Source organism: Pedobacter suwonensis (assembly GCF_900111825.1).
GTDB lineage: Bacteria > Bacteroidota > Bacteroidia > Sphingobacteriales > Sphingobacteriaceae > Pedobacter > Pedobacter suwonensis.
In genome coordinates, this window is sequence record NZ_FOJM01000013.1 from 115343 (window position 1) to 173013 (window position 57671).

General features: G+C 40.6%; 50 protein-coding genes (2 of these 50 running past the window's edge). 28 read left to right on the forward strand and 22 right to left on the reverse strand.

From position 1 onward, the window contains the following. The 3 genes from BM107_RS16960 to BM107_RS16970 all read left to right on the forward strand — a co-directional run. On the forward strand, positions 1-692 hold the 3' portion of the coding sequence (locus BM107_RS16960) for a lipase family protein (protein WP_090985495.1). Its footprint begins 682 nt before the window's first position; the window shows 692 of its 1374 coding nt (coding positions 683-1374); its start codon lies off the left edge, out of view; the stop codon is at positions 690-692. Positions 693-718: 26 nt separating this feature from the next. Continuing rightward, complete coding sequence (locus BM107_RS16965) at positions 719-2590, forward strand: amidohydrolase (RefSeq protein ID WP_090985497.1); 1872 nt, start codon at positions 719-721, stop codon at positions 2588-2590. A gap of 452 nt (positions 2591-3042) precedes the next feature. Beyond that, positions 3043-4533 (forward strand): alpha-amylase, encoded by a 1491-nt coding sequence (locus BM107_RS16970; protein WP_090985500.1) that lies wholly within the window; start codon positions 3043-3045, stop codon positions 4531-4533. A gap of 220 nt (positions 4534-4753) precedes the next feature. Here BM107_RS16970 and BM107_RS16975 read toward each other — a convergent pair whose 3' ends face one another. The 4 genes from BM107_RS16975 to BM107_RS16990 are packed head-to-tail and all read right to left on the reverse strand — an operon-like array spanning position 4754 to position 10760. Beyond that, a complete protein-coding gene (locus BM107_RS16975) occupies positions 4754-5335 on the reverse strand; it encodes a nucleoside deaminase (RefSeq protein WP_244278843.1) in 582 nt (193 codons plus the stop codon). Beyond that, positions 5298-8525, reverse strand: a complete 3228-nt coding sequence (locus BM107_RS16980; RefSeq protein ID WP_090985502.1) for an error-prone DNA polymerase — start codon at positions 8523-8525, stop codon at positions 5298-5300. Before BM107_RS16980 ends, BM107_RS16975 begins: the two co-directional genes overlap by 38 nt. Before the next feature lie 4 nt (positions 8526-8529). Next, positions 8530-10035, reverse strand: coding sequence for a Y-family DNA polymerase (locus tag BM107_RS16985; protein WP_244278844.1), 1506 nt, complete (start codon positions 10033-10035; stop codon positions 8530-8532). Beyond that, positions 10032-10760: an ImuA family protein gene (locus BM107_RS16990; protein WP_090985504.1), complete on the reverse strand. Its 729-nt coding sequence runs from the start codon at positions 10758-10760 to the stop codon at positions 10032-10034. Before BM107_RS16990 ends, BM107_RS16985 begins: the two co-directional genes overlap by 4 nt. A 215-nt stretch (positions 10761-10975) precedes the next feature. On the opposite strand from BM107_RS16990, the gene BM107_RS16995 reads away from it, so the two are divergent. The 5 genes from BM107_RS16995 (at position 10976) to BM107_RS17020 (ending at position 16077) form a co-directional block, all read left to right on the forward strand. After that, positions 10976-11470 (forward strand): hypothetical protein, encoded by a 495-nt coding sequence (locus BM107_RS16995; protein WP_090985506.1) that lies wholly within the window; start codon positions 10976-10978, stop codon positions 11468-11470. Next, positions 11449-12090, forward strand: coding sequence for an alpha-ketoglutarate-dependent dioxygenase AlkB family protein (locus tag BM107_RS17000; protein ID WP_244278845.1), 642 nt, complete (start codon positions 11449-11451; stop codon positions 12088-12090). The genes BM107_RS16995 and BM107_RS17000 overlap by 22 nt, the downstream gene beginning before the upstream one ends. 153 nt (positions 12091-12243) lie before the next feature. Then, entirely contained in the window at positions 12244-13644 is a 1401-nt protein-coding gene (locus BM107_RS17005) for an MFS transporter (RefSeq protein WP_090985508.1), read from the forward strand. Between the two features lie 300 nt (positions 13645-13944). After that, entirely contained in the window at positions 13945-14790 is an 846-nt protein-coding gene (locus BM107_RS17010) for a hypothetical protein (RefSeq protein WP_090985510.1), read from the forward strand. A 519-nt stretch (positions 14791-15309) separates the two neighbouring features. Then, a complete protein-coding gene (locus BM107_RS17020) occupies positions 15310-16077 on the forward strand; it encodes a hypothetical protein (RefSeq protein ID WP_134203777.1) in 768 nt (255 codons plus the stop codon). 155 nt (positions 16078-16232) lie between these two features. On the opposite strand, the gene BM107_RS17025 is transcribed toward BM107_RS17020, so the two are convergent. Then, a complete protein-coding gene (locus BM107_RS17025; protein WP_090985517.1) occupies positions 16233-17450 on the reverse strand; it encodes a sensor histidine kinase in 1218 nt (405 codons plus the stop codon). 34 nt (positions 17451-17484) lie between these two features. Beyond that, a complete protein-coding gene (locus BM107_RS17030) occupies positions 17485-18819 on the reverse strand; it encodes a putative sensor domain DACNV-containing protein (protein WP_090985519.1) in 1335 nt (444 codons plus the stop codon). Between the two features lie 369 nt (positions 18820-19188). On the opposite strand from BM107_RS17030, the gene BM107_RS17035 reads away from it, so the two are divergent. Beyond that, positions 19189-20823, forward strand: coding sequence for an ABC-F family ATP-binding cassette domain-containing protein (locus BM107_RS17035; protein ID WP_090985521.1), 1635 nt, complete (start codon positions 19189-19191; stop codon positions 20821-20823). Positions 20824-21147: 324 nt separating this feature from the next. Here BM107_RS17035 and BM107_RS17040 read toward each other — a convergent pair whose 3' ends face one another. The 7 genes from BM107_RS17040 to BM107_RS17070 form a co-directional block, all read right to left on the reverse strand. After that, positions 21148-21744: a GIN domain-containing protein gene (locus BM107_RS17040; RefSeq protein WP_090985523.1), complete on the reverse strand. Its 597-nt coding sequence runs from the start codon at positions 21742-21744 to the stop codon at positions 21148-21150. Between the two features lie 759 nt (positions 21745-22503). Continuing rightward, positions 22504-23055, reverse strand: a complete 552-nt coding sequence (locus BM107_RS17045; protein ID WP_090985525.1) for a NifU family protein — start codon at positions 23053-23055, stop codon at positions 22504-22506. An 86-nt stretch (positions 23056-23141) separates the two neighbouring features. Further along, entirely contained in the window at positions 23142-24488 is a 1347-nt protein-coding gene (purB, locus tag BM107_RS17050; protein WP_090985527.1) for an adenylosuccinate lyase, read from the reverse strand. Between the two features lie 215 nt (positions 24489-24703). Then, positions 24704-24901 (reverse strand): hypothetical protein, encoded by a 198-nt coding sequence (locus BM107_RS17055; RefSeq protein WP_090985529.1) that lies wholly within the window; start codon positions 24899-24901, stop codon positions 24704-24706. A 138-nt stretch (positions 24902-25039) separates the two neighbouring features. Further along, a complete protein-coding gene (locus tag BM107_RS17060; protein WP_090985668.1) occupies positions 25040-25261 on the reverse strand; it encodes a hypothetical protein in 222 nt (73 codons plus the stop codon). 133 nt (positions 25262-25394) lie between these two features. Beyond that, positions 25395-25613, reverse strand: a complete 219-nt coding sequence (locus tag BM107_RS17065; protein WP_090985532.1) for a hypothetical protein — start codon at positions 25611-25613, stop codon at positions 25395-25397. A gap of 146 nt (positions 25614-25759) precedes the next feature. Next, positions 25760-25978, reverse strand: coding sequence for a hypothetical protein (locus BM107_RS17070; protein WP_090985534.1), 219 nt, complete (start codon positions 25976-25978; stop codon positions 25760-25762). A gap of 203 nt (positions 25979-26181) precedes the next feature. Between BM107_RS17070 and BM107_RS17075 the strand changes: the two genes are divergently transcribed. The 4 genes from BM107_RS17075 to BM107_RS17090 all read left to right on the forward strand — a co-directional run bounded on the left by BM107_RS17075 (position 26182) and on the right by BM107_RS17090 (position 29047). Further along, positions 26182-26748 carry an RNA polymerase sigma factor gene (locus BM107_RS17075; RefSeq protein ID WP_090985536.1) on the forward strand — a complete coding sequence of 189 codons (567 nt, stop codon included), beginning with the start codon at positions 26182-26184 and terminating at the stop codon, positions 26746-26748. 6 nt (positions 26749-26754) lie between these two features. Next, the gene (locus BM107_RS17080; protein WP_090985538.1) at positions 26755-27849 is read left to right on the forward strand and encodes a S1C family serine protease; all 1095 of its coding nucleotides are present in this window, start codon (positions 26755-26757) and stop codon (positions 27847-27849) included. 163 nt (positions 27850-28012) lie between these two features. Beyond that, positions 28013-28648, forward strand: coding sequence for a peroxiredoxin (locus tag BM107_RS17085; RefSeq protein WP_090985540.1), 636 nt, complete (start codon positions 28013-28015; stop codon positions 28646-28648). Between the two features lie 201 nt (positions 28649-28849). Continuing rightward, complete coding sequence (locus BM107_RS17090) at positions 28850-29047, forward strand: cold-shock protein (protein WP_090985541.1); 198 nt, start codon at positions 28850-28852, stop codon at positions 29045-29047. A gap of 343 nt (positions 29048-29390) precedes the next feature. Here the strand turns inward: BM107_RS17090 and BM107_RS17095 are convergent, their stop codons facing one another. From BM107_RS17095 to BM107_RS17105, 3 genes are all read right to left on the reverse strand, one after another. After that, positions 29391-30698: a DUF2268 domain-containing putative Zn-dependent protease gene (locus BM107_RS17095; RefSeq protein ID WP_208864407.1), complete on the reverse strand. Its 1308-nt coding sequence runs from the start codon at positions 30696-30698 to the stop codon at positions 29391-29393. A gap of 153 nt (positions 30699-30851) precedes the next feature. Beyond that, the gene (locus BM107_RS17100) at positions 30852-32006 is read right to left on the reverse strand and encodes a M23 family metallopeptidase (RefSeq protein WP_090985545.1); all 1155 of its coding nucleotides are present in this window, start codon (positions 32004-32006) and stop codon (positions 30852-30854) included. 108 nt (positions 32007-32114) lie between these two features. Continuing rightward, entirely contained in the window at positions 32115-33524 is a 1410-nt protein-coding gene (locus BM107_RS17105) for a serine hydrolase domain-containing protein (protein ID WP_090985548.1), read from the reverse strand. A gap of 160 nt (positions 33525-33684) precedes the next feature. Between BM107_RS17105 and BM107_RS17110 the strand changes: the two genes are divergently transcribed. From BM107_RS17110 to BM107_RS17145, 8 genes are all read left to right on the forward strand, one after another. Next, positions 33685-34305, forward strand: coding sequence for an RNA polymerase sigma factor (locus BM107_RS17110; protein WP_244278846.1), 621 nt, complete (start codon positions 33685-33687; stop codon positions 34303-34305). Between the two features lie 59 nt (positions 34306-34364). Then, entirely contained in the window at positions 34365-35513 is a 1149-nt protein-coding gene (locus BM107_RS17115; protein ID WP_090985552.1) for a FecR family protein, read from the forward strand. Positions 35514-35560: 47 nt separating this feature from the next. Continuing rightward, positions 35561-39166, forward strand: coding sequence for a SusC/RagA family TonB-linked outer membrane protein (locus BM107_RS17120; protein ID WP_090985554.1), 3606 nt, complete (start codon positions 35561-35563; stop codon positions 39164-39166). Between the two features lie 4 nt (positions 39167-39170). Further along, entirely contained in the window at positions 39171-40601 is a 1431-nt protein-coding gene (locus BM107_RS17125; RefSeq protein WP_090985556.1) for a RagB/SusD family nutrient uptake outer membrane protein, read from the forward strand. Between the two features lies 1 nt (position 40602). Then, a complete protein-coding gene (locus BM107_RS17130) occupies positions 40603-43050 on the forward strand; it encodes a zinc-dependent metalloprotease (RefSeq protein ID WP_090985558.1) in 2448 nt (815 codons plus the stop codon). Between the two features lies 1 nt (position 43051). Further along, the gene (locus BM107_RS17135) at positions 43052-43585 is read left to right on the forward strand and encodes a DUF3347 domain-containing protein (protein WP_090985562.1); all 534 of its coding nucleotides are present in this window, start codon (positions 43052-43054) and stop codon (positions 43583-43585) included. Between the two features lie 176 nt (positions 43586-43761). Further along, positions 43762-44349: a Crp/Fnr family transcriptional regulator gene (locus BM107_RS17140; protein ID WP_090985564.1), complete on the forward strand. Its 588-nt coding sequence runs from the start codon at positions 43762-43764 to the stop codon at positions 44347-44349. 65 nt (positions 44350-44414) lie between these two features. Beyond that, positions 44415-45068: a hypothetical protein gene (locus tag BM107_RS17145; RefSeq protein WP_090985566.1), complete on the forward strand. Its 654-nt coding sequence runs from the start codon at positions 44415-44417 to the stop codon at positions 45066-45068. Between the two features lie 97 nt (positions 45069-45165). Here BM107_RS17145 and BM107_RS17150 read toward each other — a convergent pair whose 3' ends face one another. Then, positions 45166-46056 carry a GNAT family N-acetyltransferase gene (locus BM107_RS17150; protein WP_090985568.1) on the reverse strand — a complete coding sequence of 297 codons (891 nt, stop codon included), beginning with the start codon at positions 46054-46056 and terminating at the stop codon, positions 45166-45168. A gap of 153 nt (positions 46057-46209) precedes the next feature. Between BM107_RS17150 and BM107_RS24730 the strand changes: the two genes are divergently transcribed. Further along, positions 46210-46353 (forward strand): hypothetical protein, encoded by a 144-nt coding sequence (locus BM107_RS24730; protein WP_159435264.1) that lies wholly within the window; start codon positions 46210-46212, stop codon positions 46351-46353. Between the two features lie 7 nt (positions 46354-46360). Beyond that, the gene (locus BM107_RS17155; protein ID WP_208864408.1) at positions 46361-47059 is read left to right on the forward strand and encodes a type 1 glutamine amidotransferase domain-containing protein; all 699 of its coding nucleotides are present in this window, start codon (positions 46361-46363) and stop codon (positions 47057-47059) included. 183 nt (positions 47060-47242) lie between these two features. Here the strand turns inward: BM107_RS17155 and BM107_RS17160 are convergent, their stop codons facing one another. After that, the gene (locus tag BM107_RS17160; RefSeq protein ID WP_208864409.1) at positions 47243-48409 is read right to left on the reverse strand and encodes an FAD-dependent oxidoreductase; all 1167 of its coding nucleotides are present in this window, start codon (positions 48407-48409) and stop codon (positions 47243-47245) included. A 97-nt stretch (positions 48410-48506) separates the two neighbouring features. Then, the gene (locus tag BM107_RS17165; RefSeq protein WP_090985574.1) at positions 48507-49364 is read right to left on the reverse strand and encodes a helix-turn-helix domain-containing protein; all 858 of its coding nucleotides are present in this window, start codon (positions 49362-49364) and stop codon (positions 48507-48509) included. A gap of 154 nt (positions 49365-49518) precedes the next feature. Here BM107_RS17165 and BM107_RS17170 point away from each other — a divergent pair, with 154 nt between their 5' ends. From BM107_RS17170 to BM107_RS17180, 4 genes are all read left to right on the forward strand, one after another. Next, positions 49519-51192, forward strand: coding sequence for an alpha/beta fold hydrolase (locus BM107_RS17170; protein ID WP_090985576.1), 1674 nt, complete (start codon positions 49519-49521; stop codon positions 51190-51192). A gap of 124 nt (positions 51193-51316) precedes the next feature. Continuing rightward, positions 51317-51475 (forward strand): hypothetical protein, encoded by a 159-nt coding sequence (locus BM107_RS24735; RefSeq protein ID WP_159435265.1) that lies wholly within the window; start codon positions 51317-51319, stop codon positions 51473-51475. A 97-nt stretch (positions 51476-51572) separates the two neighbouring features. Continuing rightward, on the forward strand, positions 51573-52472 hold the full coding sequence (locus BM107_RS17175) for an SDR family oxidoreductase (RefSeq protein ID WP_090985578.1): 900 nt from the start codon (positions 51573-51575) through the stop codon (positions 52470-52472). 417 nt (positions 52473-52889) lie between these two features. Beyond that, a complete protein-coding gene (locus BM107_RS17180; protein ID WP_244278847.1) occupies positions 52890-54419 on the forward strand; it encodes a L,D-transpeptidase family protein in 1530 nt (509 codons plus the stop codon). On the opposite strand, the gene BM107_RS17185 is transcribed toward BM107_RS17180, so the two are convergent. After that, positions 54416-55210: a murein L,D-transpeptidase catalytic domain family protein gene (locus BM107_RS17185; RefSeq protein ID WP_090985581.1), complete on the reverse strand. Its 795-nt coding sequence runs from the start codon at positions 55208-55210 to the stop codon at positions 54416-54418. The genes BM107_RS17180 and BM107_RS17185 overlap by 4 nt on opposite strands. A gap of 237 nt (positions 55211-55447) precedes the next feature. Between BM107_RS17185 and BM107_RS17190 the strand changes: the two genes are divergently transcribed. Beyond that, positions 55448-56269 (forward strand): glycosyltransferase family 2 protein, encoded by an 822-nt coding sequence (locus BM107_RS17190; protein WP_090985583.1) that lies wholly within the window; start codon positions 55448-55450, stop codon positions 56267-56269. Here BM107_RS17190 and BM107_RS17195 read toward each other — a convergent pair. After that, positions 56266-57312 carry a glycosyltransferase gene (locus BM107_RS17195; protein ID WP_090985585.1) on the reverse strand — a complete coding sequence of 349 codons (1047 nt, stop codon included), beginning with the start codon at positions 57310-57312 and terminating at the stop codon, positions 56266-56268. The genes BM107_RS17190 and BM107_RS17195 overlap by 4 nt on opposite strands. A 1-nt stretch (position 57313) precedes the next feature. Further along, positions 57314-57671: the final stretch of a glycosyltransferase family 4 protein gene (locus BM107_RS17200; RefSeq protein WP_090985589.1), read on the reverse strand. The gene runs 713 nt beyond the window's last position; only the last 358 of its 1071 coding nucleotides appear in the window; its start codon lies beyond the right edge, outside the window — the gene reads right to left on this strand; the stop codon is at positions 57314-57316.

Sequence of the window (57671 nt, forward strand, 5' to 3'; positions counted from 1 at the left end):
AGCAGAACAAGCTAAATGCATTTGATATTTCATTGGTTTACCCTACAGCCGGACCTACACCCGGAGAGAGCGCATTTGCCAGTTTGTTCAATAGTACATTCCCTCCGCTTCCTCAGGGATGGGTTGCACAGACGGGTGATTACCAGAGCTGGAATACAATGCACTGGAATACATTAGATGTTGTGCCACACGCCTGGCAGGAAGCAGACTTGCAGCAGATTGCCGAAATCTATGGTCAGTCAACCAATTTTCTGACAAAAGAAACGCTTAACACACTTCAACGACTGCTGATTAAAAGGGCCGCAACATCGGGAGCAACCTATACCAGAATACAGAACCAATCTCTGCCCGGAACGCTTCAACATTCAGATCGATCCACAGCAAAGATCAGTACCCCGCCCAAGACTATGAAAGATTATATTACTCAGCTCATCCTCCAGCACGTTAATCTTTATTCGGGTATACCGGCATACCAGGACAGTCCAGCTGTAAAAGGCCTCATTCTGCCACAGCCTTTGCCGCAGCCGGTTTATAAACACGATAAAAAGCTTGTTCCTGGTGTCAAAGCTGTCACAGAGTTAGAAATGATTATTAGGATTATGGAGCAGATTCTGGCCTGGATAGCATCTTATGCTGCTTCAGTGGATGGGACACGGGTTAAAGAGGAACAAAGAAATGGTAATAAAAAATAAAAATCAGATTAAATAGCTCCTTACTAATGAACACAGATCATCACCATACACATGCTTGCACCTGCGGTTGCAACAACCCAATAGTTGAAATTTTAAAACATAAGCTTTTCAGCAAGGAACATATTGAAAAGCTAACTGCTCATCTTCCCAAAAGTAAGCCTGTTGCAGCCTCACCTAAAGCGATTCTCTATTCGGGAGGAACGATCAGGCCTATGATAAATGGGCAGGCAGACATTGTCGAATCGATCGGTATTGCTCATGGCACTGTTGTTGCATGCGGTACCTATAAGAAAGTAAAGGAGGCCATGGATGCCAAATACAAAGATAATTATCAGCATATTGTGCTGGATAAGGCCCATACCCTGATCCCCGGAATGTTTGAACCCCATGTTCATACCGTCTTTTCAGGTATGATGGCTTCATGGGTGGATGTAGGTCCTTTTGAAGGCCAGGATCTGAAGAAAGTTTACACTAAGGAGTGGATATCAGCGACATTGTCTTCCGCACTTGAGACTTCATCAGACACCGTGTTACTGGCTACCGGACTCGATCCTGCACTTATTCAGCCGCAAAGCGGAAAAAACTTTTCGCAGATTGATAATGTGTTTCTTGATAACGTGAGCAAAGATAAACCGATCATTATCATGAGTGCATCAGGGCATACTATCTATGCTAATTCAGTAGCCCTACGTCAAATTTACAATAAGCAGCAAGGGGAACCTGCAATGCATGATTATAGCAGCGCTGATGATTACATTGCCAAAACGCATGGATTACTGGAAGAGGAGGCCATGATGATGCCAGCGGTAAATACCTTTGAGGAAGCAATTGCGTCAAAATCGCTTAACATCGTCGCCAATATGGATGCATTCTTCCGGCAGGCTAACTCGAGAGGGGTAACCTCGATGTACGATGCACTAATCAACCAGATGTATATTCCCTATCTTGAAAAATATCTCGGGGCACGACAGTTATCGGTGCGTTTGGGTGGTGCCCTGTACTGCGAAACATTGGATGCAGCAAAGGCTTTGACACCATACAGGCAGCCGAGTCATTATCTGGATCTGTATTATGGACATGTTAAAATTGTATCTGATGGCTCTAATCAGGGATTGACCGGATACCAGTCTGAACCATATTCTGTGATACTTGAAAAAGATCACCCCTGTGGTATATTCAACTTTTCAGATACAGAAACCTATCAGACGCTGGTTGACAAGGTGATATTGGAAAAAGGCTGGCCCATTATGATTCATGCCAATGGAAATCAAGCCATAACGGATACCATTGCAGCCTTCCGAAAGGCATTGGCGAAATATAAGGGACCTGAACTGCGAAACCGGATTGAGCATTGTTCCCTGCTCGAGCAAAATAGTATAGATGAAATGGAAAAATGGAAGATTTCGCCCAGCTTTTTGATTGGACATGTGGGGTACTGGGGTGATGTATTTGAGAAAGTAATATTCGAAGGACAGCATTTGCCGGAAAATAATGCACCTAAGGTATTTTCTCTTGACCGTTGTTCATCTGCGGCCAAAAAGCTGCGCATCTCTCTTCATAGCGACCATACCGTGACCCCACTGGGACCTTTAAGGATGATGGAACAATCCATTACCCGGGTAATGGAGGCAAACGAAAATAAATGGCCGTTAAACGTACTAAATACCGAAGAACAGCTTTCCAATGAACAGGCGCTTAAAGCGGTAACCTATGATGCCGCATGGCAATGTTATGCCGATAGCTGGGCAGGAAGCCTGGAGGAAGGGAAATTTGCAGATTTTGTAATCCTGGAAAAGGATCCGGTTACAATGGCGCGTAAAGATTGTAGCATGAACATGCGAAATATCAAAGTGCTTGAAACCTGGCTTGGCGGGGTAAAGGTGTATGCCCACAGCTAAGCTTTATTGCTTTGCTGATTAAGCAGGCTGTTTTCAGTCTTTGGTTATAAAAAGCAATCTGAGCAGCGTATTTGTTGTTTTAATCCTGTATGAGGCTGTATCATCAACATCGATTTTCATTCCGATCTTGCTGAATTTTTGGACAGGTAGTCGGATAATCTCTCCAATATTATGTTGCGCTTACACGGCTCAACACCGGAATCAGGTGTGAAATTACAGTTGATGATATGGCTTTGAACAGGCACCGGTAAAAATTTTTCGGAGATATTTATCGCTCATTAATTGTCGTAATTATGTCTGAAATTTCCGATGATTTTCTTCGCAGCAAGTGCATAGCGTTAAGTTATTTAGGTTTGAAAACTGTCTGTTATAAAATAAATTCAGTATGTATTGATCAAATTCAAAACAATCGTACCATTTAAGAGGTATATGCACTACTAAATTTATTTAAAATGGAAAATCATACGATGTTGCAGTACTTTGAATGGTACTATCCCAATGATGGCAGCCTTTGGAAAAAGGTACAACAAGATGCTGCTAAATTAAAGGAAATGGGCATAGATTCCATTTGGTTGCCTCCCGCACATAAAGGTATGGATGGCAAAGATTCAACTGGTTATGATTCTTACGATTTATATGACCTTGGCGAATTTGACCAAAAAGGAAGCATTGCCACTAAATATGGAACAAAAGACGAATATATTCAGGCGATCAAGGCTGCGCAGGAGGCTGGTATAAATGTTTATGTAGATATCGTGCTGAACCATCTTGGTGGTGCAGATGACCACGAGCCGGTGACCGTGCGTAAGGTAAACCCTGAAAACAGAAATGAATTTATTTCAGAACCTTTTGAGATTGATGCTTATACCAAATTTACCTATCCGGGACGCGGGGGGAAATATTCTGAATTTAAATGGGATTTTCAATGTTTTACCGGTGTAGATTACGATGCCCGTACCCAGGAGTCAGCGGTGTACAGTATTCAAAACCAATATGGGGCAGGATGGGAAGATGTGCTTGATACTGAAAACGGAAATTATGATTACCTGATGCTTACCGATATCGATTTTCGGAATCCTGCTGTAAGGGAAGAACTTAAACGATGGGGGCTGTGGTTTTATCAAACTGCAGGTTTTGATGGGCTACGTCTGGACGCGATTAAACATATGCCTGCTGATTTCTACAATGAATGGTTAGATTATCTTAGGGCTGAAACAGGCAAAGAACTCTTTACGGTGGGCGAATATTGGTCGCCATACGATCCGCAGGCCATGCTGGATTATATCGATGCTACCCAAGGCCGTATGTCCCTTTTCGATGCCAGCCTTCAGGCTAATTTCTCCCGCGCCAGTAAAGAAGGCGAACAATATGACCTGAGTACCATATTAGATGGATCACTGGTTTCAGTAAGACCAGAGTTAGCGGTAACACTGGTTGAAAACCATGATACCCAACCACTCCAATCGCTCGAACAAACGGTAGAGCCATGGTTCAGGGCACATGCTTATGCAATCATTTTACTCCGGGAAGCAGGCTATCCTTGCGTTTTTTATGCAGATGTATACGGATCGGCCTATACAGACAAAGGGAACGATGGAAAAGATCATGAGGTAACCATGGCGGCACTTCCTCAGCTGGAAGCATTGCTACAATTGAGAAAAGCATTTGCCTATGGTTTTCAACGTGATTATTTTGATCATCCAAGTTGCATTGGCTGGACACGCTCAGGGGATGAGGAACACCAGGGTTCGGGCCTTGCGGTAGTTTTATCAAACGGTGAGGCGGGAAATAAACGTATGGAAATGGGTGCTGAGTTTGCAGGCAAGATTTTCAGCGATTATCTGGGGCATTGCGATAGAGAAGTTACCATAGGCGAGGATGGATGGGCAGAATTTTTCTGTGAAGCAGGCTCGGTTTCGGTTTATACCTTGAAAGCGGATTGATAAATATTCAGCCATCGGATTCGAAACAGAAATCATCTGAACATAGGTCATATCTCTTATTGATTTAAGACGTAATAATAGACTATAGCATATAATGGTTTACTCCCCTCCTTATTAAGGAGGGGTGCCCGTAGGGCGGGTGGTTATATTCTGCTTTAGCGCAGCTGATCATCTGGTAAACTGTAATCTATTGATTGTTAACTGCAACATTACGAAGCAATTATAGCGATCCGTCTTTAACTTTGTCTTCCAGCATTTGGCCCCCCGCACGCCATTGCTCAAATGCTTTTATGGCTTCTCCGGGCATAATCCTTTCAAATGCTATTGGCTGTTTTTCTATCGGTTCCTTTAAGGCGTCTAAAATAAATTGATCACCAAAGCCTGCCCATTCCGCATCTGTTCTGGTATTTCCATAGTATACCTGCTTAATATTAGACCAGTATATGGCACTTAAGCACATGGGGCAAGGTTCTGCACTGGTATAAATCGTACAGCCTGACAGGTCGGCTTTGCCGATTTTTTTTGCTGCCTGCCTGATTGCATTTATTTCCGCATGGGCCGTCGGGTCACAGTCCTGCGTTACTGAATTTGCTTCAGCACTTAGGATCTTACCGTCGCGGACAATTAAAGCCCCAAACGGTCCGCCATTTAACGTCCGCAGATTCTGCTCTGATAATGCAATGGCTTTTGCCATAAACTTTTCATGTATTTCCATGCTAAAACAACATTGATTTTGGTTATTGGTTTTGGCCATCAACCCGAAACTATTTAAAGTTCCTGGCTGGAGGGAATACTGTGCCATCTGCCTGCTCTCTTTTTTGTGTACGTTTGTTTTCTGTGGGGTAAGGCACGCGTTCGTCTGACCTCGAAAGCGTTAATAAAGGCAGTTCTTCATGCCCCGTATCAGTAAGTCCTTTCAACAGCCTGGTCAGATCAAAACAGCGTTTAACAATAACATGCACCACCTCACCCTCACGCTGCAGTTTTCCTTCTACCATCAGAAGCCTTGCGCCCAGTATCTCTTTTCGGTACTTTTCAAAAAGATGTTGAAAAACAACCAGATTCGCTACACCTGTTTCATCTTCAACAGTGATAAAACAGACGCCGCCGGCAGTTCCAGGACGCTGGCGTACCAGCACCAGCCCTGCAACTTTTACCAATCTGCCATCCCAGGATGCTGCTGCCTCTTTGGTAGAAAGGATTTTAAGCAAACTGAGCTTTTCGCGCACAAAACTTACGGGGTGTGCTTTGAGCGACAGCGCCGTAGTGGCATAATCGTGTACAACATGTTCAGAATCGCGCATCAGCGGCAGTGATAACTGTGGTTCTTTTTCACTTTCAGAGGCTTGTTTTTCGAATATGCCAACCGGACGGTCTGCCAGTGCCGAAACCTCCCAAAGTGCCTGCCGCCTGTCCATTCCCAATGAGCGGAAAGCATCAGCATCAGCCAAAATTTCCAGCGTGTGTTGTGATACGCCGGCATCCATAAGTTCATGTATCATTTTATAGGAAGCTGCTCTTCCTTTAACAAGTAATTCCATTTCTTCCAGGGCAATCCCCTTGATCTGGCGAAATCCCAAGCGAATGGCATGATATTTTCCAGTTTTTTCCTCCAGTATATTGTCCCAGGCCGAATGGTTAACATCTATCGCACGCACCTCCACGCCATGGTTCCTGGCATCAATTACAATCTGTGCCGGTTGATAAAAGCCCATGGGCATACTGTTGAGTAAGGCTGCCGCGAAAACATCGGGATAGTAACATTTCAGCCAGCACGACACATATACCAGGAGCGCAAAGCTCGCGGCATGGCTTTCGGGGAAACCGTAACTTCCAAAACCCTCCAGCTGTTTGAAGATACGTTTGGCAAAATCTTCACTATAGCCGCGTTCCATCATCCCATCAATGAGTTTTTTTTCAAACTGGTTGACCAGCCCCTTAAATTTGAAAGTGGCCATACTGCGCCTTAAAGCATCTGCTTCGGCCGGAGAGAAACCCGCCGCTACTATGGCAATTTTCATCGCCTGCTCCTGGAACAATGGCACACCTTTCGTCCTGCATAATATTTCTTCCAGTTCGGGCGAAGGGTATTCAACAGCTTCTTCATTATTCCTTCTCCTCAGATAGGGGTGCACCATATCTCCCTGAATAGGCCCCGGACGTACAATGGCTACTTCGATTACCAGGTCGTAAAAACATTTGGGGCGTAAACGTGGCAGCATCGACTGCTGTGCCCGGCTTTCGATCTGAAAAACGCCAATGGTATCTGCATTGCTGATCATCTCATATACCTTTGGATCTTCCTCTTCATTGATATTGGCCAATGTTAAATCAAGGTCGTAATGTTTTTTAGCCAGTTCAAATCCTTTCCGGATACAAGTGAGCATACCCAATCCCAGCACATCAATTTTTAGAAAACCCAATGCATCGATATCATCTTTGTTCCATTCTATATTGGTGCGGTCTGCCATACGGGCATTTATAATGGGGCAGAGATCGGTCAGTTTTCCCTGGGTAATCACAAATCCACCTGTATGCTGGCCCAGCTGGCGGGGAAAACCCATCATTTGCCCGGTAAGTTGCAATACCTTTTTTAATAGCGGATCCTTAGGGTTGAGTCCGGCTTCCAGTATCCGCGCCTCTTCAAACCATTCGTCGGTAAATTCCCAGATTGCCCCTGATAACTTGGCCACGGTGTCTACCGAAAGTCCCATGGCCTTACCCACATCGCGTATTGCACCTTTTTGATGCTGCTGGGTTACGGTAGCAACAATGGCCGCCCTGTCGCGGCCGTATTTTTGATAAATATACTGGATCACCTCTTCTCTGCGCTCATGTTCAAAATCCACATCAATATCCGGCGGCTCATTTCTGGCTGAAGAGATAAAACGCTCAAAAAGAAGGTCAAATTTGGTGGGGTTGACCGAAGTAATGCCCAGGCAGTAGCATACGGTAGAATTGGCTGCAGAGCCGCGCCCCTGGCACAAAATTCCTTTTGAACGCGCAAATCTGACAATATCATATACGGTAAGGAAATAGGAAGCATAGTTCATTTCTTCCATAAATTTAAGTTCATACCGAATGTTGGCCGTAATTTTTTCAGGGATTTCTTCACCAAACATTTCTCTGGCACCTTTCCAGGAAAGATAGCTGAGTTCCTCCTGTGGCGATCTCCCATCGGTAGTAATTTCTTCCGGATACACATATTCTAAACTGTCTAGCGAAAACTGGCAGGACTCAGCCAATAAGATGCTGTTTTTTATGGCTTGTGGATACTGCCTAAAGAGTCTGATCATTTCTGTCTGATCCTTTAAATGCCGCTCTGCGTTCTGGTGGAGCAAAAATCCGGCATTCTGAACCGTGCATTTTTCGCGCGTACAGGTGAGTATATCCTGCAGTTCACGCCGGTCCGGATGATGGTAATGTACATCGTTTGTGGCAATAAGCGGAATATCCAGCACCTGCGATAACTGGTTTAGCCTGAACAGTTTTTTGTGGTCTGCACCGGTATAACCCATTGTTGCAGCTAAAAACAGATTATTGCCGAATTTTTTTCTGAAATCTGACAGTTGAGCTTTAAAGTTTTCCTGGTAATCAAAAATGGAGTTCATTTCATCTGGGGGAATTACAATAAACTTTATACCCTCGCTATATTGAAACACATCAGCCTGATAAAGGTGGCAACTGCCTTTTTCTGCCCGGCTATTGCCCAGGCTAAGCAAAGCAGAAAGGCGGCAATAGGCGGCCTTGTCTGTTGGATAAGCCAATATCGATGGCCCATCCAGGAAGTCTAGCCTGCAGGCAGGTATCAGTTCGATAGCGTGGTTTCTCGCCGCTACATGTGCACGCACAATCCCTGCCAGGGTATTGCGATCGGTAATGGCCAGCTTGCGATAACCCATAACTGCCGCCTGATCGATCAATTCTTCCGGGTGTGAAGCGCCCCTGAGGAAACTAAAATTACTCGTTACCTGAAGTTCTATATATTCCATTTCACTAAGCAAAAAAACCGTGTATAAACCATTGTGAGGGTTTCTCTGGACTATAATGACCTGATCTGAAAAGCCAGTAGCGTTTTCCCTCTGCATCTTCCAATTGATAGTAATCCCGATGCTCACCCTTTTCCAGCCACCATTCACGTTCAATGCGTTCCGGCCCGTCTGCTTTTTTTACCTGATGGGTAACGCCCTGATAGCGAAACAGCATGGGTGGATAATCGGGGATAGGGGCAGTAACCTGTACAGGCTCTGGTACTTTAAGTAGCTGTACCGGGCGCAAGCGGTCAGTGCGCCAGGGTAAAGAAAGCGGCTCGGTAATGGAATCCACCTTTTTGATGGATCGCTCCGGCCAGTGATGAGGCTGTGGCAGATAGCGTTGAATGACCTGGGCACCCAGTTTTCCGGCCAGCCTATCCAAAAGTTCAATGACCTTTTGGTTGCTCATACTTTTTTCTGTCATCCATAAAGATTCCTGACCTGGATCCAGCCGGTCAAACCTAACCGCATCCATAGTGAAAAGTTCAATACCCATTTTGGGCTCAATCTTATCGATCTGGAGTGAAAACAGCTTGAAAAGATGGCTCGTATTGACACTTGGGCTGTTGGTACCAATTTGGGTTTTAATTACCTGGCCATCTATCCGGTAGCTTTGCAACAGGGCCGAACGGAGACCCATTCCATCACTTTGCAGTTTGGTGCAAAGCTGAAACAGCAGTTTTTCGATGGCGATTTCAATCCCTTTCCGTGTTCTGATCGGCTCCATACTGGCCAATCTTTCGCTATAAACTTCAGGAACAGTAATCGGTAAAAAAAAATCTTCTTTTTGTCCCAATACCTGCTCAATTCTTTCCATACTGTCTTCGCCGATCCTTCTGCGCAATACTGATCGGGGCATAGAAATAAAACTGCCGATGGTCTTTAACCCAAGCTTGATCAATTTTTGACTGGCTATGGGCGAAATGCGGAGCGCCATTGGCGGCAGAGGCAGAAGCGCATTCAGCTCTTCACCACTTTTAATGATGGGGGAAACCCTTCCATAACGCGATACAGCCCAGGCAGTACCCATAGTATCTGAAATCGAAGCCCTGACCTGATAGCCTATCCCACGTAAGCGGTTAACGATTTCGCGGAGATAGGCCTTTTCACCTCCCCACAGATGAGCACAGCCGCTGATATCTAAAATCAGGCCCTGATCTTCCTCTAAAGCCACCAAAGGTGTGTAACGGATGCACCACCTGCCAAGTGCGGTTAATAATTTTTTGGATTTATGGCATTGGTTTTCGATGACTTCCAAATCGGGTACGATCGCCCTGGCATCCGCCAGCGGCATTCCCAGGTGGATACCTAGCGAAGCCGCTTCTTTACTGGCGGCGGTAATCACCATTCGGTTACCGGCCTTATCTGAAAAAACAAGCGGCAAATCCTTCAAAGCTGGCCGCTTGATGCGGATCCAGTCGGTAAGCAGGGTAGAAAACCATATAGACATATATCTTTTTTGCATCATACCGCTTTCCTGATTTTCAGATCGTTAAAAGGTACCTGTTTTACTGGTTTAAAAACTCCGGCTGCATATTCGATCATCCAGTTGCCCGGTATTCCGTTTTTAACCTTCAGCAGTTCAACATGCCACCTGGCGAAGCCTAGTCCGGGTAATCCATCAATGGCCCCGCTTGGCATGGCAGATATGCGCCACCTGGCGGCCGCCAGGGTAGAACTGAGTTTTTCTGCATTTTTTCGGATTACAAAAGCGGTAACCCTGCTTTTTTCGATTACCAGTTGGAGTCTTCTGCTCTGCGCAAAACTGATCTCATCCAGTTCAGTTACTACTGCAGTGAGGCTTTCGCACTTTAATGCTTCCTCACTTGCCCATAATACATCCCTTTCGTTTTGCAGGTCAATAAAAATGATGCGTTCTGGCGATAGGCCAAAAGTGATGAGTGAAGGAGGGAAGATTTTGCGTTGCGTACTGATCCACAGGCAAAGACCACCTTTTTTCATCAGGGTAGAAAGCAGGACCGAAATAAAGCCGCCACTTGCCGATGCATCTTCCAGATTTGTCGCTAAAAATTCGTGCAGGGCAGCCAATGGAAATACATTACCCGGGAAAGCATTGGAAATTATGCCCAGTCCAAAGTCTATCCCATGAGCATTTCTTTCAGGTTTAAAGCCCTGAAGATTTAGGATCTGTTCCTGAAGTTTGCCTATAATATCCTTTTTAACAGCCGCCATATCCTTTTGCGAGAGCAGGGAAAATAATTTCGATATCACCCTTACAAAAATAATACTAAAAATATTAGTATTATTAAATTGTGAACAAAAATATTTAATTATGGTTTTAAATCATATTATTGAACTTTTGAACGTTAAAAATGTTAATAAATACTAATTTATTTAGTAAAAATATTTATATTTGATCTTTAAAAAATAGAAAAAGGATCTTTTTTATGACGGAGTTGGAATATTTTTTTGAGGATGAAAGTGGAATATCAGTGGTTTATCAATTGATCCGTTTTGGGGTTGGAGAACCCTGGAAGATCGTGCTGGATGGTGAACTGATTGGCAGTATGCAAAAATGGCAAGGTACCTGGAAGCTTCAAAATTGTGATGAACTTAGCAAGGATCTTCTGATTGGTCTTACCGGTCATATTGATGAACAGTATTTTAACTACCTTCCTTATGAAATCTGTTCGCGTTGGCCGAATCTGGTCGAAAAAGTGGTGTTAAGGTCTGATGCTGCCTATATGATCATCTGCAAAGAAGGGATTAACTTTAAAAGCTTTCAAGGCATATTTTCAAAGTTTGTGCCAGGTTTGCTCAAAGATGAGTGGTCCGTAAATTTCCAGGTATTCAACCATGATTTTTCGGATGATTTTTCGTTGTTTGCAAAGCCACTGGTTTATAAAAAAGAATCATTTGGATGGGAAGAGGTGAACAGGTAATGGAACAATTGAGTTTTTTTGCTCCTGGCGGGCAATCTGCCGGACTACCGAGAGATGTGCTCGAATACCACGCAGGTTTTATCGATCAGGATCAAAGCGATCTGTTGCTCAAAACCTTTATTCAGAACACGCCCTGGCAGCAAAGGCTTGTAAAAATGTACGACCGGGAAGTACTTACACCCAGGCTTACCGCCTGGTATGGAGATATTGAGGACATTGACTATGGAGTCCTTGGCAAGTCTGCGCCAATGGAATGGACAACCCCACTTTTGGAACTTAAAAGATGGGTGGAACCAATTGCCGGAATTAACTTTAATAGTGTATTGCTCAATTATTATCGTAACGGCAATGATTCGGTGGCCTGGCATAGTGATAAGGAAACAGTAATGGGATCGCATCAGGTTATCGCCTCTGTTTCCTTTGGCGCTGTACGCAGTTTTGATATCCGGAAAAAAGAAAATCACCGGGAAAAATATGCCGTCAGGTTGGAACACGGGTCTCTTTTAATTATGAAAGGTGATTTGCAGGCAAGATGGGAACACCGGATTGCCAAGACCGCTCAACCCATTGGGCCTAGGGTAAACCTGACTTTTAGGCGAATCATCAATCCATCTGTTTGATATGATGCTATGGGTAGTGAACTTTAAAATTAAACAACCAAATTTGTAGGTGAGGTGTTATTGCTTATATATTTACAGGCACTTAATATTGTGCCTGTGTAAGGTAATTTAGAAATACCGAACGTTATATCATCAAAACGGACCAATTTAGCCATGCCGCAACATTTACCATCAAAAAATATAGAGGCTACAAAACGTGTGCTGCCAATGATATTGGCTACCGCTATTTTTATGCAAATGCTCGATTCGACGATACTCAATACATCGCTTCCGGCTATTGCGAAAGATCTTCATCAATCTCCCTTGAATATGCAAAATGCCATTATCGGTTATGTATTAACACTTGCAGTGTTTATGCCGGTAAGTGGTTTTTTATCTGATAAGTTTGGAACCAAGAGGGTTTTTATTCTGTCATTGCTACTTTTCAGCGCAGGATCTCTGTTTTGTTCGCTCTCCGGAAACCTCACTCAACTGGTCATGTCAAGAATCATACAGGGGGTGGGGGGAAGTCTGATGACACCGGTTGGTAAATTAGCCTTGGTTAAGAGTTTTCCAAAAAAAGATTTATTGAAAGCGATGAATTTTGCAATTATACCAGCGCTCATTGGTCCCGTTTTAGGCCCGCTTGTTGGAGGGTATATGGTAGACTACCTGTCATGGCACTGGATATTTTTGATTAATATACCAATGGGGGTTTTGGGTATTGTACTTAGCCTGCGTTATATGCCTGATTATCGATCTGATGTGATTGATTTTGATTTGCGTGGTTTTCTGATATTTGCTGCAGCATCATTATTGCTCTCTATTGCGCTGGAACTCCTGGGAGACGAGGTTTACACTACGCCCGCCCTGGCTATTTTATCACTTGGTGTATTGATGCTTTATTTTTATTACCGGCATGCCGTAACAGACAATAATCCTATTTTTCCACTGAACCTGTTTCAGGTGAGAACATTTAGGGTGGGTATACTCGGTAACCTTGCCACACGTTTGGGTATTAGTGCTATACCTTTAATATTGCCCATGATGATTCAGATTGCTTACGGCCAATCTGCAGTAGTTTCTGGCTGGATCATCGCCCCTATGGCACTAACCGCTATTCTTGCAAAATCGCAGGTCATTAAAATCCTGAACAGGTTTGGTTACCGAACCACATTAATGGCCAATACTTTTATCATTGGCTGTCTGATCTGTACAATGGCGATACCCGCCATCAGTTCGTCTATTTACTACTATGTGCCAATCATCGTGATGATGGGCTTTTTTAACTCCATTCAATTTACAGCCATGAACACCATTTCTATTGCTGATCTGCGTGAGTATCATACCAGTAGTGGCAATTCTTTAATCTCCGTTAATCAGCAGCTGGCAATCGGCTTTGGTGTTGCCTTCGGGCTGATTATTTTAAAAATATTTCAGGGAGATGTAAAACTCATCCATGATGATATCCATAATGCATTCAGATATACCTTTCTTGTAGTAGGTGCCCTGACTATACTATCAGGCCTTGTATTTAGGCGCTTACATTTTAAGGATGGTGAAAATTTAAAATGATTGCAATAAGCGAATTTGCTGCGGTTTAAATGCTTTCTGGCTTGGCGTTTAGCTAAGAGGTAAATGTTAACCCTGATAGTGAATTCTGGTGATCAACCATAGAGCTAGTCTATGATCTGTACTTAAAAAAATATTATCCAGACTCACTTCGTGCAAGCGCTTTCATTAACTATACCTTAATGCTATTAATAAAAGGCTGCTGAAATGATCAGTAGCTAAATACCTAGTATTGAGTATTTTATTGGAGCGTTTATCTGTTTAAATTTAAGTATCTGTTAATAATCATAAAAAAACACAAATATGATGCTCTCAAACACAGGAACTGTTTCACTAATATTATATGCCGCCTTAATCGGTATTGCCATAATCGGCCTGATCATCGCCATTAAAAACCTTAAAGATAAAACAATCGAATTGGAACGGCTTGATAGGATGATCGATCTTTTTAAATATACTATTGTTTCGATTGCCATAGCCACCGTTACGCTAATTATCACCGATCTTTTTAAGGAAAGGGAGCAGGATGTAAAAGAACTCGAGTATTTTGACAAATATGCCCAAGATGTGAAAAAAGTTGATGGGTTGGAGGAAAGATTTCAGTTATCCAGATATTTAATGATTGTTGCACCAAATGGTGAACTCAAAAAATCATGGAAAGAGTATTATGATACGCTAAAAATTGAGCATGCCAACTATCTTATTTTAAAAGAAAAGAGCAAAGCGTTGGATACCATTATAAATCCGACGCCTGCACAGAAGATAGAGAAAGCAAAAGTCAATGAGCTTATAGAACAAAAGGAGTCACCTTTGGTGTCTGTTTCTACATCGCTTATACTACCAAGGGCATATCTGCACATTAGCAGTGAAGATCAGCGTGGACAGGCAAATGTACTTCAGACAGTATTGCAAAATGAGAATTTTCAGGTTCCAGGTATCGAAAATATTGGAAAAAGGGGTGACCGATACATACCCGCGAAAACCGAAATTAGGTATTATCGGGCAGAAGAATTCTCTGAAGCATTGCGTCTGTTCAATATTGTTCGCAGTCAATTTCCGAACCTGACTATGAGCCCCGCACCAGTGAAAATTCCGGGGAATGGGAGAGGAACCAGACCTGGTCATTTTGAGGTCTGGCTATCAAAGTAAAAAAAACAAAAAGTTGATTTAATTAACAATAGCAGTATTTTTTAATAATTAACCGCCAATTAAACATAAAATACATTATGGTCTATACCGTTTCAGCTGGTTACACACTCGGTAAAATTGCTTTAAAGTTTAATGTTCCATTAAGTATCATACTTAATCTGAACCAGATTCAGCGTCCCGATCAGCTATTTATCAATCAGATTATTCAGATTCCAAATGTGCAGGACATACCGGAAGATGCTAGCTGTAGCCTTCCAACCCCGGCTTCAATGCTGATTAATCGAGCAAAATCTGTTATCAATTCATAAATTGCGTATAAATTAGGGAGCGGTGGTATGCTCCAAAAGATACCTTCCTTCCAGGGATGGCTTATGTGATTGCAGTGGCTTCATCAGTTGGGTGATCGGTATATCCCGAAAAACCCGGATTCCCGCTTATAAAATCTTGGGTGGAGGTTGGATCTCAGATTCAATAATTCAATCAACAGTATTAAAAAATTATAAATTCATAATAATTGAAATGAAAACACTAAAAAATGAAGTTACTTCGGTCGATAAGCTTAAAGAAGACAATAATGAATTGGTTTTCTCCTACCTTACATTGCGTAATTTAATTGGCTTCGGTGGCGTGTCACTACCAATTACCCTGGCCATTTTTCCCAGCCGTGATTCAGAATATTATGGCTTTGAACCCTCTATCAGTGATTATTTTTACACCGATAGAGGCGACATTCTGGTGGTTATCCTTTGTGTACTAGGCGCATTTTTAATCACTTATTCCGGTTACAACTGGAAAGAACGTCTGCTTACTTTTATTGCAGGAATTGGCAGTATAGGTGTTGCATTTGTACCTACCATCCAGCGGTGCAAAGACTGTCTTAACAGTGTTCATACCAATAGCGGAGGCGTTTTCCCCAAACTTGCCGGCACTGCCGTTCACTTTATATTTGCGGCAACTTTTTTGTTTGTACTGGCTATTCTTTCACTGGTATTTTTTACCAAAGGCAGAAAAGAAAATTGTTTTAATACCGATGGAACACTAAGCCAGAAAGGTAAACGGAATATTGTTTTCAAGGTTTGCGGCTGGATCATTATTGCTTGTCTGGCTATTTTAGGCCTGTACTTTATATTCAAACCCGACCTGAAAGGCTTTCCGGTAATCTACGTATTTGAATCTATTGCCGTAGAAGCGTTCGGGCTGTCCTGGCTAACAAAAGGTCAGACACTTTGGTCCGACGGTGAACATTATTTACTTAAAGGCCTCAAAGGTTTAACCGCTAAGAGATAAACCGACAGATCTATGCGCATCACCAGTTAAGCAGAAAAAGGATAGTTATTCAGCAAATGATCTCATCAAACAGATGACCTGAATACTTACTAAGCGTTGGTTTTTTGCTACTTAACCATAATTTTCAATATATATAATGCTTTTTAAACTTGTATTTACGCTGTTTTTTTTGATCTGATTGTAAAGGTAAAGGCGCTGCCGATGTATGGGGTTGATTGGACGCTGATCTCACCGCCTAACTTCTCTACTAAAAGTTTTACTGTAGCAAGGCCAATCCCCGTTCCACTCTGTGCAAAACGGTCTGAAGTGTTCAGGGTAACATTTCTTTGGAAGATACGCTCCAGCTCTTCTTTTCTAATGCCTATCCCATTATCGCGAACGGTAATGCTGGCCAGGTCGTCAATAACAACGCAATCTATCTGAATCAGGCAGGTCTGTTTATCATTGTAACGCACAGAGTTGGTTAATAGGTTGATCATAATCTGCTGCAGTGCGATGGCTGAAGTGCTGATCTCAATTTTGGTTTCCGGATAACTGATCTTTACATTTTCAGGAATGCTGAGCATGGATACCGTTTTGCGTAAGAAGCTACCAAGTTCAATGGTTTCATGCTGTCCTGTCAGAATTTCTGGCCTAATGGAGTAGTCTAGCATGTCGTTAATAAGTTTCCTAAGGGCTTTTATACCATTCAGGCATACCAATGCTAAGTTATGCCCTTTTTTATCGCCGCTATTTTCAAGGTGTCTGGTTAATAATTCGGCACTCATTGAAATGGTAGTCAATGGATTTTTGATATCGTGGGCGGCAGTTGTGGCAAACTGCTGCATAAACTGATTGGTCTCAGCAAGGCGTCTGTTCGTTTCACAAAGCAGCAGCAGTTTTTTTCTCAGTTCCATCTGGGCAATCACCTGTTTTCCCAGTACCTTGAGCGACCAGATCTGCTGCTCATCGAGCTTTCTTGGAACAGTATCTATTACACAAAGCGAACCTAGCGCCATTCCTTCCGGTGTCAGTAGTGAAATTCCGGCATAGAATGCGATGTTCGGATCGCCGGTAACCAAAGGGTTTTCTGCAAACCGCTGGTCTTCCCTGGCATTGCTAACTACCATCACCCCAGTTGGATCAATAATGGTGTGTGCACAAAAAGCATGCGCTCTTGGGGTCTGTTGAACATCAATGCCTAATTTACTCTTAAACCACTGTCGGGAGCTATCTAACAGGGTAATCAGCGCAATGGGCGTTCCACAGATTTGTGAAGCCATTTTTGTCAGCTCATCGAAATCTTCTTCAGGCAGGCTATCCATAATCTGATAAGAATCAAGTGCCTGTAGCCGCTGCTTTTCGTTCTGGGGAAGTATTGCTATATTATTCAAATTATATTAATTGTAGCGTTAATTTTATCTAGGTTTAGCTTCTTGTTGCTTTGAGCTTTCCGCTCTTTTGATATTGCTGTGTTTTGATGTTCTCCCACATAATCAGCTTATCTTCGATTCTTGAAAATACACGGATATCACCATCTTGTGAAACCACAATGCCTAAGCTGCCAGGGTGCTCCCAGCAATAGGCGATCATGGAGCGGTGTCTTGTACCAAAGTGTTTCGGGTCTGTGGGTAGCAGTGATTTAGCAGTTGCAGTGGCCGTAGCAGAAATGTAGATTTTTCTTGGCATTTTTTTAGAACGGATCACACCTCCAAATCCCCTTGCCACCATATCCTGGCCAAATAACACGACGCCGTCAACACAGCTTTGAGAGGCGATGAAACTTACCGAACCCTTAATTTCATTGGCCACTTCTGTTTTGGCATGCAGGGCAATAGTTTCCTGTTCGTAAAGTAATTTAGTTACCGTTTGCTTTCCCGAAGCCAAGCGCTGGTCAATCCTGTTTTCTGTAATATAGCTATTGATGGCCTGCTTTAGGTAGCCGCTGATGGCCAGCAGCAATCTTTTATAATTTACTGCGTATTTGATGTCAACATCGTTGCTATCTTCTGAGATCAGTACTGCCCCGCCATGATGGTAGTTTTGGATTTTTAGCAATAACCTCGACAACGTCTGGGTCCATATACTGTCTACAAATTCCTCCCAGTCTGCAAAATCTTCCCCGGGGTGCGATGCAGCCAGGAAATTTTTGATTTCAGCCCTGATGGCACCGGCATTTTTCCTGATAATTTTAGATACTGGTCCGATGGTAAATACGTCCAGATAGCGGGTAACCAGTACATTTTGTTTTAAGGTGGCCAGCAGTTCATAGTCGAACATGACCTTAAGCGTGGCAATATCGTCTATAAATACCTGAAACAGCCCAGGCTGTTCAGATCCTGATTCAGATTCATAATTCAGAAAACTCTGGTAGTGCATGGCCTGATCGATCATTCCCCAGATAAAGAGTTTTCCATCCTGATCATAATAAACAGCAAGAGAGGTGCCAGATGGGTCGGCTGCCTTTGAGAGCTTGGCCAGCGACCTGATATCAAGTGGAATGCGTTGAGCAAATTCTACGCAACTCCATCGTTCGGAAACAATTTTTCTTGGGGGAGCCGGATCTGGGTTGGCAGGATCAATGAGCGTTACGGCTACTTTGGTCAGCTCACCTTCTTCTGTTCTCATCGAGGTGTAAAAAAGGCACTCGAAAAGTTCTTCGAGAACAGTTAAGGGAGGAGTAGCCAGTGCCAGTCTGCTGTGATTCAGCTTGGTATGGATATGCGCCGCAAGGTCCGTTGTTTTTGATTTTTCCTCAATCATTGCCTGATAGCGCTCGTTATGTGGTTGAATTTAGGGTATACAACAGCAAATGGATGTAATGTGTTTTTTTTCTGACACTTTTTTTTAATGTTATTGATTTTGCTGTGTGCTTTTCTGGTTCAGCCTTATAGAGGCAATAAATTCGATTATTAAACTTTCAAACCAATCTTTCAGGCTTTGAGCTGGAAATCTGTCATCATGCGGGGTAATTTTCTGTTTTTGATATAAGATCTAAACATGTGCAGATGTAATTGCTATTCTGCTTTGAGCAAATAGTGGCATCTAAAGAGATTCTTTTTATGTGGTTTATTCTGACAACAATTTAACTGCTTTCCTTTATCTTTGCCGCTAATTTAATATTCCCGATTTGTGATCAATGTAAATAATATCTCCGTATCATTTGGCGGAACCACCCTTTTTAGCGATGTAACTTTTTCCATAAACGAGAACGACAAAATCGCCCTTATGGGTAAAAATGGCGCTGGCAAGTCTACCATACTAAAAATAATTGCTGATGTAGCCAAGCCTACTTCCGGTAGCGTAACAGGTCCGAAAGAAGCTGTAATTGCCTATTTGCCACAGCATTTACTCACCCAGGATCATGTTACTGTTTTTGAGGAAACTATGAAAGCCTTTGCGGAGGTAAACCAGATGCAGAAAAAGCTTGATGAACTGAATGAACAGCTGACGATCCGTACTGATTACGAAAGTGATGATTACATGAAGCTGATCGAGCGCGTATCAGAATTAAGTGAGAAATTTTATTCAATAGAAGAAACCAATTACGATGCTGAAGTAGAAAAAGTATTAAAAGGTTTGGGTTTTGAACGTAAAGACTTTGGCCGCCAAACCGCTGAGTTTTCGGGCGGATGGCGTATGCGCATTGAGTTAGCCAAGATTTTATTGAAAAAACCTGATTTGATTCTATTGGATGAGCCTACCAACCACATGGATATCGAAAGTATTCAATGGCTGGAAGATTTCCTGATCAATTCGGCAAAAGCCGTAATGGTGATTTCACATGATCGTACTTTTGTAGATAACATCACCAACCGTACTATTGAAGTCACGATGGGAAGGATTTACGATTATAAAGCAAAATACAGCCATTATCTCCAGCTACGTGCTGATCGTCGTATCCATCAATTGAAAGCTTACGAAGAACAACAGCGTTTTATTGCCGATAACCAAGAATTTATTGACCGTTTTAGGGGAACTTATTCTAAAACATTACAAGTGCAATCTCGCGTGAAAATGCTTGAGAAACTGGAAATAATCGAAATTGATGAAGTAGATACATCGGCGTTAAGGCTAAAGTTTCCACCATCTCCACGTTCGGGTCAGTATCCCGTAATGGTAGAGGAGCTTACCAAAACCTATGGAGATCATGTGGTTTTCGAAAAAGCATCAATGGTAATTGAGCGCGGAGAAAAAGTGGCATTTGTAGGTAAAAACGGTGAAGGTAAATCAACCATGATCAAAGCCATTATGGGGGAAATTGATTTTGAAGGCAGCTTAAAAGTGGGACACAATGCTAAAATTGGTTATTTTGCGCAAAACCAGGCCGCTTTACTTGATGAGAACCTCACCGTGTTTGAAACCATTGATCAAATTCCATTGAGCGACGGATCTATTAAAATCAAGGACCTGTTAGGTGCCTTTATGTTCAGTGGCGATGATACCACGAAAAAAGTTAAAGTACTTTCTGGTGGTGAGAAAACGCGTTTAGCAATGATTAAACTGTTGTTAGAGCCTGTTAATGTATTGATACTGGATGAGCCTACCAACCATTTGGATATGAAAACCAAAGATATTATTAAAGACGCACTGAAGGATTTTGATGGTACTTTGATTTTGGTTTCGCACGATCGCGATTTCCTTGACGGATTGGTGCAGAAAGTATTTGAATTTGGCAATAAACGTGTTCGTGAACATTTTGAAGATATCAAAGGATTTTTAGCCTATAAAAAAATGAATAGCCTGAAGGAAATTGAACAGAGTTAAATAATCCTAACTACTGTGAATTCTTCAAATTGAACTTAGCCTTTGTTTGGCTTATCGGGGTAGCTAAATGTTACTAATGTATTCAGATAAAATTCTTTTTACTATTTGGTCCGATACTTCAGGAAACCGGCATTGTGGCATACTCTTCAAAAAAAAACGTCATTCCCGCGTGTGCGAGAATTTTAAAGCGCTTAGCTTAAGATTCCCAATCAAGTTGGGAATGACGATTTCTCCAAAGATAATATCTACTTAATTTTATCTGTCAAAAAATGATTGCAATGTATTTAATATCAGTATATTAGCTGTTCTGTGAAATGCGTTTACTTAAAGCGCAAGCGCAGCAATTTTTTCGTCAGCTGTTTCTACGCGCCTAACATCTGTTTGAACTGACACAAAACCATTTATGGTTAAATTAGGCGTTTTACCCATAACCAAAGCGTGGTGGTTAGTATTGCCTTTTAGTGTTAACGTACTGTTATCCATAATTTCAGTATATAATCCCTCACTACTAGTATTAATATCTGCAATGGCATTGTCTTTAAGGATAACCTGGAGAAATTTCGTGCTAAGCTTCGCTTCGGTTTTCAGTACTGCATTTTGGCTTGCCTCAATGCGGTAGATATCATTTACATAAATAATAAGTTTACACTTTTCTGTATCGGAGTTGGTAACGCGCAATACCTCACCTTGTTGAATAACTTTTACAGTTCCTTTATTATCATCTGCATAAGATACGCCAACTCTTGGTTGCTGAACCAACATCACTTCTACGTTTCCATTTATCACAATCCTTCTGAAGTTTTGGATCTTAAGAAAAGTAGTTTTGCTTTTTTCTGCTGCACTTAAATTATTTGGGTAGGTAGCTGTTAAAGTCATTGTTGTACATACCATAGCGATGAGCGATTTAATTGAAGTTTTCATTGTCTGTTTATTAAATTATATCTTAAACTTTTAGGTTAAGGTGGTCAATTCATGGAATCAATCTGCACCAGTATTATTCTACGGCATACTTAACTAAGCTGATGCCAGAATAGAAATAACGCTTCAACAGACATCTGAGGTGGTTTTTTGCCTATTCTTAGTTTAGGCCTGTTCATTTCCGGACAGTAAATGTGCGGCAGCGAACAGTGCACTTATGAAATCAACCGGCCAGAAAATACAATGAAAATTAGCGGCTAGCTTAGCAGATTAGCGAAAAATATAATTTGCGCTGGTATGGACCAGTCGTTTGTCCATGTAGGTTTTGGGCTTTATTTAATTTTTGATGGCCTTAAACAAAGGCGGGTAGGAGAGGGAACCATGTTTGCACTTATTGGTAAGGGCATTTAGCACGAGGCTGGATGATCGAAATCAGGTCAATGCTATTAATTAGTGCTCAATTGTAATATTCAAGGTTGGCGGTTCAAAGTGATCAAACAGAAGTGATCTGAGAATTCTGCAAAGGTTTTCGTTGAAAATCATCGCAGTGATGGAATTTAATATGTTCTACAGCTTTTGTGTCTTTTTTGAGTAGAACTATACAGGACAACGCCGTAAAAAAATCATTGATTAACCTCTTCAGGAAATTGTGAATAGACGAATTTATGCTCTATCAGAATGGATTAACGAAAAAAGTATAAAAAAAGGTCGCGATTCTCATCGCGACCTTTTCACTATATATACTATGAAAAATGCACCATTTTAAAGCGCTTCAGAAACCACCTCGGTAACTTCCGGCACCATTCTTTGCAATAAGTTCTGAATGCCTGATTTAAGTGTAATGGTAGAAGATGGACAACCACTGCAAGAGCCACGTAATTCTACAGTTACCACACCTTCATCAAAAGATTTGTATGTAATAGCACCACCATCCTGTTCAACAGCAGGGCGTACATAATCGTGTAAAATCTGTTGAATTTTAATTTCAGTTTCTGTACCTTCAAATGTCGGCGTTTCTTCTGCAGCTGCTTCTTTAATTTTTAATTCAGATTCTACAGCACCTTTAACAAATTCTTTTAAGATCGCCTCAATATCTGCCCATTCTGCATCATCTGTTTTGGTGATGGTAACAAAATTACTGGCGAAAAAGACGCCAGAAACAAAGTTGAACTTAAACAACTCTTTAGCAAAAGGCGAATGTTCAGCACTCTCTTTAGTCGCAAAATCCTCACTGCCGTTTATTAACAGTTTGTTTACCATAAATTTCATGGTAGCCGGATTCGGAGTCTGTTCTGTATATACGTTAATCGTCATGTCTTATCTATTTGAATAAACAAAATTAACAATTACTCCTAAATAAAACCTTTATCGGCTGTCTGCTTAACGTCAATTTAATTTAACTAAAAAACGCCGGTATAATTAAAAGGAGATATGGTTCTTAATTGTGCTTTTATATCTTCTGCAACATTTAAACCTTCAATAAATTCGGCAATACTTGCTGCATTGATTTTAGCATTTGTTCTGGTTAATTCTTTCAGGGCTTCGTAAGGGTTAGGATAGTTTTCTCTTCTTAAAACAGTTTGAATAGCCTCTGCCACAACTGCCCAGTTTTCATCTAAATCTGCATGTAAAGCCATTTCGTTTAACAAAATCTTATTTAATCCACGCAAAGTAGCTTGAATGGCAATTAATGTATGTCCGAAAGGAACGCCAATATTCCTCAAAACAGTAGAGTCTGTTAAATCTCTTTGCAAGCGTGAAATCGGTAGTTTGGCAGCAAAGAATTCGAAAAGTGCGTTTGCAATCCCAGCGTTTCCTTCTGCGTTTTCAAAATCAATCGGGTTAACCTTATGTGGCATTGCTGATGAACCGATCTCTCCGGCTTTGATCTTCTGTTTGAAATAGTTTTTTGAAATATAAGTCCAGATATCTCTGTCCAAATCGATAATAATGTTATTGATTCGTTTCAAGGCATCACATTGTGCGGCAAACTGATCATAGTGCTCAATCTGCGTAGTGTGTTGTGCACGTGATAAACCTAATGTCTCATTCACGAATTGATTCGAAAAATCAACCCAGTTTACCTGAGGGTAAGCAATGTGGTGTGCATTGAAATTGCCGGTTGCCCCACCGAATTTAGCACTATTAGGGATACTTTTTAAACTTTTTACCTGGATGGCCAAACGCTCAGCAAAAACCAAAAACTCTTTTCCTAATTTAGTAGGTGAGGCTGGCTGACCGTGTGTATGCGCCAACATCGGAATATCTTTCCATTCTGTTGCCAGCGCAGTTATTTTTTCGATTAAAGCATCAATAGCCGGATAATAACACTCATTTAATGCCAGTTTGATGGAATAGGGAATAGCAGTATTATTGATATCCTGAGAGGTTAAACCAAAATGGATAAACTCTTTGTAGTTTTGAAGAGATAAAATATCAAATTTATTTTTGATAAAATATTCTACTGCTTTAACGTCATGATTGGTTACTTTTTCGGTTTCCTTAATTTCTAAAGCGTCAGCTTCTGAAAAATTTTCATGGATTTTGCGTAATCCAACATAAAGATTTCGATCAAAATTCTCCAAGCCAGGCAAGTTGATTTCGCAAAGCGCGATAAAATATTCGATTTCTACAAAAACCCGGTATTTAATTAAGGCCTCTTCAGAAAAGTAAGCGGCTAAACCTTCTGTAGTCTTTCTGTAACGGCCATCAACAGGTGAAATAGCTTGTAGTGATGTTAAATTCATTATGCGGATTATATTTTTGCCGCAAATTTACTACAATTGATGGATTTTAAGGCCTTGATCGCTAAAATAAAAAGAGGTTGTGTCGTAAGCTGTAGCTTCAACGCTAACATATATCATGTTTAGCTTTGTTCATACTGAGCTTGACGAAGTATCAAAACTTCAAAACATGCTGAAAGACTTCGACAAGCTCAGGGTGAAAGTTTAATACCATGTAACTACTTTTTAGTCGTATCAGCTTTTACGGTATCTTTAACGGTTGTATCTTTTACAGTTGTATCTTTAACTGTAGTATCTACAACTGTCGAGTCAACTTTAGACGAATCTTTTCCGCCATCTTTTTTTTCTGATTTACAAGCTGCAACAGATAAGGATAAAGCTAATGCTAAAAAGCTCATTTTGAATACATTTTTCATTTTTTTTGTCTGGTTTGGTTTTAAAAACTAATTAATTACAAGTTAATGCCGGAATATTCAAAAAGTAACCCGGTTTATTAATAAAAAAGGTCTCAATTATTAAAATTGAGACCTTTTATTTCAGTTAATTGATGGAAATTAGTGTTTTACTTCGGTTTTTTCGGTTGTGGCCTTAACAGAAGTATCTTTTACGGTAGAATCTTTTACTACTGTGTCAACTTTAGTTGTATCTGTAACAATTGTCGACGAATCTGTAACTGTTGTATCAGCGCCATCCGCTTTTTTACCTGACTCGCCACAAGCAGCTACAGTTAGTGATAAAGCCATGGCTAAAAAGCCTAATTTGAATGCATTTTTCATCTTGGTATATGTTTTAGGGTTAATATATACCATTAATACTAAAAACTTGAAAAGGTAACCGATATTTAACGTAAAAAAATAAAAAAGCCCTTGAAAAATGAATTTCAAAGGCTTTTTTTATGAGTAAGTTAGACTAGTGTTTAACTTCAGTTTTTTCTGTAGTAGTTTTTACAGTTGTATCTTTTACTGTAGAATCTTTAACTGTAGTATCTTTAGCTGTAGTATCAGTGATTACAGTTGAAGAATCAGTAGCTGTAGTATCAGTACCTTCTGCTTTTTTCTCTGAGTTACAAGCAACAACTGATAAAGATAAAGCTAAAGCTAAGAAGCCTAATTTGAATGCATTTTTCATTTTGAATATTTTTTAAGTAATTAATTAATTTACCTGTTAATACCGAAGATTTAAAAAGGTAACCCAAAAAAATAAAAAAAAGTGAATAAAAATAAAAAAGCTCCTTGAAGTTAACTTCAAGGAGCTTTTTTATATGGTAAGTTAGACTAGTGTTTAACTTCAGTTTTTTCTGTAGTAGTTTTTACAGTTGTATCTTTTACTGTAGAATCTTTTACTGAAGTATCTTTTGCAGTAGTATCAGTTACGATAGTAGAAGAATCAGTTAAAGTAGTATCAGCACCTTCAGCTTTTTTCTCTGAGTTACAAGCAACAACTGATAAAGATAAAGCTAAAGCTAAAAAGCCTAATTTGAATGCATTTTTCATTTTTGAATTTTTTTAGTAATTAATTTCTTGTTAATGCCGCAAAGGTAAAAAGGTAACCCGAAAATTTACAGAAAAGTTAAAATATTTTTTTAGCCTGAATTTGGGTTACCGTTTGCCTGATGTTTGTATTAAGCAATTATAGTGGCTATAAATATTTTTTTCTCTAATATTGGGTTACTATTTACAGAAAAATGTATTAACTAGTGAATAACAGTTTAAAGGGTTCAGTTCCAACAGATAGAGAGGTTATTTTAGGTATCCTAAATAACTCAGAAGATATACTTAACAAGTTATATAAAGCGTATTATGCAATGGTTTTGCAGTTTATTCTGAATAACAACGGTGATGAAGATGATGCAAAAGATGTATACCAGGAAGGCATAATAATCTTATATAACAAAATTAAGACTGGTAATTTTGAGCTGAGCAGCAAATTGAAAACATACATTTATTCAGTTTGCAGGCGTATCTGGTTAAAAAAACTTAGTCTGAATAGTAAAAAAACCGGAAGTATTACTGATTATGAGGATGTTTTTGCTGTAGAGGAAGATGTAGAAAACCATGAAGAGAAAGATGCTTCATTTATGAAAATGCAATCAGCACTGAATCATCTGGGCGAACCTTGTAAAACCATTATTCAGGATTTTTATATCCACAATTTATCCATGCAGGATATCTGCGAAAAATTCGGTTATACCAATGCCGATAATGCAAAAACGCAGAAATATAAATGCCTGCAGCGGTTAAAGAAAATATTTTTTCAACCATAATTTGAAATGAGAAACGATTTGGAGTTAGATGCAATTATTGAAGATTATCTGTTAGGTAAACTTAATGCACAGGAAATGGAAGCTTTTGAAAAGTTACGTCTTAGCGATGCTACAGTAGATCATAAAGTGGTTTCGCATAAGTTCTTTTTAGCCTCTATGGATACATTTGCAGAACAGTTGCGTTTAAAAGAACAGTTAAATCATATCCATTCAGAAATTGATGTGGAAGGTTTGGCCGCTACACTGAGGCCGCATCCCTCACGCGTGGTTCAACTATGGCGGAAACATAAATCTGCCATTGCAGTTGCCGCATCTTTTGTTGTCCTTTCTCTGATTTCTATTTATTCTATCCAGCATAGTACTCAACAGGCCGAGCGCTACAGGCAGTTAAGTAACCGGGTAAATAATGCCATTAAAACACAAAATAGCTTAATCAGAAACATCAGGCACAGTAGCGCAACTGCTGATAAACCAAATAGTCAAAATAGTTTTGGCGGTACTGGTTTTGCCATTTCTACAAATGGTTACATTTTAACCAACCTGCATATTATTAATGGTGCCGATTCTTTATATGTACAAAACAGTAAAGGAGAATCATTTAAAGTAAAATCTGTTTACACAGATCCTCAAAATGATATTGCCATTCTTAAAATAAGCGACAAACATTTCAGTAACTTATCTTCTATTCCATATACCATCAAAAGAAATACCAGTAACATTGGTGAAATTGTTTACACCTTAGGTTATCCGAAAGATGATGCCGTACTTGGCGAAGGTTATGTAAGTTCTAAAAATGGTTTTGTAGGGGACACCACCCAATATCAGGTAGCCATTTCGGTTAATCCGGGTAATAGTGGGGGGCCGGTTTTGGATAATAACGGAAATTTGGTCGGTATCATAAGCGGCAAGCCAGATCAGACAGAAGGTGCAGCCTTTGCCATAAAATCAAAATATATCCTGGAGGCCATGAGGGCCATCCCTCAGGATTCGCTGGGCACAAATAAACTTTCAGCCAATAAAAAAAGCTTGCTTTCTGGTTTAAAGCGTACCAAGCAGATTGAAAAAATACAAGATTATGTATTTATGATCAAAGCATATTAAGAAAATACCCCAAACAAATTAATACTTTTAGGCCCTGTAGATTATTTCTTTCAGGGCTTTTTGTTGGATTTGTAATTTGGAAGTCTTAAATTAATATAAAATCTATGTATTTACTATGGTATTGTTTAGATTTGTGTTAGTCAAAAATTAAATTAATAAGATCATGAGTATAAGATTAGGCGATACCGCACCAAATTTTAAAGCCGATACCTCTATTGGCGAAATAGATTTTTACGAGTATTTAGGGGATAGCTGGGGCGTACTGTTTTCACATCCTGCTGATTATACACCGGTTTGCACTACTGAATTAGGTAGAACGGCTGCATTGAAAGATGAGTTTGAAAAAAGAAATGTTAAAGTTTTAGCCCTGAGTGTAGATTCTGCCGATTCGCATAAAGGATGGATAAATGATATCAACGAAACTCAAAATACCTCTGTGGAGTTTCCAATTATCGCCGATCCGGATAAAACTGTTGCCAATCTATATGACATGATCCACCCGAATGCTTCTGAAACATTAACGGTAAGGTCATTGTTCGTCATCAGTCCCGATAAAAAAGTAAAATTGATCATTACTTATCCGGCATCAACCGGACGTAATTTTAATGAAGTATTGCGTGTTATTGATTCTTTGCAGCTTACCGCAAATTACAGCGTGGCTACTCCGGCAGATTGGAAAGATGGAGAGGACGTAATTGTGGTAAACAGCATTAAGACAGAAGATATTCCGGCTAAATTTCCGAAAGGACACCAGGTTATTAAACCTTATTTACGTACAACACCTCAGCCAAATAAATAATTTATTTGCTAAACGCAACATTCTTGTTGAACAGGCCAAAATGACTTGTGTTATATGAGTAAGTTATTATATTTGATAGTTTTGTTTCAATATTAATGCTTTAAACTGGTTGTTTTATTTGAATTAATACGCAATTGTTTAAATTAAATGCTGATCAAGGTGTAAAAGGTTTATTTATTTATACAATTTTTATTTTTTTTTATGGCAACCGGAAGAGTTAAATGGTTTAATACGGAAAAAGGCTTTGGATTTATTGTGCAAGAAGACAATAAAGACTTATTTGTGCATTTTAAAGATGTTTTAGGCGGAATTGAAAGTTTGAAAGAAAACGACAAAGTAGAATTTGAAGTAGCCGAAGGCAGAAAAGGTTTACAGGCTGTAAATGTGAAAAAAGTTTAAACAAGATAACAGATTTATCCAGACTACAAAAAGCTTTTCAGGAGAAAGGCTTTTTGTATTTATTACCTGTTCTTACGTCGAGCTCACTCAAAAATAGCATAAAATAGAGAAACCATAAGTTGTAATGATTACACGCAGGTGGCCTGGTGAATAGATAATTTAACGTGAGTCGTGCGGCTTTATTTAGTCGGGAGACCCTGCTGGGTTAACGATAAGTGGACAAGTTGATGATCCTGAATTTATTCCGTTAAGTCAACCCGGTTCAGGTTGACAGCTGCTGTAAATCGGAAGAGAGTCAGGAATGCCTCATTGATACCGAATAATACTGAATCACACAGGCAAACTATTTTGCGGTGGTAAATTCGATCAGATATGGTTTAAGTGGTATTCCATTCTCATTGCGGAAACCGCTCCCTACCATTAGCTGGTATTTGTGATTGGGTTTTAAAACGACATCAAATGAAGCAGAATATCCGTCAGCAGAAAAGCCTTTAAATTCTTTTATCTTTAATATATGTGTTTCTCCCAGCGGTCCAAGTTCAAAATTCCGGTGCCGTTTATCCATTTTATCAGCAAATTTGATCGTAATCTGGGATAAACCAGAATCAACTTTTTTGCTTCCGTTTTTAAACTCTTTAATGCCCGTAACAGTCGGCCTGCTTTTATCGTATTGCCGGTAAAATTTTGATACCGGTTTTTCAAAATAACCAGAGCGATCAACAAAATGATGTAAAGCCGATGGATTATTGTAATCGAGCCTAATCATTTCACTTATGGCCAGATTTTTATCTTTAGCATTTTGATAATATTTTTTGCAGATTTCATATCCTACATAATAGCCCAGATCGCGCATTTTGAATTCATTATCGGAATTGCTGTATAACCAGAATCCACTATCTTCAAAAAACATTTGTTTGGCAAATACGCTTCTTATTTTTTCAAAATTCTGTGATCCAAACTGAATAGCTGGCGTTGTTGATGGTTTACCGGTAACCGTAACTGCCAAAAATTCTGCTACGCCTTCAATAACGCATTGAGAAAGGAGATTATAGCCAATAGTGCTCTTCTGCTGGGTATGTACATATTCATGCACATTTAAGAATACCGTTGAGCGGATCGGGTTGCTGCTAAAAAACGTTTTCAGGTGTGATAGCGCTTTCGGGAATTCAGAAGATACAGTATGCGCATCAGCCAGCGCAAGTTCACTTCCTATTAATACGTTCCCATCCAATGTTGTACCATTGGTACGTAGGGCCCCAATAGTAAAATAAATACGGGCAGGTTTAAGTTTTTTGTAAATCCCGGCCAATTTATCAATTTCTTTGGAGATACTGTCTGCAAATTCATCTGCGCGTTGGGTATCAGCCCTTACTGAATGCCAGAATAGTGGATAATTGTGGATCGCATCAACATAAGATTTAGCAGTATATCCTCTTGCTTTCATAATAGACTTCAGGCCATCAGTACCGCGTTTAATAAACAGATCATTAATGTAGCCTACCTGTAAAGTGCTATCGCTGGTCTCCTTAATCTTATCGTAAGCTGTCCAAAAATTTTTAATGTCAGAGGTGATGATCCGTTGATGTATGTCCTGGCTATTTGCTTTTAAAAAATATAATGATAGCAGTAATAATAATATAGATGGTCTCAAATGATCTAACATTTTAAAAATACAATAAAAGTTTGAAATAAACATAAGCAACTATAAGTAAAGCGGTAGCAACCGGTATTAAGTTAAAAACTATGGCAGCTCATTTATAACATTTAACGAAGATAAATAGTTAATGATAAAAGTCTTTGCTGGTTACCTTTCCCTTGCGTTTCCAAAATCTACAATTTGTTTTTCTTTAGGTAATTCATTAAGGTGCACCTCATCGAAACCATTTTGGTAGCCCAGCCGGTAATGGTCAATGATGTAAGGAATACCTTCACCATAAAGGAGCTTTGCAGAAGTAGTCACCTCAAAATGCAGATGTGGTTCGCGCGCATCTCCGGAATTACCGATGTTGCCCAATAATTGACCTTTGCGTACACGATCGCCCTTTTTAACATGCAAGCTGCCTTGCTGCATATGCATATAGTGGGCATAGTGTCCGTCGCCAAGATCAATTACGATATTGTTACCGGGCAGTTTTTCAAAGGTGAGTGGCACTGTCGGGTGGAAGGCTTTTCCATGGCCCGGAATGTTATCAGGTAATCCATCTGTAGCAGAGGTAATTATGCCATCGGCCACTGCAAATATTTTTTCTCCGTAACAGAAATACGAATGTACATTTGCCGCATCACCGGAAAAAGATACGCTGTCTCTGACCTTTTTCCAGTCAATGGCGAAACGCCTTGAATTTACGATGTGTCCGCCAAGAATGATGTTCCCCCGTCGGTGATGATTATCAATACTGTTGCCAGGGCCATCGGCTGCAATCCAATCCGAACCCGATACAGGAGGTTTAAGCGTTTGGATTTTAGTAGTATGTGTGTTTATTGCCGCTCCATCTAAAGAGTCAGCTGAGGTAATGATCCGGTGTATGATATTATTGGGAAATCCTGTCTTGTTACTCGTTTTTGCCTCTATGTATACGACCGCACTATGCCCGGCTTCAATATTTAAGGCGTCTTTTAGATTGTTGTTACCCAAAATTTTCACCATACTTTTGAGTTCAAGCGAATCAAAAGATAGGAATGGGGCGTTGCCGCTCCGGTCTTCATTAAGCAGTTCCATCCTCTGTAAATGAATGGGTGAAGTACCGAAGTTTGTGAGATAAAGCTCATAGATCAGATAAAAATTTGATCCGTTTGGAAAAGCAGTAGGGCCAAATGGTACACGCATTTCCAATTGAAGCGGAAATGAAAACGGTTTCGACCTGTTCTTCGCTGGTACATCCTGTGCAGTTGAACGACTCAAAAAAACGAAGCAGCATAGCAAAATTAAATAGGATAAACGTAGGCCTTTACTTTTCATTCGATAAATATTTTCCTGTTAGATGTAACTAAACGTGTCGCGGTTACACTTTTAAGATAAATGATTTTAATATTAAGTGATTTCTTATTGAAATCACTTATGTTTTAATTATTGTTTTTTCCTGAAGGCGGTTCCTATCACTTTGCCATACTCCAGCATTTCTAGTTTTATCTCCTGATCATGCAATTGCGTAAATCTAAGTACGCCATCTGCACCACCTTGCCTGATGCCCTGAAATTCGTTCTCAGCAATGGGGAAAAAACGCATATCCCATTTAATCCGGTTGGTGTTATGGACCAGGTGGCCATCTAAGTAAGTAATCAGCTGTTCTTCCCCATCATCCTTGCTGATGTAAGTCCCCTCATATTGTGCGATCTGCGGGGCTGGTAAGGTGATTTTTTTAGGATATTCTATCTCGATTTTGCGATTATCCAAAATCTGGTTAATGGTCTCAAAGGGGTAAGCACCCATTTTAAAATTCTGGAGGGTAATAATGGTTCTGTCTTTACCTGCCTTATGATAAATAAAAGAAGCATAACCATCCCAGCTACCTGTATGGCCAAATGAAAGGTTGTTTTTCCCTCCGGAAAGTTCAAGTCCGAAACCATAAGGGATGTTTTTTCCTTTTGAGGTTTTTGTCACCTCAGTCATCAGTTCAAATTCGCTGGGAGTAAGAAAGGTATTTGATTTTAATGCATTCAACCATTTATACAGGTCGAGGATAGTAGAATTGACTTTGGCGCTACCTACAATGCCATCCAGGTAATACACTACACTATCTCCGTAATCCGGGTTTTCGGACGTAATTTTATCAAATGACTTGCGCTTCCAAACATAGCCGGTAGCATAATTCTTTATCTTTTTAGGATTTTGTCTTCTGTTATATACGAATGTAGATTTCATCTTTAGTGGCCTGAAAATGTTGTCCCTCAGGTAATCGGCGTAAGTTTTGCCAGAAATGCGTTCAATGATGCTGGCCATAAGCGCATAGTTGGTATTATTGTACCGGTGCATGCTGCCTGGTTTAAAACTCAAAGTATCTTTCCGGGCTGCATAGAATCCGATCAGATCTTTATTGGAGGCAATTTTGCTGTGGTCCCATCCTTTGGCCATGTCTCCAATATATTCAGGAAGGCCACTGGTATGCCTAAGCAGATCATATATTGTAACATTTTGCCATCTGCCCAGTTCGGGAATGTATTTGGTCACCGGATCATCATATTGCAGCAGGCCTTGCCGGTGCAGCAGTACAATGGCTGTAGCCGTAAACTGTTTTGAGCAAGATCCCAGTTCGTAAATGGTATTTTCATTTGTTTGATACCTGGATAAAGTATCGCGAAAACCATAACCTTTTGCCAGCAATATCTTACCTTTCTCGGCTACTAATACAGAGCCGTTAAACTGATTTTGATTGTACATGACGGTAAACACGCTATCGAGCTTGTCACGAAAAGTCTTCTGGGCAAAAATGTTGGTGTAGGTAAGCAATAGCAGAGCAATAATTCCGGTTTTATTCATAGATGTTAAGGTATTTAGGAATAAGACACCAGATTTATAGGCGCGTTGCATCTCAGCATGAATTTTTACATTCCTGTATCAGCCAATCAAGTATTCCAAACCGGTTTATTTTGTCAAAAGCCTGCCTAAGGATGTTAATGTCTTCAATTTTAAACGCTTAATGTGTATTTTTGGCAAAATGTCAACCGGCCATCCCAACGATCATGAAGAACTAAGGCAACTCGAGAGCCTGATAAAAGGCAATCGGGAGGGCTTTGATTTTGTTTATGCGAAATACAGCAGGCTGCTTTTGCCCAAAATGCAGCGAATGGTTAAAGTTAATGAGGTGGTTGATGAACTGATGCAGGATGTTTTCCTGAAAGTTTGGTTAAACCGGGCAGAAATAGATTTAAGCCGCTCATTTTCGGGATGGATTTTTACCATTGCGCAGCATACAATTTATGGTTATTACAGGCGCGTTGCCCTTGATGTAAAAATGCAGCGCTATTTGCTGGAAACTTTTGCCGAATTCTACGAGCAAACGGAAGATTATATTTTCAATAAAGAGCGGGTTGAATTGTTAAATCAGGCGATTGAAAAATTACCTCCACAGCGAAAGCAAATATTTAAACTTTGTAAAATAGAGGGGAAAAGTTATCAGGAAGCAGCAGAAATCCTATCACTCAGTTCTTCAACAGTGAGCAATCAGTTGGTCAATGCTACCAGATACATCAAGCGATATGTTTTCTTTCACTCCAAGGAGTTTATTCTGCTTTGTATTGCAGCATATCTAAAAAAATAAAAAAAATTAAGGACGAATAGTGTGTTTGTCCATCTCGTGCATAATATATATAGACAACGATGGAAAAACGACCTTCAAACAAACAATTATTCGACCGCTTTATCGCAAATAAAAGTAATGCCAGGGAGCTTGAAATGCTTTTTGCTTATTTTGAAGAGGCCGGGCAGGCTGATCTTGAAAGTTTAATCAAAAATGGATTTGACCTTGAAAATCATGCTGTCGATCAGGTAGATATGGCACGTCTTGATGCCGTCCATGCCCGTTTGACAGATAAAATTTTCGCGAAACCGACAAGCAGGGTATTGAAACTGATCGGCTCCGCCCGGTTTATCAGGAATGCTGCTGCAGTGGCGGTCATCTTATCTGCCGGATTATTATTGAGCCGCCATTTATCAAATGGTACACAGGTTGTACCCGGTAGTGCAAAAGCCTATTTGAGTTTCAATGGTAAAAACGACACTTTAACAGCTCAAAAAGCAGGACTGCTTTATCAGCATGGTGGCGTAACGGTAAGCACACAAAGCGACGGCACAGTTGTATTTAAGGCGGTAAACGCCGATTCGGCAACGGCAGCGAAACTGAACACCATCATTACGCCGAGAGGGGGAGAGTTCAAGGTGACTTTGAGCGATGGCTCTATGGTGCTATTGAACGCAGGCTCGAAACTTACCTTTCCAACAGGTTTCCGCGGACCAGAAAGGAAAGTGTATGTTGAAGGCGAAGCATTTTTCAGCGTAACCAAAAATGCAGATAAACCCTTTATAGTTAATGTAGGTGGAAACGAGATTAAAGTTTTGGGTACCCGGTTTAATGTGAACAGTTACCCGGAAACCGGTGGCGTTGAGGCTACCCTGTTAGAAGGAAGTGTAAGCTTCAGCAATACTGAGGGGGAAAATGTGCTGCTTAAACCCAATCAGCAAGTATTTTCTGCTTATGGTCATTTATCGCTAAAGGATGTTTCTGCTGCAGATTTTAATGCCTGGACGAAGGGAGAGTTTCTTTTCAATGATGTTCCGGTAGCCGTAGTAATGCAAAGGTTGGCCAGGTGGTATAATCTGGAGGTTCAGCCCGCATCAATGCCATCAAAAAACCTTTATATGCGGATATCGCGTAAGGCAGATATTAAAGAGGTGCTTGAAATGATCGCCAAGGCTACTGATCTTGAGTTTGATTTAAAGGGCAATCAGATTGTTTTAAAAAAAGAATAGGTTTTTATCCATCGTCGTCAATTAACAACCAACCAAACTAATTTTTTATGACAAACCTTTACTTTCGCTTCGTCCGGACGGGACGCAGCAATTTATTGAACTGGCTGGCATTATTGTGTTTAGCACTATTTTTTTCGTTGAATGTAAATGCGCAAAACAACCAGTACAAATTTTTTCAGGCACCGTTGAATACGGTAATTGCCGAAATTTCAAAAAAAACTTCTTACGAGTTTGTGTATGACGCAGACCTGGTGAAAAAGGCCAAACCCATAACCTTCAATTTGGCGACACCCGACATCAGAACCTTGATGGATGCGGTAACTAAGGGTCAGGATTTTACTTACGAAATCAGCAACGGAAGAACTATCGTTTTAAAAAACAGAAGTGAAGATGTTTCTGAATACACTTTACATGGAATGGTAACCGATAGTATAGGCGGACCGCTTCCAGGCGCTTCTGTAAAACTAAAAGGAACTACAAGATACACCATGGCAGATGGTAACGGGCATTTTAATATTGGTTTAACCGATCAATACAATGCCTTGGAAATTAGTTATATGGGGTATTTGTCACAAACACAAAAGATTGATAAAGCTGCTGCATCAAACATTTTGACTATACGTTTAAAACCGAATTCATCCTTATTAGCTGATGTGGTTGTAAATGGTTTCCAGACGATAAGTAAAGAACGTTCAACCGGTGCAGCAACTAAAATTAACAATGATAAGCTAAATGAAAATATAAATTCTGACATTCTAGGCGCACTGGAGGGCCGTGTGGCTGGATTGGTTTACAATAAAAATCCCAATAGGATTGGAGCTGATCAGCCTGTGTTAAGAGGGCAGGCTACATTCAATCTTCTGGGAGGCAGTGCTCCCTTGGTAGTACTTGATGGTTTGCCCACCGAAACAGCACTGGAAGATATTAATCCCTATGATGTTGAATCGGTAACCGTATTAAAGGATGGCGCTGCAGCTTCTATCTATGGATCCAGATCGGCAAATGGCGTGATAGTTATAGCCACTAAAAAAGGGAATACGCCTTTAAAAATATCATTGAACACAGATTTTTTTATTGATACCAAGCCCACCTTCGGCAGCATGCATTATGCATCTACTGCTGATATTGTTGATTTTGAAACAGATGTATATAATAAAGAGCGTGCCCGATACGCTAATACTGAAACTATGTTTGCTGCTTATGGAACGGTAGCAAATGGTAGCATTAAATATTATAGTCCGCTTTACCAATTATTTCGAGACAGGGATGCCGGAAAAGTTACGACTGATCAATTTAATCAGCAGCTAAATAATCTTAAAAATACTGATTACTACGAGCAGTATCGTGACAATGTGTGGCAGAATGCTTTCCGTCAACGTTATAACTTATTATTAAGCTCGGCAAATTCAAAATCAAATACCTTCGCATCCATTAACTATGATCGTTCTGCTGAAAGAGTAATCGGGAATCATAACCAAAAAATCACTTTATATTTTAAAAACACCTATAATATCAAAAAATGGTTATCTACAAATATTGGCTTTAATGGTGCTTATTCTACATCTACATCAACTGACGATAGTTATAATTATTACAACACCATCTCACCTCGTTACGCTTCTATAGTAAATCCTGATGGAAGTTTGGTGTACTCCAATTATGTAAATCTTGCTGATGGAATAGCGGGTTCACCAATTAACGGCGCGGTTGCGGGTGCCTTGCTCAATACCCCTCAATATAAACCATACCGGTTTAATATTTTGGAATCTTTAAATGAAGGTTTGACCAATGCTAATACTGTTGCATTGAGGGCTTTTACGAATGTTCAGGCTAAAATTATGGAGGGTCTGAGTTTTTCCAGTCAATTTCAATATGAAATGGGCACCACCAAAAGTGAACAGATATATGACGTAAATTCTTACAAAATGAGAGCGGCGTACAATGCATTGGTCGCTTTTACGCCAGCTACAAACGCTTATACCTTCGGATTACCAGCGGGGGGAAGAATTAGCCAGAATATGCAGCAACGAAATTCATATACGTTCAGAAACCAATTGAGTTTCGATAAATCTTTTGACGAAGGCAAACACTCCATAGCAGCTATCGTAGGTACAGAGATGCGTCAAACCTTTCTACCAATTGGCATGAATGATATTAGATATGGATATGATCCTGTAACATTAACATCTACAGTAATTAACAATGCAACGGTAAGTCAAACAGGTTTGCCCAGTTATATTTTTGGCCGAAACTTGACTTTGGGTATCGCTGGCCGCTCGTTTCAGGAAACAAAACACCGTAATCTTTCTTATTTTTCAAATGCGAGTTACACCTACTTAAATAGATACAACGTTACCGGAAGTTTGAGGATAGATCAGGCGGATTTTTTTGGAGCTGATCCAGAATTCAAATACAGACCATTATGGTCTGTTGGTTTGGGCTGGAACGCCAGCAATGAAAAATTTATCGAATCTTTGGGATGGATAAATTTGCTTAAGCTTCGAGCTACCTATGGAGTTAACGGTAATCAAAATACGGAGACCACTAAATTTTTAACTGCAAGAAGAGTGAATGATAACTTATTTACATCTCTTCAGTATTTAAATATTATAGGATTACCAAATCCGAAATTGCGCTGGGAAAAAACGGAGACTTACAACTTAGGATTGGATATGGCCTTTTTAGGCAACCGGTTAAGAGGTACGATTGATTTTTATGACCGAAAAAGTACCGATTTAATGGTCACTACCGATTTAGATCCAACAGTAGGGGCTGCATCTTTAGTAATTAATAATGGTGTTTTAAGAAATAAGGGAATCGAATTTACTGTGAATGGCGATTGGCTTAAATCAGGTGATTTGATGCTTAGCTCGACATTTGTGTTGGGTTTTAACAGAAGTAAAATTGGGAAAGTAAACAGAGCTTTATCTACAGCAGCAAATTATGTGGGTTCGCCTTCAACTTATTATACGGAGGGAACAGATTATAATACCCTTTATGCTTACCGTTATGGCGGAATGATCAATGGCTACCCATACTTTTTAGATGAAAATGGAAAGTCAACGCTGGATTTTGATGTAAATGGCAATCCTATAGTAGCAAGCAGTCGTGATATTAATAATTATGCTGCTTTGGTTGATATGGGTAGTTTAATACCAACCTATAATGGTTCGTTTTCTCAAAGGATTTCCTATAAGAACTTTGAGCTTAATGCTTTACTTATATTTTCGGGCGGTAATGTAATGAGAAAAGACATTACACCATTAGGCGCTAATGATATTTCTGATCTGGATATTACTCAACGTTACAAAAACGGAATTACTCCGGAATTGCCGAGACTTTTCGTGGATTATTCTGAGGCGATGATTAACAGGGCATCATCCATCTCCACCATGTGGCAAAAAGCTGATGTGAATGTAGTAAAGGCCGATTATATTAAGCTTAGAACTATTTCTTTAGGGTACAATCTTCCAAAATCATTTATTAAAAAGTTTAACATTCCTTCGGCAAAGTTTACTGCACAGGCGAATAATTTATGGTATGCGAGCGCTGCTGGCGATGACATTGATCCGGAATCATACTCGCTAAATAGTGGGACAAGAACATTACAAAATCCTAAATCATTTGTATTAGGCATTAACCTAACCTTTTAAAATCATGAAAAAAAATATAGCAGTACTAGCATCCCTTCTAATTGCTTTTGCAATGTCTGGATGTAAAAAATATACTGATATCACACCGAGGGGATCGCAAATCGTGGAAACAGCTCAAGATTATTATGAATTGGTTTCCTATCCTAACAGAGCATATCTGATTTCTAATTTCCAGTATCTTGTCGACGATATGTGGCTAAAGGAATCCAATTTTATTGGAATGACCCCCAATATTAATACGGTACATTTCAGTTTTGACGAAAGTGTCGATCGGGTATCGATGATCCCTTCGTCTAATTTCTATGATCGGGCCTATCTGTATATTAATCGATGGAATACCATTATATCTTCAGTTGATGCCAGTAAGGGCGATGAAAACATCAAAGCGCTGGCTAAAGCAGAAGCAAAAGCTTTGCGCGCATTCGATCATTTTCTGCTTGTAAACGTTTATGCCAAAGCATATAATCCAGCTACCGCGGCTACTGATGGTGGAGTTTGTATCATGGATAAATACGATCTGGAGGCGCAGCCGACTAAATCAACTGTAGCACAGGTTTATGAATTCATTCAAAAAGATATTGATGAAGCCATTCCTTATCTGCAGGCACAACCTGTAGATCCTTATCATCCTTCACTGGCCTTTGCCTGGGCATTAAAGGCGAAAATTCATTTATTTAAAAGGGAAATTGCTCAAGCTAAAGCCGCATGCGAAAAATCACTTTCATACAATAATCAGACTTTTGATTTAGTAAAATATACGACCACACAAGGTGGACCAACGGTAACACCTATTATCGCGCCCAATAATCCAGAGGTGTTGAGTTATCAATATATTCAAGGTTATAATGAAACCAATTTTGGTTTTACCTGGTTAATCAGCCCCGAGCTTAGGGCTTTGTTCGGAAATAATGATGCCCGCTTTAATATGTTTTTCAATACAACTAATGCCAGTTTTTTAGATATTGGTTCAAACGCAGCCTATTATAACGTTGCTTATACGCGCTTCTTCTATCCAACAGTTGGTTTAAAAACTACTGAAGTATATTTAATGCAAGCTGAATGTTTAGCCCGCGAAAATGACTTGGCAGGTGCAATGGCTGTTGTGAATACGCTGAGGGAAAAACGTATTCTGTCAGGTACAATTAAATTACCCATACCCGCTACCAGAAAAGAGACTATGGAAATCATTATCAATGAGCGCAGGAAAGAAATGGTTTTAGGTTTTAACCGCTTTTTTGATTTGAAAAGATTAAATACCGAACCTGAATATGCGAAAACAATTGTACGTACCTATCCTTTGGTAAATAAAACGGTTCCTCAGAAAACCTATACGTTACTGCCAAATTCCAGGTTATATGTTATTCCTTTTCCACTGAACATCCTAAAGAAAAACCCAAATCTTACATTAAATACCGACGAAAAACTTCCTTTTTAAAATGAATTTTAAACAAATTATATTTCCGATCGCATGTACGCTCTCCCTTACTGCATTTGGTCAAAAGCCTATGGTTAAAGCAGATAGCGCAGCTAAAAAAACGCCTTTGGATTATACCAAAGTTATTCCTTCAACTGCTATCGCCCAGAACGGACTTTTTAATGTCCGCCAGGTAGATCAAAAATGGTATTTTGAAGTGCCAGATACTTTACTTGGAAGATACCTGTTGGCCGTAACACGATATGTGACTACTCCGCAAGGTTATGGAAGTTTCGGTGGTGAAAAAGTAAATGAACAAACCTTATTTTTTCAAAAAGGAAATAATAACAACCTCTTTTTAAAAGGGGTTGTTTACCGTCAGGAAAGTAAAACTGCAGAAGGCCCTATTTATCAGGCAGTAATGCAGTCGCAAGAGAGCCCGATTATTGCCAGTTTCGATATCAAAGCTAAAAACCCTTTAACAGGAAACTATGTGATTGACGTTACCGACTTTTTTAAAAAGGATGTTGCTGTGGTAGCCATCCCGGCTGAAGAAAAATCGGCAAAGAAACTTAGCGCTTTAGCTGATGACCGTTCTTTTATTGAACGTATTTCCTGTTATCCAATAAACACAGAAATCAAAACTACTAAAACCTATGCAACCTCTGGTCCGGGGTTTACTGTAGGTGCAATTACCGGTGCGACCACTTTAAGGTTAAATACTTCAATTATTCTATTACCGAAAGTACCTATGCGTAAACGTCTTTTTGATGAAAGGGTTGGCTTTTTTGCTAATAAATACATTCTTTTTGATGAAGATTATCAGCGCACACAAACCAAATACATTGTACAACGCTACCGTTTAGAACCTAAAAAGGAAGACCTGGCAAAATACAAAAAAGGTATTCTGGTTGAACCCAAAAAGCAAATTGTTTATTACATCGATCCGGCTACGCCAAAAAAATGGCGACCTTATCTTATTGCAGGAATAAACGATTGGCAGAAGGCTTTTGAGCAGGCTGGCTTTAAAAATGCAATAATAGGTAAGGAATGGCCTGAGGCCGATACCACCATGAGTTTAGAAGATGCACGATTCTCTGTTATCCGTTACTATGCATCAGAAACACCGAACGCTTACGGACCACGGATCAGCGATCCACGTAGCGGCGAGATTATGGAGAGCCATGTTGGCTGGTATCATAACGTGATGAAACTTGTACACAACTGGTACATGATACAAGCTGGTCCGTTGGATAAACGGGCACAGAAAATGCAGTTCGACGATGAGCTTATGGGACAATTGATCCGTTTTGTTTCTTCGCACGAGCTGGGGCATACTTTGGGACTTCGGCATAACATGGGCGCCAGCAGCCAAACGCCAGTTGAAAAATTACGGGATAAAGCCTGGGTAGAGAAAAACGGACATACGGTTTCCATAATGGATTATGCACGTTTTAATTATGTAGCGCAGCCTGAAGACCATATTGGGCCTAAAGGCATTTATCCGAGAATTGGCGCATATGACGAATGGGCAATCAACTGGGGCTATCGCTATTTTGATCGCGAAAAGGATGAATTTGCCGAAGAAAAACTACTTAGTAAAATGACGACCGATACGCTGACTAAAAACCCAAGATTATGGTTCGGCGGAGAAGGAAAGGATGAAGATCCGAGGAGTCAGTCTGAAGATTTAGGTGATGATGCTGTTGCCGCAAGCGATTATGGTATAAAAAACCTTAAACGCGTGGTTGCTAATCTGAAACAGTGGACTTATGAGTCTGGCGATCAATATGATAATTTAGCGGAATTGCACAAGGGAGTTGTTGCCCAGTATAGCCGCTACCTTTACCATGTGCTCAAAAGCGTGGGCAACCGATACGTAACCAAAAGAAGCGTGGATGAAAAAGGTGTGGTATATGCAGAAATCCCAAAGCAAAAGGTTAAAAATGCGGTTGACTATGTTGGTCGCCAGGTATTCGACGCTCCACTATGGTTATATCCGAAAGAAATTTCAGATTATATCAACCTGAAGCCTATGGAAGATATTTCCGATCAGCAAACGCAGATGTTGAATATTTTCTTAAGTCAGGGTTTATTGTTCAACCTGAGTCAGAAAGCTTTAAATGCAAAAGATCCTTATCCGGTAAGCGAGTTTCTAAATGATCTGCTGCCGTTGGTATGGAAAAAGGAATCCAATCAACCCTTACAGGATTTCTACTTAAGAAGCCTGCAGCGTTCCTATCTGGAAAAGGTGGGCATGTTGATTAATCCAAAAGATGTTGCAGATGGCAAGATGATGAGCAGTGCACAACGTAGTGATGTAAGGCTCGAAGCCATTGCGCATATTCATGCAATCAGAAAAAAAATTACCGCGTTAATGCCACAGGCTACAGGGATTGAAGCAACCCATCTGGCAGATATGCAAACAGAAGCAGATAAAATTATCAAAAAAACAACATTAAACCCTTAATATGAAAAAATATACATTAGCCGCGGTTATGGTAGTAACTGGCTTGATTTTTAACGCAAAAGCACAGGTGAAAACGTCTTCGCAGGAAGTAACACCCGAATTGGTGAAGCAAAGGGAAACACAAAAAAATACTATCATTGCCAGTTACTTAGCTATAAAGGACGGTTTGGTGATTTCCGACGCCAAAAAAACGGCTGGTTCCGCTACTGAATTTTCAGCAGCACTTGGTCAGTTCAAATTTAAAAAGCTCACTTTGCAGCAAATGAACGTGGCCACAACTACCCGTATAAGCATTAAAGCATTGGCTGATCAGATCGCTGCGTCTTCGTCGTTGGATGAGCAGCGAAAAATTATGGAAAAGTTATCTGAACAGCTTTGGGTAATCATTGATAAGTTGAAACCAGAAAATACAACCGTTTACCAGCAGAAATGCCCAATGACTGGTGTAACCTGGGTAAGTAACGACAAGAAAATTGAAAATCCTTATTACCCAAAAAATATGCTAACCTGCGGGGAAGTAATAGGGGAGAAATAAAAAGACAATTTAGTTAGTCAATGACGGCTGTGGGATAACGGAGGTTTCCCGCAGCTTTTTTATTAAAAAGGTAATCATTATTAATTCTAGCAGACCAAAAACCGGTTATTTCCTTTCACGCAGATTTAAATATAATGTTGAACCAGATTTTACCGCTATTTTTGTAATTTGTGGTCATGATCACTGATCACTTTGCCGATGCAACTAACTTTTTAGCTTTTGTCTCATCTCTTTCCCCTCTCGAAAGCGAAGCAAACGAAAGTATGCGATCAAAACTTTATCAAAAGAAATATCGTAAAGGAGAGCTGATCCTCGAAACCGGGACGGTATGTAAGCGGATCTACTTTATAGACAGCGGCTTGGTTAAAACTTTCTTTTATACCGATACCCGGGAATTTATTATGCGCTTTTTCGCAGAAGGAAGTATGTTTACGGTTCTTGACAGTTTTTTAGCTCAACGGCCTTCTGCCTATGCTGTACAAGCGCTTGAAGATACTGATATTACCTGTCTCAATTACGATGACCTGGAAATGCTTTGCAAGCGGTATCATTCCATGGAAACCTTTTACCGGAAACTTCTCGCACTTGCTGCGGTGAATATGATGGAAAGAATTGGCGGTACGCTTGAAGAAAAAGCTCAGATCGCTTACCATAAATTTCTTCAAGCACACGGACCACTTTTGCAACGCATCAGTCTGGCCGATCTGGCTTCTTACCTCGGTATTACACAGGTATCGTTAAGCAGAATCAGGGCTATGAAATAGTTTTTATCATATGATAAATGCAGGGGCGTGACAGGGTTGTACTTTCGGGTTAAAATTCATCTGTTATGAAAAAACCGTTATCATTTTCCCAAAAGTTAAGCTTTATGGCAGCCTGTACTTTTACGGTTGTAGCACCCATTATAGGATACCTTGCTATCGGGCTTCCACCTGTTATCATTGTAGGAGGCTCAGCACTTGTTGGCCTGTGCTGCTGGTATTTTACCTATCTGAAAAAGCCGGTAGAACCCAACATTATCCTACCGCTTTTTATCCTTACCGTTGCTGCTTTACAGATTCACATTGTTGAGGAATACCTCATGGGCTTTGCGCCGGCCATGAGCAGGCTATTTGGTATTCCATGGAGCGAAAGGAGTTTTTTGATGGTGTTTGCGCTAATCGGTCCGGTTATTTATACCCTTACTTCACTTGGGCTGTATTATAAAGTACCGATTGCCGGATTTGTAGCCTGGTTTATATTTATCGGTCCGGGTGTAGCAGAATTTACCCATTTTATTTTTCCGCTGATTGCCCCTGAATTGCTTCCAAATGATCCGCATTCATTAACAGCATCAATTAAAGGTACCACGATCCCGATGATGCCCAATTTTTATGTTAAAACCACGGGGCAGTATTACTTTCCGGGCATGTGGACCGCAATTCTTCCGATGATTCCGGGTTGCCTGGCCATTTACCGTTTACTGATCAGGAAAACGCAATGATTTAAAATCAGCAATATCCGATACCTCCCGGGTTAGGCTAAAAAGTACCTGGAACTGGTTTTGGAAATTGGATACGTTATTGCTTTCTTATTTAGATTTAAACTTCATCCTCCCAGATAACGTGTGCAATTTTCCATTCGCCTGCCTCTTTCATGAAATGAAAGAACTTATGCCCGCGGCCCTCAAAATAAACGCCGTTTAGCGTCCCATGTTTGCGGTATTTTGAGTACCGCTGTGCGATATTTCCGATAATCCTGGTTTCTTCATATATTTCGAATTCTTTAAATTGTTGTAATGTACCATCCGTTAATATTTTTCTTCGTGGTTCAATAAAAGATTCCAGCCCGTAGACATCTGCATGGATAGCAGATTTCCTGATGATGCTTGCAGAAGTAGTGCATAGCTGATAAACCGGTGCAAAATCAGGTTCATTCAAAGTATTATCAAATAGTTTAAAAAACGAACGGGTAATTTTGCCGATCTGTATCTCATCTGTGCTTAAAGCATATTGCAACATCGTTTTTCCTGCAATGTCCACCTGGCGCTCATATTTAAATTTCAATTTTTCCAGTAGCTTTACTGAGCGGCTGTTTCGAACTGTTGTAATGGCCAGTATTTTATTTGTCAGAATCGAATCCGGAAGCATATCGAGTACGGCGCTTGTAGCTTCATAGGCATATCCGACTCCTGTATGGCCCGGTAAAAAAGCAAAACCAATATCATAATATTCCAGATCGTCTCTTTTAATAAGTGTGATAATTCCCAGCGGGAGATCATTTGCCTTCAGTTTAACTACCCAATATTTGACTAAGGGATTAGCTATGATCTTTTCAACATAGGCCAGCGCATCTTCATCTGTCTTTATCTTCCTGTCGCCAATAAATTCCAGCCAGCCTGCAGAATTAACCAGCTGAAAGATAAATGAATGGTCATGTGTCTCCAGTTCACGCAATATCAGCCTGTCTGTTAAAATTTCTTTTTTGATCATGATAAGTCTCTTAAGATAAATATAGGTTATTAATTTTTAATCAATTATAAATAACAGGCTGTGGGCTTAAGCAACCTGGATCTTACGCATATTATTCATTTTACTGAACTATTTATGTCCGGCGCTGTTGTTATTTAAAATAAAATCAATGTTATGGCAGACCCTAAAGAAAAGGAATTGCAACCACAGGAGGAAAATGTGGAGCAGCAGGATAAAACCGATCAGGATTCAAACTGGAACGAACACCACCGTGTTGATGAAGAAGGAAATGAACTAGAACCTGATGATATTAAATAAGACTTTTATGAAGAAGATATTGATGGTATTAACATCACATAGCGGGATGGAAAATACTGATGGAAAAACAGGTGTTTGGTTGGGGGAGTTTACAGATCCCTATTATGAGTTTATAGATGCAGGTTATCAGGTAACTTTAGCCAGTCCGAAAGGAGGGAGGCCTCCTGTAGATCCGATGAGTGAATTAACTGAACATGTAACCGGCGCTAACCGTAGGTACAATGACGATGAGGCAGCGAAAGCGGCCTTTTCACACACCCAGGTTTTAGATCAGATCAGGTCTGATGATTACGATGCGGTGTTCTATCCCGGAGGCCATGGCCCAATATGGGATCTTGCAAAAGACAATAACAGCGGAATTTTAATCCTGGATTTCCTGGATGCTGGTAAACCGGTTGCTGCAGTATGTCATGGACCAGCAGCATTGATCAGTGCTGAAATGCAACGTCCGGGTTTTTTAAAAGGAAAAATCATCTCTGCTTTCAGTAATGCCGAGGAAACTTTGGTGGGCCGAAGTGGTAATGTTCCCTATCTGCTTCAAACCAGACTGGAAGAGTTTGGTGCAGCGGTGAAAACAGCGCTTGTGCCATTTTTATCCCATGTGGAAAAGGATGGTTTACTTATTACCGGTCAAAATCCCTTGTCAGCTGGTCCGGTGGCGAAAGCACTTATCGATATGTTAAATCAGACCGAAAAAGGAGAGTAATTAGTTGAATTATATCAGTTATATTCTTGTAACATGCAGTCCGAACCTTTAATAAGGTTGGGTTCACTTTCGGCTTAATCTGATTAGGTTAATAACACCGCTATCTCATGATGGCGGTGTTACCATCATCATTTTAAATGGGAATAACACCAGGACATTTCTGCATTTTCACCACCTTTTATTTCAAATGTTTTCATCATTCCCAAAAATTTGTATGAGTTTACGGATAGACTCTTTGCTGGGTGAAGCAAAATCCTTAATGCCTTCTACGGTCTCCCCGCAGATAGGTAAAGCTCTTGCAAACATCGATTTTTCATAAGCCATTAATGCGTCTTCAATATTTTGATACGCGCCGTTGGTCAGGCAATCGCTTAGGTCAAGCGCATCCAGCATCGCCAGATTTACACCTTCGCCGTTTGGCGGCATCAGATGAGCGGCATCTCCTAAAACTGTAATGTTAGGTTTGGTTTGCCAACGTAGTGTTAACGGATGGTAATGGAGTGGACGGTAAGTGAAGTGTTTACAGGCGCTAAACATTGTATGAAATGCCGGATGCCAGCCATCATAAAAATTATCGAGATAATCACATACTTCCCTTGGAATACGGAAATCTATACCACTAACTTTTTCCCAGTTTTCCGGGTACATTGATGCTGCATAAAAGGTCAGGCCGCCGTCGCCCCTTGGCTGTACCATCAGCATCTTTCCCTGTCCTGCTGCCATAAGGCTTCCATTGTTGATCATGGAGTACAGCTCAGAACAAGCTGTTCGGGGGGCATCAATCTCTCCCTGAATGATGCTGGCACCCGAATACACTGACTGGATATCTGTTAGGTATTCCCTGACGCCGGAGCGATGCCCGTCACAGCCGATAACCAGATCCGAGCTGGCATGAGTGGCATTTTTGAATTGCATTTCCCATCGCCCGTCCCTGAGAGACAGGTGAATCAGCTGACTGTCCCAAACCATCGTACCCGGTAGTAACGAATCGATCAGGATATCCCTAAGGGCACCCCTGTCAATTTCGGGACGAAAATGTTCGTCGCCGAACGTATATCGGCCACTTTGAAAATAATCATCTACTAATACATTCGCATTTTCATCTACTAACCTGAAGCTGTCTGCCCCGCGCATATATCGGGCCTTAAATGCATCCATCAGTCCCGCTGCTTCAAGCACTTTCAGTCCTGAATGATAGTGCAGGTCCACAATTGCACCCTGTACGCGTGCCTTTTGATTAAGATCTCTTTCATACACTTTCACGCGAGCACCTTTAAGCTGTAATAATCGCGCAAGGGCGAGTCCGCCAGGTCCTCCACCAACAATTGCGATATCGAGTCCGTTTATCAAATTTATTTTTTTTAAAGTTTCCATATGGCTTGTTTAACAGCACAAAGGAACGTCATGGAATGCGTTTAAAGAATGTCTACAAGGCGTAAGTATAGGACTATCCGCGGTTTTTATTCCGGAAGTATAACGGTTTTGATCCGGTTACTTTTACAAACAACCTTATGAAATAGGAATAATCATCATAACCAAGTTCATTTGCGATCTCTTTTACTGATTTGTCTGAATGATAAAGAAGCCTTTTAGCTTCCAGCATTACGCGTTGTTGGATATTGTTTGAAAGCGATTGACCTGTAGCAGTCTTTATACATTCATTGAGATATGAAACAGAGATGTTCAGGAAATCTGCATACAATGCCGGACGCTTTACGGTTTTGTAACGAAGGTCTAATTCCTTTCTGAAGGCTCTGGCTACGATATTAAACCTGGTGCGGTTTTCAGTGAGGCTGGATTGGGCCTGATATAGTGAACTGGTGAGTGCGGCCAGGCTATTAATGCTCTCTATCAATGTGGAACGATATAAGTTTTCGTCAGGTTTTGTGTAAAGGGTATGAGATAGACCAGCCACCTGCAAAAAAATGGCAAGTGTTTCATTGCTCAGTGATAAAACACTTGCCGGCATCAGCTCGTTTAACATCCTTAGGTTCTCAGGATGGAGGTTTTCCTCCGCGATAATCCAGGTACTGAGTTCGGCTTTTTCAAATGCGATGAGTCGGTGAACCTGACTCGGATGGAGGTAGATGATTGCAGGAGCCTGAATGCTGTAGATTTGAAAATCTATCTCAATATTGGTGATTCCTTTTTCCTGCAATATAAAGGTATAGCCATCATCACGATGGGGCCTGCTAACCTGCTCATTGTCAGGGAACCCATCAAAGTGTTTTCTTAACATCATGATGCCACGGCTGGTGCCATTTGGTAAAACGTTAACCGGGATGTGTTGTGCTCTTTTTGCCATAGCCAGAATAAAACAAAGATATTAGAAATTTAGATCAAAAGCTTTATGCTGGCATTGTTGATCAGTATAGGTAAATGTTGTGGAATCCATCGGGTGAAGTTATTTTTTAGGTGTATTGATGCAACCAATCTGATTGGTTTATCATCTCGTTAATATGGAAATAACAATACATCTTTTCAAAAAACTATATTTCACGTTACTAGCGCTGTTTATCTTCATTAATGCAAACGCACAATACATATTAACCGGTGTTGTAAAAGATTCCAACCAGCAACCCGTTCCGCATTGCTCAATAGGTATTAAAAATAGTAAAGTCGGTACTGTAGCCAGTGTCGACGGTATGTTTAAACTGGTTATCCCGGATAGCTTATCACAAAGTCCTGTAATCTTCAGCGCCGTTGGTTTTAATGACCGGCAAGTTGGGCGTTCAGAATTCAAACCCGGGATGTTGGTTACCCTTAAAGAAAAGGTTTTTGATATGGCTGAAGTGGTTATAAAAGGGAACAAAATGAAGGAGCAGCTTATAGGGCAGCGATCCAGACCGATGATAACTTTTTCCAGAATGTTTGACAAAAATGTTCCAAGTATTGAACAGGGAAATATTTTTGAGATCTATAATCAGACTGTACTTAAAGCTTATAACTTTTACATTATCCCCAGCTCAAAATACGCTTCTATTACCTTAAAGTTTAATTTATATGCGGTAAAAAATAATTTACCAGACAGCAATCTTTTAAGAAAACTTATTACCTATCGGACTACTTCTGTAGGCTGGCAAAAAATAGATCTTGCACCATATCATCTGAATTTTGAAGGTTTGGATCAGATTGCCGTAACCCTGCAGCTTGTTGATTATGTGCCAGACAGTAGTGGAAATTTTATTTTTGGGGTTTCAGCAAAAAAGACCCTGGCTAAGGATCTTCTTTTCCGATATCAAAAACAGGGAAACTGGGAAACAAGTGCGGGAACGTTTATTGCTAATCTGGATATCCGATACCAGAAAGGAGGGGAAAACCTAAAGCGGCAGGAAAATTCATTGGCTGATAACAGTCCGGATATTGCGATGTTAGCAGATTACTATCAGCACAAGCAGGAATCCATTAAAAGCGGCTACGGAAGGAATAAGAGAGGTAGTTATATTGATCTTGGTGATGCAAGAATTTACACTGAACAGTATGGTAAAGGAGAACCGTTGATACTTTTACATGGAAATAATGGAAGCATAGCAGATTTTTATCGTCAAATACCCTTTTTTGCAAAGCACTTCAGGGTTATCGCCATTGATACCAGAAGCCAGGGAAGGAGTACTGATTTATCTGAAGAGCCATATAGTTATGACAAATTTGCTAACGATTTATACAAAGTACTTACCGCGTTGGATTTGAAAAAAGTGAATATCATTGGCTGGAGCGACGGAGGGAATACCGCAGTAAGTTTTAATCTGGCACATCCGGATATGGTCAGCAAAATTGTAACCATAGGTGCCAACCTTTATCCGTCTGGTGTTTCAGACAGTTTGATGGCCTCTTTTAAACATCAGTTACTGGCGAAAGTCCCAGGCCAAAACCTCAGATTGATTCAGCTAATGTTGGCGGAACCTAATATGACTCCTGAACAATTGCAGCAAATCGAAAATCCTGTATTAGTTGTTGCTGGCAGTAACGATGTAATTAAAGCCGAGCATACTAAGCTCATTGCAGCCAGTATTGCTAAATCCCAGCTGGAAATCGTGCCGAATGCCACACATTATGTGCCATTTGAGCGACCAGATTACTTGAACAGACTTATTCTTAACTTTTTAGCTCCTCCGTTCAAAAAGGATAAGTAATATCAATTGATTGATCATTAAAATGCAGTTATTGGCTTTTGTATTTTGTTTTCATGTACAAAGAAGCACAATTAGGTATAGAGGAGAACTATAGGAAACGAGTGTTAAAACCCAATACTCTGATATGGCAAAAACAACATCTTCATTATCAAATTACGCAGGTTTACCAGGCTTTTTTTTCCGCTACCTGAACAACAACAGGGATCACGCCGGGCAGTTCGCTAAAAATCCGATGGTGCAGATTATTATCGGGCAGGAAAACGTTTACAGTGGTAACTATTAAGTCCATTCTTCACAGGATTAACGAATTTAAATGAAAATAATTTGAACAAAGGCCATTTTAGCCTTGTTGCTTTAAGCAAACATCAAAATATTTTACCATGAAAAATGAACAAAATACAACATTAAAGAATCCGTTGGAGCAATATCCTAAACCTCCCTTTCAGCGCCAGCCACAGCAACCTCCCGGGCTGGCCAGTAAAATGAGCCCTCAACCAGATCATGGTGAGGAAAGTTACCGTGGTTCGGGCAGGTTGAAGGGCAGAAAAGCTTTAATCACAGGCGGAGATTCTGGTATTGGCCGGGCAGCAGCCATAGCCTATGCACGTGAAGGTGCTGATGTGGTAATCAATTACCTGCCTGAAGAGCAGACTGATGCCGATGAAGTAGTTCAGCTTATTACCGATGCCGGGCAAAAAGCATACGCTATCCCTGGTGATATTACCAACAGCGAATTTTGCAAGCAATTGGTCAATGACGCGGTAGAAAAACTGGGCGGTCTGGATATATTGGTAAATAATGCTGGTAAACAACAGGCGGTTGACTCACTTTCTGAATTAAGTGAAGAGCAATTTGATGCCACGATGAAAACCAATATTTATGCTCCGTTCTGGATTACCAAAGCTGCATTACCACATTTAAAACCTGGATCGGTGATTATATCAACCAGTTCAGTACAGGCATACGACCCTTCAGAAAACCTCTTTGACTATGCACAGACAAAAGCAGCCAATGTGGCTTTCGTAAAATCTTTATCAAAACAACTTGGCCCTAAAGGCATTCGTGTAAATGGCGTGGCACCGGGCCCCGTATGGACTCCGCTGCAAACCAGTGGCGGCCAACCACAGGATGCAATTGAAAAGTTTGGCGAACAAACGCCTTTAGCGCGGCCAGGCCAGCCAGCAGAGTTGGCATCAATTTATGTGCAATTGGCAGATGATAGCGCAAGTTACGCAACCGGACAGATTTACGGTGCCGCTGGTGGAAGCGGGCATCCTTAATAGATCAACGCGCATCCTGAGGGATAAATTATTGCATAAACATTAATGTAAGCGATATGATCGTCATCTCTACCGCAGTGGAGAGATCTTTTAATTTGATTTCGGTCACTTAATCCAAAGATCTTTCCACTTCGCGTTGCTACGGAGATGACGATTCTTTTGTTGGGGCCGTCAATGGTCGCTTGGAGCAATTTTTAAAATGTTTTAAGAGGTTTTGATATTTTGTTAAGCTTGGCCTCGCTCAGCCTGAACAATTTAAGTTACAACCTTATTTTCTCCCAAATACATTTTATCAGAAGTGGAATGCCGCACTTTTGTAAACGTCGTAATCTTAATTTCTTAAAAAAATAAATCGTTAATTAACAGGTGATTATATGCTTTGTAAAAACAATTTGGCGAAAAACCAATTATATGAGCATGAACAATAAACAAGTACCTAAACTTTTGAGAAGCCTATTGATGCTTTTACCATGTTTGATACTAATGGAGGCCTGTAACAAGCCTAAATCAAAAACTGGTGCCGAACTAACCAAAATTACTGGCATTAAATTATACAAAGACCTTGATGCTGAGGTGTTGAGCGATAAATTGAAAGCGGCGTTAAGCAAAAGAGGGAAATCGATGTCGAACCCAAAATTTACGGAGCAAATTTATGAGCAGGCAGATTACCAACCGGTTTTAATAGCTAAATTTCTTCCCGACAGTGGATTAAAAAATGCAGCGAAAAAGATTAGTGCGACAGAAGAACACGGTCTTTCGGCTGAAAACTTCCAGGCCGCTAAATTAAACGCCGCGTTAGAGAAAATTTACTCCAAAACAGAGGTAAATACGATTGATAAAGCTTATGATGCGGTTATTGATCTCGAATTGATTGCAAGTGGCGCTATTACCGATTATACGGCGGCTATGCAATACGGAATAGTAAGCCCCAGAAAAATATTTGCACAATTTTACACCAAGGTACTCAGACCAGATTCCATTTCGTTTAAAAAGCCATATCAAACCAGTAACATCACAGCTTTTTTAGATAGTATCCAACCCAAATCTGAAGCCTATAGAATGCTACAGACTGCGCTGAGTCAAAAAATTACCGCTCCTGGTCATTCTGCTGAAGAAACGAAGCGAATTATAAAAGTAAATATGGAACGCCTGAGATGGCACACTGCCAAACAGGAAGATAAATATGTATGGGTAAATATCCCGGCTTTTGAACTTCAGGTAATGGAAAAACAAAAACCGGTTTTAAGCATGAAAGTATGTGTGGGGGAAGGTCGCAATACCGGACAGTCAACCCCTTTAACTGAATATGATGAAAATGACCTGAAAAAAGACCGGGCATTTAATCGGGAAACTCCTCAACTGAAAAGTATGATCCATAGTGTGCAGGTTAATCCGGTTTGGAATATCCCTGAAAGTATAGCCAGTAATGAAATTGTGAAGTATGCCTCTCAAGACCGTTATTATTTAAGCAACAAAAATATTGATGTTTTTTATAAAGGAAAAAAGGTTGAGGATACGGAGACTATCGACTGGTCTGCACCTGATGTAGGAAAAACCTATACCTTCAAGCAGCAGCCGGGCGCCGACAATTCGTTGGGTAAAATCAAATTCCTTTTTAATAACCAAAGCAGTGTCTACCTGCATGATACACCAGCCCAAGCTGCCTTTAACCTGGCTGTGAGGGCGGTAAGCCATGGTTGTGTCAGGCTGGAAAAACCTCTGGAACTTGCCAGGGTGCTTTTTGGCCCAGGCGGAAAATTCGATAAAATTAAAGAAGGTATGCAAAGCAAAGATCCAAAAGCCGAAAACATTTCTCTTCCCAAACAGGTTGCGGTATACCTGGTCTACTTTACCTGCTGGAAAGATTCAAGTAGCGGTAAGCTGATGTTTGCCAACGATATTTATGGTCAGGATGCTGTACTTTATACGCACTTGAATAAGGCTTAGTCCATGTGGAACTGGCCCTCATCAGTATTATTGTTCAGGGCTGGTAGCGCAGCCAGTGCGGCCTGCTTCTCGTCCAGGTAACGGGAAGCATATTTTTCTGCACTTTTATTGATGAAAAGCACGCTTCCTTCGCCCATTGCACTGATCAATTGATCGGATAGTTTAGGATTCACCGCCGGACAACCCTGGCTGCGTCCTAAACGCCCTAAAGCCTCAATGGTACCCTGGCTTACATATGGTGCACCGTGAATAACAATGGAACGCATCCTCGCATTATCATTATAGCCCGCATCCATACCATCTAAGCGAAGCGATCTTCCATGGGCGCCTACGTATTCTTCACCGGTAACGTAAAAGCCGATACTGCTGCTATACGAATCGTTTTGGTTGGAAAATGTTACCGTTTCATCTTCACCACTGCGCTGCCCATGTGCCACCCAGGTATTTAATACAATTTGCATTTTACTTAAGTCTAACACATAAAGCCTTTTTCTGGTGCTTTTTTGATCAAAATCGGCAATACTTAAAAGTGCATGCTCAGACAATCTACCAGCTTCCTTAAGGTTATAATATCCTGTAAGTGCTTTTTCAAAAACAGGGTAGGTCAAACCAGAATCCTTTAAATGAACCTGGTTATAAAGTGATTTTACATACGCAGCATAACTCGGTTTAATTGGGGTTGAAACCCTGGCAACAGTTTTTAGATGCCCTGTTTTTTTACCACTCGTAGCCAATAAGAAAAAGCTTAATGATAAAATGATGCAGAAGATGCCCAGAATATATTTTCTCATAGATAACTAGTTGAAATGATTTAAGTAGGGCTTTTTTGCTATAGGCTGTTTGGATTTGATATGTAACAAATATACGACATTGGTAAGCGATTTGCCAAAATAAGCAAAATGCTGACAATCATATGATGATGATAAAAATCGGTCCGGTGTTTTAAAATACTTCCTGTCTATTATTTAAATAATGTTTACGACCAGATTCTGCTAAACTTTTTGACCTTCGTAACGGTTAACTATAATATGGATATCTCACTGGTTACGATCGTTAAAAACCGACGTACTGCACTCGTTAATATGGTTCGTGGATTGGAACGCTGCACACCAAAACCCGCTGAACTCGTGGTTATACATATGAATGAGGAACCCTATCAAATGCCATCCTCAACTTTTCCTGTCAAACAGCAAGTGGTGAACAGTGTGCATCAACTACCGCTGGCAGCGGCAAGAAATGCTGCGGTTTCACTAGCATCTTGTGATCAGGTAATATTTCTCGATGCTGACTGTATCCCGGCACCAGATTTTCTTTCTCTTTATATTGAAGCTTTTTCCAGCGCTGATTCACTTATTTCCGGTCGTGTTCGTTATTTAACCGCTAAGGCGATGGAAAAAAATGACCTTTTCGAACGTCTGATGGAATATAGCATAGCAGATCCCATACGTGAAAATATTGATCAATATCCTTATGAACTTTTTTGGTCGCTTAATTTTGGCTGTAGGAAAACCACTTTTAAGGAAATTGGCGGATTTGATGAGCTTTTTATCGGTTATGGGGCAGAAGATACCGACTTCGCTTTTTCCGCTAAAGCAAAAGCAATATCGATGATTACTATAAGCGCAACAGCCTTCCATCAATATCATCCAAGTTACGACCCTCCAATGAACCATCTTCTAGACATCATCAGCAATGCAAAGGCTTTTCGGGAAAAATGGGGTCTCTGGCCTATGGAAGGCTGGCTAAGCAAGTTTGAACGCGCGGGATTAATCAAATGGTCTAAAGATAGTCTTGAATTAAAGCGCATGCCTTCAGCCCCGGAAATTGAAACTGCGCTTAAATTAACTTAGTTGTGCTGAAAAACAGCGCGGTGAGTATGCATTAAATAGGCTGCAGCACGTTCAGCTGCATCACTGCTGATTAATCCATTCCAGTTGGGGCAACTGGCTAACGAGTTTTCAAGTATTTCTTCCCAATCAACCTGGAATATTTCAGAAGCGGGGATGTGTACTGCGAGTGCCAGGCCTTCGATAATACGTGCTTTTTCTTCCTGTTCTTTAAACGGACGTTCTTCGGATATGGCAATGAAACGTTTGTTGAGCGAAGCACATTCCATCACCGTGTTATGGCCGGCATTGCCTATTACTAGGCAGCAGTTTGCCAAAACAGTGCGGGGATCTTCCAGTTTTCCGTAGAAATGTAAATTATCGATGTTTTTCGAACTGTGGATATTGCCTACAATATGGAATATCCATTGCGGGCATTGAACAGACAGATGTTCCAAAAAATGGTTGTTTATACTTGTGCCACCACTTCCGATCAGTACGGCTACATTCCGTTTGCTGGCATCAGACAAATCTGCACTTGGTGCAAACCGGCTAAGCCCGCCAGTGTAAAAGGTTTTGTTGCTGATCCATTCCGGCACCTGGCCAGACATCCGCTCATCAAACGGGGCTAATAATCCAATCGCATTGCGGTAGCAGATTTGATGTGGTAAATCATCTCGCAGGCCATGCTGCCTCACCACGATTGTGGGTATGCCGCAGAGCTTCGACAGCATAGCCACTTCAACCGAAACATCTACAATAAACAGCAAATTGGGGTTACTGGCCAAAAAGCTGGTGATTGTGTTTACCCGTTGCAGTTGTCCGTTAACATTTAGCGGTGCATAATGCAGCCCGACCGGGCTTTGATCCACAACGTCAAGATCCTGATCGCCAGGCGTATCCATCGGCAGGGAAATGAGCTTTATGTTATTAGGAATCAGTGATCTATACTGTTCAAGCCTGCTTCCCAAAAAAGTGATGTGACAATTTTTAAGTGCAGAGGCAATCGCCAGGCACCGCATCAAATGGCCTGATCCATGGTGATGGACGTAAAAAGCGATTTCCATATCAGGCTACGCTTTTTACGGTCTCTGTTAACAATATTTCGTAAGCATCGATCATCCGTTCGATATCCAGGTTTTCTTCTGCCTGGCGTCGGCAGGTTGCCCGATCCATATCAACAGCCTTGGTTATGCAGTTTGCCAGTTCTTCAGGATCGTTACTGCTCGTTAAACAACCCGTTCCGGCAGTTACCAGATAGGGAAGCGCCCCACGCGAGATCCCCGCTACGGGTGTACCGCAGGCAAGGCTTTCGGCCACAACAAGACCAAATGGTTCATCCCAGCAAGGAGTAATGAGCGCGCATCTGGCATTCCCTATTAATTCATTAAGTGTTTCATGGCTGCAGTTTCCGAGCAGTTCCACA

What these genes read in the sequence shown, in the direction of transcription:
- BM107_RS17195 (WP_090985585.1), bottom strand. Translation starts at nt 57,312, where the DNA reads ATGGAAATCGCTTTTTACGTCCATCACCATGGATCAGGCCATTTGATG.
- BM107_RS17020 (WP_134203777.1), top strand. Translation starts at nt 15,310, where the DNA reads ATGAAAACACTAAAAAATGAAGTTACTTCGGTCGATAAGCTTAAAGAA.
- BM107_RS17080 (WP_090985538.1), top strand. Translation starts at nt 26,755, where the DNA reads ATGAGAAACGATTTGGAGTTAGATGCAATTATTGAAGATTATCTGTTA.
- BM107_RS16980 (WP_090985502.1), bottom strand. Translation starts at nt 8,525, where the DNA reads ATGGAATATATAGAACTTCAGGTAACGAGTAATTTTAGTTTCCTCAGG.
- BM107_RS16965 (WP_090985497.1), top strand. Translation starts at nt 719, where the DNA reads ATGAACACAGATCATCACCATACACATGCTTGCACCTGCGGTTGCAAC.
- BM107_RS17100 (WP_090985545.1), bottom strand. Translation starts at nt 32,006, where the DNA reads ATGAAAAGTAAAGGCCTACGTTTATCCTATTTAATTTTGCTATGCTGC.
- purB (WP_090985527.1), bottom strand. Translation starts at nt 24,488, where the DNA reads ATGAATTTAACATCACTACAAGCTATTTCACCTGTTGATGGCCGTTAC.
- BM107_RS17010 (WP_090985510.1), top strand. Translation starts at nt 13,945, where the DNA reads ATGATGCTCTCAAACACAGGAACTGTTTCACTAATATTATATGCCGCC.
- BM107_RS16990 (WP_090985504.1), bottom strand. Translation starts at nt 10,760, where the DNA reads ATGGCGGCTGTTAAAAAGGATATTATAGGCAAACTTCAGGAACAGATC.
- BM107_RS17145 (WP_090985566.1), top strand. Translation starts at nt 44,415, where the DNA reads ATGAAAAAACCGTTATCATTTTCCCAAAAGTTAAGCTTTATGGCAGCC.
- BM107_RS17045 (WP_090985525.1), bottom strand. Translation starts at nt 23,055, where the DNA reads ATGACGATTAACGTATATACAGAACAGACTCCGAATCCGGCTACCATG.
- BM107_RS16995 (WP_090985506.1), top strand. Translation starts at nt 10,976, where the DNA reads ATGACGGAGTTGGAATATTTTTTTGAGGATGAAAGTGGAATATCAGTG.
- BM107_RS24730 (WP_159435264.1), top strand. Translation starts at nt 46,210, where the DNA reads ATGGCAGACCCTAAAGAAAAGGAATTGCAACCACAGGAGGAAAATGTG.
- BM107_RS17175 (WP_090985578.1), top strand. Translation starts at nt 51,573, where the DNA reads ATGAAAAATGAACAAAATACAACATTAAAGAATCCGTTGGAGCAATAT.
- BM107_RS17060 (WP_090985668.1), bottom strand. Translation starts at nt 25,261, where the DNA reads ATGAAAAATGCATTCAAATTAGGCTTTTTAGCCATGGCTTTATCACTA.
- BM107_RS17165 (WP_090985574.1), bottom strand. Translation starts at nt 49,364, where the DNA reads ATGGCAAAAAGAGCACAACACATCCCGGTTAACGTTTTACCAAATGGC.
- BM107_RS17030 (WP_090985519.1), bottom strand. Translation starts at nt 18,819, where the DNA reads ATGATTGAGGAAAAATCAAAAACAACGGACCTTGCGGCGCATATCCAT.
- BM107_RS17150 (WP_090985568.1), bottom strand. Translation starts at nt 46,056, where the DNA reads ATGATCAAAAAAGAAATTTTAACAGACAGGCTGATATTGCGTGAACTG.
- BM107_RS17190 (WP_090985583.1), top strand. Translation starts at nt 55,448, where the DNA reads ATGGATATCTCACTGGTTACGATCGTTAAAAACCGACGTACTGCACTC.
- BM107_RS17110 (WP_244278846.1), top strand. Translation starts at nt 33,685, where the DNA reads ATGTGTATTTTTGGCAAAATGTCAACCGGCCATCCCAACGATCATGAA.
- BM107_RS17120 (WP_090985554.1), top strand. Translation starts at nt 35,561, where the DNA reads ATGACAAACCTTTACTTTCGCTTCGTCCGGACGGGACGCAGCAATTTA.
- BM107_RS17135 (WP_090985562.1), top strand. Translation starts at nt 43,052, where the DNA reads ATGAAAAAATATACATTAGCCGCGGTTATGGTAGTAACTGGCTTGATT.
- BM107_RS17115 (WP_090985552.1), top strand. Translation starts at nt 34,365, where the DNA reads ATGGAAAAACGACCTTCAAACAAACAATTATTCGACCGCTTTATCGCA.
- BM107_RS17000 (WP_244278845.1), top strand. Translation starts at nt 11,449, where the DNA reads ATGGGAAGAGGTGAACAGGTAATGGAACAATTGAGTTTTTTTGCTCCT.
- BM107_RS17155 (WP_208864408.1), top strand. Translation starts at nt 46,361, where the DNA reads ATGAAGAAGATATTGATGGTATTAACATCACATAGCGGGATGGAAAAT.
- BM107_RS17065 (WP_090985532.1), bottom strand. Translation starts at nt 25,613, where the DNA reads ATGAAAAATGCATTCAAATTAGGCTTCTTAGCTTTAGCTTTATCTTTA.
- BM107_RS17130 (WP_090985558.1), top strand. Translation starts at nt 40,603, where the DNA reads ATGAATTTTAAACAAATTATATTTCCGATCGCATGTACGCTCTCCCTT.
- BM107_RS17090 (WP_090985541.1), top strand. Translation starts at nt 28,850, where the DNA reads ATGGCAACCGGAAGAGTTAAATGGTTTAATACGGAAAAAGGCTTTGGA.
- BM107_RS17040 (WP_090985523.1), bottom strand. Translation starts at nt 21,744, where the DNA reads ATGAAAACTTCAATTAAATCGCTCATCGCTATGGTATGTACAACAATG.
- BM107_RS17125 (WP_090985556.1), top strand. Translation starts at nt 39,171, where the DNA reads ATGAAAAAAAATATAGCAGTACTAGCATCCCTTCTAATTGCTTTTGCA.
- BM107_RS16985 (WP_244278844.1), bottom strand. Translation starts at nt 10,035, where the DNA reads ATGATGCAAAAAAGATATATGTCTATATGGTTTTCTACCCTGCTTACC.
- BM107_RS17180 (WP_244278847.1), top strand. Translation starts at nt 52,890, where the DNA reads ATGAACAATAAACAAGTACCTAAACTTTTGAGAAGCCTATTGATGCTT.
- BM107_RS17085 (WP_090985540.1), top strand. Translation starts at nt 28,013, where the DNA reads ATGAGTATAAGATTAGGCGATACCGCACCAAATTTTAAAGCCGATACC.
- BM107_RS17170 (WP_090985576.1), top strand. Translation starts at nt 49,519, where the DNA reads ATGGAAATAACAATACATCTTTTCAAAAAACTATATTTCACGTTACTA.
- BM107_RS17140 (WP_090985564.1), top strand. Translation starts at nt 43,762, where the DNA reads ATGATCACTGATCACTTTGCCGATGCAACTAACTTTTTAGCTTTTGTC.
- BM107_RS17185 (WP_090985581.1), bottom strand. Translation starts at nt 55,210, where the DNA reads ATGAGAAAATATATTCTGGGCATCTTCTGCATCATTTTATCATTAAGC.
- BM107_RS17070 (WP_090985534.1), bottom strand. Translation starts at nt 25,978, where the DNA reads ATGAAAAATGCATTCAAATTAGGCTTTTTAGCTTTAGCTTTATCTTTA.
- BM107_RS16970 (WP_090985500.1), top strand. Translation starts at nt 3,043, where the DNA reads ATGGAAAATCATACGATGTTGCAGTACTTTGAATGGTACTATCCCAAT.
- BM107_RS16975 (WP_244278843.1), bottom strand. Translation starts at nt 5,335, where the DNA reads ATGGCACAGTATTCCCTCCAGCCAGGAACTTTAAATAGTTTCGGGTTG.
- BM107_RS17105 (WP_090985548.1), bottom strand. Translation starts at nt 33,524, where the DNA reads ATGAATAAAACCGGAATTATTGCTCTGCTATTGCTTACCTACACCAAC.
- BM107_RS17055 (WP_090985529.1), bottom strand. Translation starts at nt 24,901, where the DNA reads ATGAAAAATGTATTCAAAATGAGCTTTTTAGCATTAGCTTTATCCTTA.
- BM107_RS17005 (WP_090985508.1), top strand. Translation starts at nt 12,244, where the DNA reads ATGCCGCAACATTTACCATCAAAAAATATAGAGGCTACAAAACGTGTG.
- BM107_RS24735 (WP_159435265.1), top strand. Translation starts at nt 51,317, where the DNA reads ATGGCAAAAACAACATCTTCATTATCAAATTACGCAGGTTTACCAGGC.